Below are 57,671 nucleotides of genomic sequence, written 5' to 3'. Positions count from 1 at the left end.
ATTATTGTAACTACTCAGCAAGAACTAGAAGATTTTACAGTATTGGGATATACTCAAATAGTAGGTGATTTAGAAATATCAGGTACGGATGATCTTTCATCCTTGCAGAATCTTAATAAAGTTACTGGTACATTTTTTATCCAAGAGAACCCGGATTTAAAAAACCTTATAGGTCTATCAGGGCTTAAATTAGTAGATGGTTTTATGTTAATAAATGAGAACGACTCTCTAGTAGTTCTAGATGGTCTTGAAAATTTAGAAATAGCTTCGTCTTTGTATATTACATCAAACGATAACCTGGAGTCTATTAATACTTTTGAAAATTTAGTTTCTGTGGGTAGTTTAAAGATAGGTTATAATGAGAAATTGAAAACGATAAAAGATTTTAGCACGTTAGAGAGATTGGGGTTATTGGATATAGATGATAATGGTGCATTGACTGAAATTTCGGGTTTTCCTAAAGTAACAGAAATAAGAGGGCAAGCATATATTCAAAATAATACTTCATTACCTAATTTGGCATTTTTATCCTCGATAACAAGAGTAGGGATAACACTTTTTATAAAAAATAATCTTTCTTTAGAAACGCTAACAGACTTATCTAATTTAAAAACGATTGAGAATGGTTGTGTTATAGAAAACAACACGAATCTAAAGGATTTTTGTGGGTTACAGAACACAGAAATAAAAAGTTCTGTTTACACAGTTACAGGTAATGAATATAATCCATCTAAAGAAGAGTTGGGTACTACCTCTTGTAAGTAAATTAGCCTCTGATGGTCTTAGTATACCGTTATTATTAGTGCCTAGTACGCAACTGGTACCATGACAGCTTTGAGTATGAGTAAAATAAATGATAGAAGCTGCTTAGTGATAAGCAGCTTTTATTATTTTTAAGAATACGCTTTTTTAGCATTAAAATCCCAGATAAGAACATCTAGAGAATAATAAACTTGATGTAAAAGAAGCTAAGTTAATAGAAGAGGAATAAAAAAATGAATGAGTATGAAGAGTTACGCAAATATATTTTTAAATATTACGGAGAACCCTTAACAGAAGAAGAAGTAAAAACATGGCATAAAATCATATACGAATCAAAAAAAATGAAAAGAAAATCAATTAATGATTCAGATAAAATAAAATTTTATAAAGAGACTATTGATAGGGTTTTGAGGGAACATAAAGATTTAGTTTTTATTAATAGATGTAGTATTTGTAATATTTTAGCTAGAACACCATTTTCCATTAGATGTAGAAATGGTCACAAAAAGGATGAAGGCGTTTGGGTTGATCCTTTATAGTGCCAGTTTGCAACTGGTACCTTCACAGCTTGGTTAGATCTAGGATTATAAATAAAGATAAAAGCAGCTTAGTGATAAGTGGCTTTTGTTGTTATGATTTCTCGTCCTTAAATAAGCTTATATTAACATCTACTCAGATTTCTCAAAAAAACTAAAAACAGATCCGCCATATTTTCTGGAGTTTCTAAAATTTGGAGCATCTTCAATATTTGTATGTTTAGAGTGTTCGATAATTAAAAGCCCATCATCCTGAAGTAGATTTTTTTCAAAAACTAAGGTGGCAATATTTTTAAACTGCTCTACACTAAAGTCATAGGGTGGATCTGCAAAAATCAGATCATATTTCCTATGTGATTTTGACTTTTCCAGATATTTATAAACATCACTTTTTATAACATCAATAGGAAAGTCGAGCTCTGTAGCAATACTTTTGATATAACTAACGCATGCATAATTAGCATCAACCGCTGTAATTTGTTGTGTTCCCCGTGACCCAAATTCGTAGCTGATATTACCGGTTCCCGCAAAAAGATCTAATAAAGTTACTTGAGAAAATATAAAATGATGATTCAATATATTAAATAACCCTTCTTTTGCCATATCTGTAGTTGGGCGCACGGGTAATTTTTTAGGTGCCTGTAGTCGTTTCCCTTTATAAGTTCCTGAAATTATTCTCATATTAAAAGTGGCTTAACAATGTAAAATGTTGATGGGGTTCAATCGGTTGAATTTCTGGAGATAATGTAATAGAATTATTTCTATTTCCAAATGCGACTGTTCTGATATATGTATGTGCAATGGCATAGTAATCACTGTCTTTAGTAATATCACCAAGAAAAAACAACTTAAATTCTTCTGGATTTAACCTTAGTTGTTCGGTAACAAAGAGGAGGTAGTATAGAAAATCTTCTTTTGTCTCGTGTGGGTATGAATTGCTGAGTATTAGTTTTCCTTTGTCAATTACAATTAGGTCAAAATATTTGAGAGACATATGTGCATAAACAACAGGGATATCATTATTTTTTTCTTTATAAAGTATATGCTCTAACAGGATAGATGTGGTATGCTTATAGGTAAATGCTCCAAATGTTTCAAAAAAGAAATTGTTTATATTGGTATATGGAATATAAACATTCATAAGCTCATATGGATTTAACTCATCGTATACGATAAAGTCAGTACTTAACACCTTGGTAGTATATTTTAAATATTCTCCTAACGCTTCTGGATCAAATAAGGCCTTAGGTACTAATGAATAGAGATCATTTTGATAAATTACCTCTATAGTGCTAAAATTTTGTTTCAAATTCTGGTTTTGATCAAAAGCAAGTTTAATTTTTTCTAATACCTGTTCTGGAGATAATTGTATACCAAAATTTTCACGTTCTAACTTGATGATTTCAATATTAGAATTTACTATGCAAAAAGAAAATCCATTCAGGCTTACCTGAATGGATAATGTATATTTTGCATTTTCTGTACTATTATTGGTCGTTTGCACCATAAGATGTTGGCCAATTGCCTGCTGTCTTTACTTCAGTCAGTGAGCCTACAGAAACAAGAGAGTCATTTACTGCATCAACTGATTTTACTGTGTTTTCTTGTGCTACTAAATCTTTATCCAGATCATACAAGATATCACTTTTACGAACTTTAGCTTCAAAAACAGGTATTCTGATACCATTTTTATCGATATAACTTGACTTTAGGTCAATGTTAATGTCTTTATCATTAATTTTAAAAGACATCATATCCTTATATGTCGGTCCATCCTTAAATAAAGAATCTTTAATAGATGCATATCCGAGCGTATCAATAACAATAGTATCTCTTGGCTCATCTATATCTAATACTTTATTAAATCGAATGAAACTAGAATCTTTACGTTGTGTAAGAGTAAACTTAGCGGTGTCTAAAAAAGCAATCAATTTTTCCGGATTCCCTTCATATTTTCCTGTAACGGTTTTGAAAGCTAATTCAGATTTTCGGATGTCCTTTAGCTTTTCTATTGCCTTGGCATATCTTACTTCTTTTACTTTATTGAATCTAACCGGGCCCATAACAGAATCGTATACCAGGTATCCTAATGCTGCGATTACCACCCATAGAACTAATTGAAGAACAATTTTCATTTTTTAATTTAGCTTTTAGATATTAGTGTATACGCAAATCTACAATTTTTTTTTTATCGTAAAAGTTTATAGCCGAAAAATCATTGGTATCTTTGAATTATTAACAGAATAAAGATATAATGAATACATATATTTCATGAAGGAAACAGAATTTTATCAATTATTAAAAAATGATTTTCCTTTTGAACCTACTATAAAACAGGATGTTGTACTTCATAAGCTGGCGGTTTTTATTTTGTCGAATGCTAAGAACTCTCTTTTTTTATTAAAAGGATATGCAGGTACAGGAAAAACAACTTTAATAGGCACTTTGGTCAAAAACTTGTCAAAAGCAAGATTAAATTCAGTTTTATTAGCTCCAACAGGTCGTGCTGCTAAGGTAATAAGTAATTATTCTGGCAAACATGCTATGACCATTCACCGTGCTATTTATTATCCAAAAAAAAATAGTAGTGGTGGTATGGCGTTTCAGCTGAAACAAAATAAAAGCAGGAATACTATTTTTATTGTAGATGAAGCATCTATGATCCCTGATACTCCTAGTGATAGTAAATTATTCGAAAATGGGTCTTTATTGGATGACTTGATGATGTTTGTGTATTCAGGACATAATTGTAAAATTTTATTTATAGGGGATACAGCGCAGTTACCGCCAGTAAAATTAGAAGTAAGTCCCGCTCTGGATGCAGATACACTATCTATGGGGTTTAATCAAGAGGTTACAGAGATAGAATTAGATGAAGTGGTACGCCAGGCGGAGGATAGTGGGATTTTGATGAACGCTACATTGTTAAGAGAGTTATTGAACGATGGTTTTTATGAGTCATTTAAGTTTGATATTTCTAATTATCCGGATGTGATTAGGCTTGTGGATGGTCACGAAATAATGGATGCACTAAATGATTCTTATGCCAGCTCTGGTCATGAAGAATCTGTTATTATTTTGAGATCTAATAAAAGAGCAAATATGTATAATCAGCAGATAAGATCCAGAATTCTTTTTCAGGAAGAAGAATTATCGGCAGGAGATTACCTGATGGTTGTAAAGAATAACTATTATTGGTTAGATAATAAGAGTCAGGCTGGTTTTATTGCCAATGGTGATATTATCAAAGTAATGGAAATATATGCGATAAAGGAACTGTATGGTTTCCGGTTTGCAGAGGTTAAAATGAGCATGGTGGATTATCCTGATCAGCCGCCCATAGATACGGTACTGATATTAGATACGCTTACCTCAGAGTCACCGTCTTTATCTTACGAAGAGTCTAATAAACTGTATCAACAGGTATTATTAGATTTTGAGGGAGAGAAGTCAAAATATAAAAAATTTATTGGTGTTAAAAATAATAAGTTTTTTAATGGGTTGCAGGTAAAATTCTCTTACGCAATTACTTGTCATAAATCACAAGGTGGACAATGGGATACAGTTTTTATAGAACAACCTTATTTGCCTGATGGGATTAATAAAGATTATTTAAGATGGTTGTATACTGCAGTTACACGCGCCAAGGAAAAATTGTATATGATAGGTTTTAAAGATGATTTTTTCAGGGAAAATTAAGTCATCCATCCGAAAGTTTTTACAAGTGTAGATACTCTGTTTATTATTTTAACTGTCAAAAACAAAAATATACATTATATATGAGTGTAGTGTTGTTTTCTGGGTGCATCGTTGATTATAGATAATTTTGTCTAGGATCAGAATTTTTATAAAAACTATGTTCTCTGTTTTCTTAAAATTGATTTAAAAAAGTTATTTTTGAGGTAGGCAAAAGAAAGCAATTTTGAACAAAACTAAATTAAAGACTATCGCGATGATTCCCGCGAGATACGGTGCGACTCGATTTCCGGGAAAATTAATGCAGGATCTAGGAGGTAAAACAGTTATTTTAAGAACTTATGAAGCGGCTATCAATTCGTCACTATTTAGTGATGTATATGTAGTAACCGACAGTGATATTATTTTTAAAGAAATAACTTCTCACGGAGGAAAAGCTATAATGAGCATTAAGGAACACGATTGCGGAAGCGATAGAATTGCGGAGGCGGTTGAAAATATGGATATTGACATTGTAGTTAATGTTCAGGGAGATGAGCCATTTACCGATAAAGAGAGTTTAGAGAAAGTACTGAGTGTTTTTTATGAAGATGATGCCAGTCGAATAGACTTGGCGAGTCTGATGACACCTATGAATGATTTGGATGATATTGTGAATACCAATAGTGTAAAAGTAATCGTGGATAAAGATGATTATGCATTATATTTTTCACGTGCACCTATTCCATATCCAAGAGATCAAAAAGTAGCACACACGTATTATAAGCATAAAGGGATTTATGCATTTAGAAAACAAGCCATTCTGGATTTTTATCGATTACCAATGAGGACGTTAGAAGCTTCAGAAAAAATAGAATGTATTCGGTATTTAGAATATGGTAAAAATATAAAAATGGTAGTTACTAATCAGGAAGGAGTAGAAATCGATACTCCGGAAGATTTAGTAAAAGCAAACGAAATTATTAATAAGAAAAATATATCAACAATAGAAGCAACAGTTACTCCAGAAATAAAAAGTCCTGTACATAAAAATTTCCCAATGGTACCCAGAGTGGTTTTTGGAAATGGATGTTTTAATCAATTAAGTGAAATCATTTCATCAGAACGTAAAGTAGGAGCGCCGTTTATTTATATAATCGATGATGTTTTTGAAAAAAACACTTCTTTTATAGAAGATAGAATTCAATTGTCGGGAACAGACACCATCATATATGTATCTACAAAAGAAGAGCCTAAAACCTCTCAGGTTGATGAATTAGTTTCAAGAATTAATAAAGATTTTCAGTTTAAGCCAAGTGGTATTATTGGTATTGGAGGTGGGTCTATGCTTGATTTAGCAAAGGCTGTTTCTATAATGCTTAATAATCCTGGTAGTTCAACGGAATATCAAGGTTGGGATTTGGTAAAAAATAAGTCGGTATACCACGTAGGAATACCTACAATCTCTGGTACAGGAGCAGAGGTGTCGAGAACTACTGTATTAACAGGACCAGAGCGTAAGCTGGGAATTAACTCAGATTTCACACCCTTTGATCAGGTGATACTGGATCCTGAGCTAATTAAAGATGTACCTAAAGATCAGTGGTTTTATACAGGCATGGACTGTTATATTCATTGTGTAGAATCGTTAGAAGGCACATATCTTAATGCTTTTAGTCAGAGTTATGGAGAGAAGGCATTAGATTTATGTAAAGAGATATTCCTGGATGAAAATCACAATAAAGAAGAGGCAGATGGTAAACTGATGATGGCTTCATGGCATGGAGGAATGAGTATTGCATATTCTCAGGTAGGTGTAGCACACGCAATGAGCTATGGTTTAGCCTATGTATTAGGTACAAAACATGGAATAGGTAATTGTATTGTTTTTGATAAATTATCGGAGTACTATCCAGAAGGAGTAGCAATATTTCAAAAAATGAAAAAGGTTCATAATATAAACTTACCAGAAGGAGTTTGTGCAAACATTACCGAAGAACAGTTAAATACAATGACTTCTGTAGCTCTAAGTCTAGAGCCCTTGTGGGAGAATGCGCTTGGTAAAAATTGGCGTAAAAAAATAGATGCGGATAAGCTTAAAGCTATTTATCGCAGACTATAATCTAATATACTATTATGAGAAGGTTATATTCCTTTATCTATTATAAGCTTCTTGGATGGAAAATGATAGGTAGTTTTAAAGATGTTAAAAAATGTGTTGTTATAGCAGTTCCACATACTAGCTGGCACGATTTTTATATGGGTCTGTTAATTAGAAAAGTCGACAATGTGGATATAGGTTTTATGGCCAAAAAGGAACTCTTTAAATGGCCGTTTGGATGGTATTTTAAAAAGGTAGGAGGAATTCCTTTAGATAGAACATCGGGTCAGAACAAAGTAGAAGCGATTGCTAAAGAATTTGAAAAGAGAAATATACTTAGACTAACCTTGGCTCCCGAAGGTACCAGAAAAAAAGTAGCAACCTGGAAAACTGGTTTTTACTACATCGCAAAAAAAGCGCAAGTACCTATTGTGATGATTACTTTTGATTTTGGAAAAAAACAAAATATAATCTCTAAACCATTTTATCCTACTGATAACGCAGAGAAAGATCTTACATTTATGTATTCTTTCTTTAAAGGAGTACAAGGTAAAATACCAGCTTATAGTTTTGATCCTGAAATATAACTACAATTAGAACGTACGATCGTTCATCTTTTTATTTTCTTGATAAACTGGATTCTTTTTCTCATTAGTGTTGCCAAAGATTAATTCTGTACTAGAAAATGTAGTTCCAAAATTCTTTGTGGCAAAATATACCTGAGATAAAGCACTCTCTATTTGTTCTGATGTTAGTTCCTTAAGAGGATGTATGTAGGCTGACCATAGAATACCATTAGAGATCGCATATTTCACATCAAGAACTGCATGAAAATTGGCAGTCATTGCATCTAATAATAGTTCTTTGTTAAGATTACTGGCTTCTCTTATCGGTGCGATAATTCTCATCCTGTTATTTGTAGCATCAGTAATACATATCATAGGAACTTCTTTATAAATAAATTGCCAGTTTCCTAATGTTCCGGTAAGTGTATCTGAATGTTTATTTATAATCTCGCTAATTTTTGCAGTATCCATATACTGTTGTGCAGAGGATTGTAAAACAATCAAAAAGCATATAGTTAAAAAGAATTTATTCATTTTTAGAGATTTAATGAATAGTCGATATTCTTAGTTTTTCATGACAAAAAAAGAGTCTGAAATTTATTTCAGACTCTTTTTTAAATTATATATACTATTTTATACTAGTAACTCTCATCATTAATTATAAAAGCTCCATCATAATTAGCAGTAAGTACAGCGTCATCTTCTAATGTCACATCTACTATGACTTTATAATTACTTCCACTTCCAGAAACGGTTATCGTTCCACTAGTAGCGGATCTACCCGTTTCATTTTGGATTTCATCGCCTTTGGATATAAATACATTGTTAAAATAAAATATTGCTTCAGTAGGAGATTCATCGCTGGTATATTGGAAAGTACCAGTTTTAAATTCTTCATCTCCTTCCTCAACCGGAGAAAATAATTCAAAATATAAAATATATGGCTCATTGCCAGAGGCACCAGTTAAAATAAAATCGTAATTGTAGAAGCCTTCAAAAGATCCATAATCTTCTATAATTGAACTGGCAATGTTAACAGTTGTTCCATCAACAACGATAGTTCCTTCTGCTGCTACGCCATCATCACCATCATCATCTTTTGAACAAGAAGATAGAACCATAGCACAGCTTAAAACAAATAACTAAATAATTTTTTTCATAATGAATGTTTAATAAATATGTTAATGATCAAAATTAGTAAAAAAGTGTTAAAAACTAATAAGGTTATAGTAAAGCTTCTTCTATTTATTACTCTGCAGTGGATTCTTCCATGGTATGATAAACATTTTGTACATCATCATCTTCTTCTATTTTTTCTAATAATTTTTCTACATCGGCTGCCTGATCAGGAGTCAGTTTTTTAGTCACTTGAGGAATACGTTCAAAACCAGAAGATAGAATTTCAATCTCTCTGCTTTCCAGTTCTTTTTGGATAGCACCAAAGCTACCAAACGGAGCATAAATTAAGATTCCGTCTTCATCTTTAAACACTTCTTCAGCACCAAAATCAATAAACTCTAATTCTAATTCTTCTGGATCCAGTCCTTCACTATTAATTCTAAAATTACACGTATGATCAAACATGAATTCTACAGAACCCGAGGTCCCTAAGTTACCATCACATTTATTAAAATATGATCTAACATTGGCTACGGTTCTGTTATTATTATCAGTAGCAGTCTCTACCAAAATTGCAATCCCATGAGGAGCATACCCTTCAAACAGTACTTCCTTATAATCACTTTGATCCTTATCAGAAGCTTTTTTGATGGCACGTTCTACATTATCTTTGGGCATATTGACAGATTTGGCGTTCTGTATTACCGCTCTAAGACGTGAATTAGAATCGGGATCTGGTCCACCTTCTTTTACAGCCATTACAATATCTTTACCAATACGAGTAAACGCTTTGGACATTGCTGACCAACGTTTCATTTTACGTGCCTTTCTAAACTCAAAAGCTCTTCCCATAATTAAATTTTAAAAAATCTATTACAAACATAAGTAGAAACGAAGATTTTACCAACTATTTATTATGCTTAAAGAGTAGGTGGAGATAGGTGCTGTCTATTAAATTAATAAGCTGGTTTGAGTGTTAATTTTTTTTCTTCAGGTGGAAACTTATTTGATTTGTTAGCTTTAGGTTTTAAAAAATTAAAATAGAGAAACTGCTAGTTTTTATGTTGTGAATTATGAATCGCCAGTAACTATATCATCAATAGTTTTAGCTAGTTTAAAATCTTTTTCTGTGATACCACCAGCATCATGTGTAGATAAGCTGATTTGTAATTTGTTGTAAACATTTGTCCAGTCGGGATGATGTTGTTGTATTTCTGCTTCAAAAGCGATACGAGTCATTACAGAAAAGGTGTCTTTAAAGTCTTTAAACTCTATTGTAGTGTGTATTGCATTATCTTTATACTCCCATTCTTCAATAGTGCTAAGATGTTCTTGTATTTCTGATTCTGATAACTTTTTGATCATAATTTTGGTTTTGTATGGCTAGTATTGATATTAATATTAATTTAATCCTAATTCTTTTCGCAGTATTTCATCTTTACTACTTTTTTTACCCCAATAAGCAGATTTAATGCGTTTTATTTTCGTGCCTTTTGTGGTAAGTTCTTTTGCATCAGTACCATATCCGCTTTTGAAAGTTTCTGTCCAACTCTCAATTTCATGAGGAAAATCAGTAGTGAAATTTATATTAATTTTTCTACCCAATGCCGGATATTCGATCATATAAGAACTTATGTTAGCGTCTTTTTGTAACTGAACTTTTGCAGCATAGGCCTTAATCTCTTTATGGGTAAGTCGGCAATACGCTAGTGATGGAATGATTTGCAAATCTCCTACAGGCAAATTATCAGGATTAATTCGAATTTTAGTCCATAACTCATTCTCTAAAATGCTTTTTTCTAGAGCTAATTGCTGATCCGCTTCTCCTTCAAAATATGAATGTGATTGAATCTCGAATTGTTCACGATTATTAAGTTGTGTATACACGTGCCCACACCATTCCTGCATGGAGCTAGAAACTTTGATAGCGTGCTTTTTATCAGAAACGGGATAAAAAGTACTTTGCATTATTGAATAGGGGTAGATACCTGTCACAAAATTTTTGGTGCTGTTCAATTTTAGTACTGGGATATTCTCAGGATGTTGACGATCCGCTTTTACTTGAACTGATGGTAAGAAATCTTCTGTTACATAGATGAGAACAGCTTTTCCTTCTCTAATTTCGCCATAACGAGCTTGTTCTAACTGATAAGATGAAATTTCTGCAGTACCGGCATACCAATATTTTTTGAATTCTTCAGATAGTTGTTGTGTGATAACTTCACTTTCTTTAATACTGGTTTTTTCAGAAAGTGTATTTTTCTCTTTACTTACATTACTACAAGCAATTATCACAAGTATACTGAGTATACCAGATATCAGGATCAATTTTTTCATAACCTAAATCTTAAAAATTGGTAAGCTTATTTTATATTTCACAAAGGAAATTGAATTTCTCCTGCTTGTCATAAAATGAGCCTATTAAAAAATATAAAACTAAATTACAATAAAGCTATGATTTAACCAGATCAATTAACGTTTCGTATACAAGTTGAACCGGTAATCCCATAACGTTAAAATAACTACCTTCTATGTGAGTAATACCTATAAATCCTATCCACTCCTGAATACCATAGGAGCCTGCCTTATCTAAAGGAGAAAAAGTATCTACATAATATTCAATCTCCTGAGGAGTCAGGGTTTTAAAGGTAACTTTAGTAGTCTGATGTATAATACGCTTATGCGTGTTTGATCTGAAACATACAGAGGTAATAACTTTATGTGTATCTCCTGATAAAGAAGCAAGCATATTTTTGGCCTCCTGAATTGTTTTTGGTTTTCCTAAAGCTTTATTTTTATGCCATACGATAGTATCGCTGGTGATGAGGATATCTGATTCATTTAATGAAGTAAAGGCTTTGGATTTAAGTTCTGCCAGATAGTTAGTAATTTCTTCTGCTTCAAGGTGGTCTGGGTATATTTCTTTGATTTCTTTTAATTTGATAGAAAAATCAAGCCCAAGATCTTTGAAGAATTGTTGTCTTCTCGGAGATCCAGAAGCCAGAATTAGAGTGCGATTTTTTAATATTTCTTTCAACATAGTTTAAGGTAATATGGTGAATTGATAAAATAATAAAAACATTGAAGTCAGGAACAGAATAACTTTTAAAGTCCGACTTAATAGATCAAAATCTTTTTGGATCTGAGCTCCCCAACTTTTAAACATAAAATATAAGAGAGGAGCAATTAATAGTATAAGTACGTATAATACGGCGTACGTATTATTAAATAAATAGATGTAAAGATAGTAAACGATCATACCTATAGGGATAAGTGTAAGTCCACTTACAAGTTTAGCGGTTCGTTCTTTTCCTAAAATGATAGGAATTGTTTTAAGTCCTGCATTATGATCTGTATCAATAGTATAGCAATCTTTAATGATTTCTCTTAGCAATATAAGTGTACTTGCAAAAAAAGTATAATCAGTTATGATTCTAAAAACAACTTGTTGTGATGCTCTGTTTTCGTCTGTAATGGCAGGTAATAAATCAAAAATACCCACTGCAAGTAAACTCAAAGAAATTAAAACAGCTATGGTAAAATTTTTAATTACAACAAGCTCCTTAAGATATGAAGCGTATAAATAGAATAACCCTGACGAAATAATAAATAAAGCTGAAAATTCAGGTTTTTCGATTAAGTTGGCAATATAAAACCCGATAAGTACTCCGATTACATTAAGAATAATAAACCAACGATTCGCTGATTTCTCTGAAATTGATCCATTTAATAATTCAGAGCCATTAAATTTCTCTTTATCATAGATTTCAATAATAATATTTCCTGCTGCTCCTATACATAATGTAGCAATGATTAGTAATGTGATCCCGAAACTATCTAAGGTTATGGCAACAGGAAAAGGATCAAAAAACCCATATTTTATACATAATTGTGCAATAACTAGTAACAATAAATTATCTAACTTAATAAGCTTTAGATATGCGGTCATATACATCTGGAAAGTTGATTAAAAAACAAATGTAATAATTAATCCAATTACGGAGACCTTACTTTAGCTTATTAAAACTGCAGCCACGAAGTAAGTGTTTAAAAATGAAGGTTCTATTTTTTTTAAAACTTTAGAACTTCACTTTTTTAACATTTGATTGATTCAAAAGTTATCGATGGTGATACGGTTCGTTCCTTAAGATAGTAAATCCACGATATAATTGTTCAATAAAAAAAAGCCGAATCATTTGATGCGAAAATGTCATTTTAGATAGTGATAGTTTTCCATTGGCACGATTATATACATCTTTACTGAATCCATAAGGTCCTCCGATTATAAAAATCAGTTGTTTGATACCACTATTCATATGTTTCTGTAATAATTTAGAGAAACCTACAGAATCATAAAGCTTACCATTTTCATCTAATAATATCATAATATCAGCATTGGATATTTTGCTTAGAATGAGTTTCCCTTCTTTGTCTTTCTGTTGTATTTCACTAAGATTCTTCGCATTCTTGATATCTGGTATCAGGTCAAATGTGAATTTTATATAAAATCCTAACCTTTTTATATAATCTTGTATCAGGTGTTCTAATTCCTTATGATCCGTTTTGCCAACTGCAATTAGTTTTATATTCATATAGATTTGATTCTTATTACATTTTACTGTGTAATTTTTTGTTTGTTATAAGACTAGCTAATAACAACTAAAACTCCCAACATATTTTGCTATTTTAGCAAAAATAACTATTCAATATGATTACTAAAACTCAATTTGACAAAGAAATTGAATTAATAATTGCTAATGCAATAAGAGAAGATGTAGGAGATGGGGATCATAGTTCTTTATCTTGTATCCCTGAGTCAGCAACAGGAAAAGCTAAGTTATTGGTAAAAGATAAAGGTGTATTAGCAGGAGTGGAATTTGCCAAAAAAGTATTTCAATATGTGGATCCGGCATTAGAAATTGAAACTGTATTAGAAGATGGAGCTCAGATTACTCACGGGGATATTGCTTTTTATGTTTCCGGTAGTTCACAATCCATACTCAAAGCAGAAAGACTTGTTCTGAATGCAATGCAAAGAATGAGTGCAATTGCCACTAAAACCAATCATATAGTACAACTTATTGAGGGTACAGGAACTAAAATTCTGGATACAAGAAAAACTACACCGGGGATTCGAGCATTAGAGAAATGGGCAGTAAAAATCGGAGGAGGTGAGAATCATAGATTTGCTTTATATGATATGATTATGCTAAAAGATAATCACATTGATTTTGCGGGTGGTATTACTAAAGCTATAGAGAAAACAAAAAAATACCTTGTAGATACGAATAGAGATCTTAAGATTATTGTAGAAGCTAGAAATCTGGTCGAAATTAAAGAAATATTAAAAACACCAGGCGTATATAGAATACTGATTGATAATTTTAATTATGAGGATACCAGAAAAGCAGTTGCATTAATAGGAGATACCTGTTTAACAGAATCGAGTGGAGGTATTAATGAAAAAACCGTACGTTCCTATGCTGAATGTGGGGTTGACTATATTAGTAGTGGTGCGCTGACACATTCTGTACATAATTTAGATCTTAGCTTGAAAGCACTATAATATATGTCAAAAGCAGTTGAGGATAAGCTAAATAAAATACCGATAATCAATGTCCTAATACGTATTGGCAAAAAAATTGTTCTTCCTGGTTTAGAGGGGCTTTCGGCTTATGATTTAGTAGAAATATATACTATAGGTATTTTAAAAGGTACTTTTTCTGCAAGAGCAAGCGCCATCTCATGGAGTTTTTTCTTATCGCTGTTTCCTTTTCTTCTTTTTCTACTTAATCTAATACCGATCATCCATATTGACGGTTTTCAGGAAAACCTTTTTGAATTTATTACCTCTGCTTTGCCACGTCAGTCTTCCTTGTTTTTTGAAGATATTTTTAATGATATAGCTTCTAATCCTAGAGGAGGTCTTTTATCTACAGTTTTTATTTTATCCATTTTTTTAATGACTAATGGTGTGAATGCTGTTTTCTCTGGATTTGGATATTCTTATCATGTGACCTTAAATCGTAATTTTTTTAAACAGTATGTTATTGCATTAGGCGTATCATTAATTGTGGCATCGTTGTTGCTAATTACAGTTATAGTACTATTGTACTTTACTTATTTGTTAGAAGATTTAGAAAAAATTGGAGTCATGCACGATGCTGTGTTTTGGTTACAATTTGGTAAATATGGATTACTGGTAGTTATGATTTTTCTAATAGTAGCAACTTTATTTTATTTTGGTACTTCAGAAGGAAGAATGCACAGATTTTTTTCTCCGGGAGCATTTATGACTACTTTTCTTATCATTATAACTACCTATTTATTTGGGATTTATATAGATAATTTTTCTAACTACAATAAATTATATGGGTCAATAGGAGCGATGTTAATATTAATGGTTTATATATGGCTTAATTCGAATTTACTGTTATTAGGTTTTGAATTAAATGCATCGCTTAGTAGATTAAAAAAGATTTTTTGATATATTTAGCATTAAACAAATAATTAAATTAATAAAAATGAAAAAAATAAGCCTTTTATTGTCATTATTCACATTACTAACAGTTTTTTCCGGACAGGCACAAACTAAAATTGGTGATGCAACTTTACCAAATACTATTACTTTTAGCGGAGAGAACCTTATTATTAATGGAGCGGGATTACGAGAGAAATTCTTTTTTGATATTTATGCAGGAGGTTTGTATTTAAAGAAAAAAAGTAAAAATGCAAGCGAGATTGCTGCTGCAGATGAAACGATGGCTATTAAGCTACATATTTTATCAGGTATGATGTCTAAAAGTAAAATGCAATCAGCGCTGCGTGATGGATTCGATAAGGCAACTAATTATAATACTAAATCTTTAGATAAACGAATTAATCAGTTTATTGGATATATGAAAGATGAAATTGAAGTAGGACAGATTTATGATCTTGTATATATTAAAGGTAAAGGAATGGTCCTTTATAAAGACAATATAGAAAAAGGAACTATAGAAGGGTTGGATTTCAAAAAAGCGTTGTTTAATATTTGGCTAGGTAAGAAACCAGCAGATGGAGGTTTGAAAGATGAGATGCTTGGTGATATATAGGTTGAACGGATCGTTTTTTACGATTAAATGCATATAATTGTCTATTTTAACATTATTTATTATGCTAGCATAGCTTTAAGTGTTTATATTTACATCGATTTTTTAAAATACATAATAACATACCCCCACCTAATACATCATAGTAATGAAAAAAATTATTTTAGTAATAGTAGCATTAATTTCTTTATCTAGTGCTATTGGACAAATTAGGGTAGGTAAAGCAATTTTACCTTATGAGGAAACTTTTGAAGGTACAGAGCTTAAGTTAAATGGCGCAGGTCTTCGTGAAATGCTATGGATTGATTTATATGCAGGTGGGTTGTATTTGCAGAGCAAGACTAAAGATCCACTAGCGATTCTGGATGCAGATGAGACAATGGCAATAAAATTAAATATTGTATCAGGTTTTGTCACACAAAAAAAAATGATTCAAGCTGTTAATGATGGATTTCAAAAAGCAACTTTTGGAAATACTAAGAGTTTAGATGAAAGAATAAATAAATTTATAGGTTTTTTCTCAGAGCCAATTGTAAAAAGAGATGTTTTTGATCTTGTATATATCAAAGAAAAAGGTGTAAAAGCTTTTAAAAATGGAAAAGAATTAGGACTTATAGAAGGAAGAGATTTTAAATATGCATTATTTAAAATTTGGTTGGGTGATGAGCCTGCTAGCGAGGGGATTAAGAATGGGATGCTAGGTCTGCAATAATTTTTTTTTGAAATATTATAAAAAGTTATCCTGTTTATGGATAACTTTTTTGTTTATAATTGTGTAAAAATAAATAAAAATATAATATGAATATATCTAGAATTATTATCATAGTGGTTGTTTTTATGACAACTATTGCCACTGCTCAAGAAAAAATTATTGGTGAATGGAAAACGATTGATGATGCCACTGGTGAGGCTAAATCAATTGTAGAAATCTATAAACAAGGAAATCAATATTTTGGTAAAATTAAAAGAATATTAAAAGAATCTGATAGAGATAAGACTTGTATTAAATGTGAAGGTAGCGATTATGGAAAACCAATCGAAGGATTAGTAATCATAAAAAATCTATCAAAAGACGGAAATGAATATGAAGATGGAACTATTCTCGATCCCGAAAATGGAAAAATATATACTAGTAAAATATGGGTTGATGAAGATAATCAGGATGTCTTAAATGTAAGAGGATATATTGCTTTCTTTTATAGAACTCAAAACTGGATTAGAGTAAAATAAAAATTATTTTGTATTTATTAATCTATAAATAGCTCTTTCATAATATAGTTAGTAGTCAATATGAACCCTGCTTTTTAATTATTTTTTATTTTTTTGTTAGTTTATTACAGAATACCGAACTAAATATCTGTAATCTAAAATAAATTAACTATGAAAATAATAACTACTTTTATTCTAGCTTTCTTGCTAACTTCTGTTGTTACAGCTCAAGTGAGGATTGGTGATGTAGTATTACCTTATAAAGTTACCTTTGGTGAAGAAGAATTAACACTTAATGGTGCAGGAATGCGCTCAATAATTGGAATAGATACGTATTCTGGAGGATTATATACAAAACAAAAATTCAATGATCCTAAAGTAATTCTTGATTCTGATGAACCGATGTCTATACGGCTGAATATAGTTTCCAAAAAAGTTACAAATTCTAGAATGATTAAAGTATTTCGTAAAGGCTTTGATGATGCCTTATTTGGTAATACTGAGAATATGGATGATAGAATTAATGATTTTCTTAAACTATTTTCTTCTCCAATGCAGATAAACGACTATTTTGATTTAGTATATATAAAAGGAAAAGGAATCAAAACATTCAAAAATGGGGAAGAACTAGGATTTATTGAAGGCAGGGATTTTAAATATGCACTTTTTAAAATTTGGTTAGGTAATGAACCAGCCTGTAAATTAATAAAAGGAGGAATGCTGGGATTGAGTCAATAATAAATAATAAATAGAATCTATTAATAAGCCTGATCGTTTACTCTGTCAGGTTTTTTTGCTTTATACAATTATAGATAACGAGAAAAGAATTATTTAAAGTTTTTTTTACCTAGTTAGTATGGTGGTTTACTTTTATAACGATGGCTATGTAAATTAATACGGTTTATGATGTGTTAAAGTAACTTTGTATTTTTATCCGTTTTTTATAATCCAATTAGTTTTATATTGTATTTTTATACAATCTAAAGCTGCTTTTTTTCATTTTTAATAGTGTTTAGTAAATATTCCCTTTTTGATTTTATACCCTGAGAATGTCGTATTTTATAGATGTAATCCTTCCTATACCTCTTGAGAAAGAATTTACATATAGTGTTAATAAAGATGAATTTGTTTTTCTTAAACCAGGTATGCGGGTAGCTGTCCAGTTTGGTAAGAGTAAAGTATATGCAGCTTTAGTTACCAAGATTCATCAAGTTGCACCATTAGTCTATGAAGCAAAAGAAATTGAACATATATTAGATGAATCTCCTATTGTTACTAGTCATCAGTTAGAGCTTTGGTCTTGGATTGCTACATATTATATGTGTTCAAAGGGAGAAGTGATGAGAGCTGCTTTACCTAGTGCTTTTTTGCTAGAAAGTGAAACTATTATCTTGAAAAATGATAAAATTACTGTTGATGAAAGTATTCTTAAAGATGATGAGTTCTTAATTTATGAAGCATTACAACATCAAAGTCTACTTCGTATTCAGGAAATCATGAATATTACAGGTAAGAAAACAGTGTTACCAATAATAAAAAGGTTACTTGAAAAAGAAATAATTGTAGTACAAGAAGAGATTTATGAACAATATAAACCAAAGATCGTAAGATATGTAAAATTACATGCTGAATATACAAAAGAACAAGCATTACAATCTTTATTAGAATCCTTAACACGCGCTCCAAAACAAAAGGAAGTCTTGATGCATTTATTTATGCTGGAGTCTAAAAATAATAAACCAATAAAAATTAGTGAATTAGCTAAAGCAGCTAATAGTAGTGCTGCTATAATAAAAACGTTGATTGACAAAGATATTTTAGAAGAATATCAATTACAAGTTGATAGAGTCCAATTTGATGGAGATTCATCTACATTGAGTAAAGACTTAAATACATATCAAGAAAAAGCCTTACAACAACTTAGAACTTGTTTTTTAGACAAAGATGTATGTTTATTACATGGAGTAACTTCTTCTGGTAAAACTGAAGTATATGTCAAACTAATTGAATCTCAACTTGAAAAAGGTAAGCAAATTTTATATTTATTACCAGAAATAGCATTGACTACTCAGTTAATTAAAAGGTTACAAGCATATTTTGGAGAAAAGTTGACAGTCTATCATTCAAGATACTCAGTAAATGAAAGGGTAGAAGCTTGGAATAATGTAAAGAATACTACGTCTAAAGCTCAAATTATTATAGGAGCCAGGTCTTCAATTTTTTTACCTTTTACTAATTTGGGGTTGATTATCATTGATGAAGAACATGAGGGGTCTTTTAAGCAGTTTGATCCCGCACCAAGATATCATGCAAGAGATACAGCAGTTGTTTTGTCTGGTATGTTCGCGTCGAAAGTGTTATTGGGATCCGCAACACCAGCGCTGGAAACATATTATAATGCGATGCAAGGTAAATATGGGGTAGTAGAGCTTAAAAGAAGATATGGTAATGTTCTGATGCCTGATATAAATTTAGTAGACCTTAAAACAAAATATAAGAAGAAAGAAATGACGGGGCATTTTAGTGATACGCTATTAGAGGCTATCAAAGATGCTCTCAGAGAGAATGAACAGGTAATTTTATTTCAAAACAGAAGAGGGTACTCTCCAGTTATAGAATGCAATACCTGCGGGCATTCCCCACAATGTCCTAATTGTGATGTGAGTCTTACTTTTCATAACCATCGCAATCAGTTGCGATGTCATTATTGTGGATATCATATGGCGATGTTACAAAAGTGCTTGGCATGTGGGAGTACGGAATTGTCTACAAAAGGTTTTGGAACAGAGCAGATAGAGAAAGAATTACAAGAGTTACTTCCGGATTATAATATAGGTAGAATGGATCAGGACACTACCAGAGGTAAACACGGTTATGAAAAATTGATTACTAAATTTGAAGATGGTGAAATAGATATTCTGGTTGGTACACAAATGCTCACAAAAGGTTTGGATTTTAGAAATGTAAGTTTAGTAGGGATCATGAATGCGGATAATCTCCTTAACTTTCCTGATTTCAGAGCTCATGAACGTAGTTTTCAATTAATGCAACAAGTCGCGGGAAGGGCAGGGAGAACCAGTAAACGAGGTAAGGTGTTGATCCAAACGTATAACCCATATCATCAGATACTACAGCAAGTATCTGTGAACGATTATACTGGTATGTATAAAGATCAGATCGAAGAAAGACATCAGTATAAGTATCCTCCTTTTTATAGAATTATAAAAATTACCGCACGTCATAAAGATTATAATAAGGTAAATGCAGCAACATTATGGTTAGCAAAATCTCTGCGCATGTATTTTAAAGAACATGTACTGGGACCAGAGTTTCCGCCAATTTCCAGAATAAGAAATCAATATCATAAAAATATTTTGATAAAAATCCCACAAGGTCAATCTTTGGGTAAGACTAAAGAAGCTGTTAAAAAGGTTCATACTACTTTTAAGAGTGTCAGAGATTTTGCAGGAGTTAGGATTGTGATTAATGTAGACACATATTAAATAGAAAGCTATACACCAGAAAATAAATAATGAAGATAAAAACATGTTTATATGGAGCATAATGGCCAGTTAGAAAATAATGACGAGTGTTCTGATTGTACGAAGCCAGAAGTAAAACAAATAGCAGAGATTAAAAAAAGAAGAAATACTGCGTTTTTAATTGTTTTGTGTACATGTACAATTGCAGGGTCTTTATTTGGGATCCTAAGAGGAGTATTTTATCAAGAATTAGCAAGTTCTAATGAATATTATAGAGGATGGATTTATATAGCTACTAATCTGGGAACAGGAGTAGGTGCATTTTTAATGATCTACAGCAGAAATATACTAGGACTTTACGCTTATAGTTTATGCCAGATTTTATATTTAGCTACCGTATTTATAGCAAGATTTTCATATGATGATGTCAAATATCTTGGAGATTTAAGTGAATTGGCTTCATTTATTTCAACATTATTCCTGATTCCTTCGTTTCTGTTTTTGATTTTGTATTGGCTACCCATAAATCGAAAATGTTTATCATAAATAGGTTTACACTTAACTCAATATAACCCTAATACAACAGAATTTGATTTTGTAGTTAGTTCTAGTTATAAAGCCAGTAAGAAGGATAAGATTAATTTATTAGAATACCTTTTTTGAACTAGTGAATTTTTCTCCGCTTGGAGTAAGAAAATTCAATCATAGGTATAAGTTGAAGTGAATCTTTATATAAATTAAAGTGTTTATAATAAGACATATATTTTGTAAAAAATGTAAAGAAGTTTTGAGTAGTCTTAAATTATTAGAAAGTAAGAAAAACAAAAATCCCACTGATATGAGTGGGATTTAATATATTTTTAGTATCTAATTATTAACTGTTTAAAGCTTCAATTAGAGAATGCTTTTTATGTCTACTTAAAGGTATCTTTTCATCAGCAATTTCTATATTTCTACTGTTGTATCGCTCTACTTTATCAAGATTTACTATATACGACTTATGGATTCTCAAAAAACGATCTTCCGGAAGTTCTGCTTCAAAGGATTTCATCGTAGCCAGAACTACAATAGGATCTCCTTCTTCCATAATTAACTTTACATAATCTCCTAGAGCTTCTACATATTTAAGTTGACTTAAAAATATTTTACGTTTTTTAAGATTACTCTTAACAAAAATATAATCATCATCTTCTATTGATGACTGTTCAGAGTTTAAACGAGTCATACTTAATGCCTTTTCTACTGCCGCATTAAATCGATCTTTTTTAAGAGGTTTTCTTAAATAATCAATAGCATCATAATCAAAAGCTTTAAAAGCATATTTGGTTTTCCCGGTAACAAAGATAATATGAGGTTTATTTTCTAAATCATCTAAGAGATCAAAACCTGTTAGAATGGGCATTTCAATATCAAGAAATAGCAAATCAACGGGCGTATCTAATAAGCCGTTTTTTGTCTCAATAGCATTATTCCATTCTGCTACTAATTCTAATGATGGATGATCATCAATTAATTTAACAATTGCTAAACGTTGTAGTCTCGAATCGTCTACAACTGCACATTTTAATTCAGTCTGTTCCACTTGCATAGGTTAATATTCATTACAATATTAATGAATATATATCATTCGCACAAACATTTTCAGCTTTTTATCGGCAAAAAACGTTATTCGTCGAAGTGTATTTTTAGTTTGATAATCAAAAAAATAATCTTACTTTTGCAGCCAATTTAATTAAAAATAGATTTTTATGAATCATTATGAAACTGTTTTCATCTTGAATCCCGTTTTATCTGATGAACAGATAAAGGAAACAGTTAAGAAGTACGAAGATATTCTTATTTCTAATGGAGCCAAGATGATATCCAAAGAAGACTGGGGGCTTAAGAAGCTTGCTTATGCAATCCAGCACAAAAAAAGTGGTTTTTATCACTTATTCGAATTTACCGCTCCAGGAACTGCTGTCAACCCATTGGAAGTAGAATTTAGAAGAGATGAGCGAGTGATGCGTTACCTTACTGTAAGTTTAGATAAGCACGCAATCGCCTGGGCAGAGAAAAGAAGAAATAGAAACAAACAAAAAGCTTAATTATGGCATCATCTATAGAGCAACAAGCTAAAGGAAAAAAAGATGGAGAGATCAGATATCTTACTCCATTAAATATTGACACTTCTAAAGCAAAGAAGTATTGCCGTTTCAAAAAATCAGGAATTAAATATATTGATTATAAAGATCCTGAATATTTAATGGCTTTTGTAAACGAACAAGGTAAATTGTTACCACGTCGACTTACTGGAACTTCTTTAAAATATCAACGTAAGGTGAGTGTTGCTGTAAAAAGAGCAAGACATTTAGCACTCATGACTTATGTTGGTGATTTATTAAAATAAAATACATCATAACATTATGGAACTTATATTAAAAAAAGACGTTGAGAATCTAGGATTCGCTGACGATATGGTAGAGGTGAAGAACGGTTATGGTCGTAACTTTTTGATTCCTGGAGGTTTAGCTGTTTTAGCTACCCCATCTGCTAAGAAAGTATTAGCTGAAACGTTAAAGCAACGTTCATTTAAAGAAAAGAAAGAAATTGAAGATGCAGAGAAGGTAGCAAAGAAAATTGCTGCAGTCGAAATCAAGATTACTGCTAAAGTAGGATCAGGAGATAAATTATTTGGTTCTATCTCTAATGCGGATGTTTCTGAAGCGTTAGCTAAAGAAAATATAGAGATTGAAAAGAAATTTATTACTGTACCTGGAGGAACTATTAAACGTTTAGGACAGTATGAAGCATCTGTTCGTCTTCATAGAGCAGTAATTGCTACTGTACCTTTCGAAATTATAGCACAGGCTAAATAATAAAATAAGTAATATTATTTTATGTATAGATATTAAAAATCGCTCATTTGAGCGATTTTTTTTTGTTATGAGGAGTTTGTAATATGTTTTTGATAAAATCTAAAAGGCAATAACAGTAAGAAATCGAGAGTAAAATATTGTTTATTGATTCAATTGATATGCTTATTTTTGCACCCAAATTTTATAAAATGAAGTACCAGAGACTTACTAAAGAGCAATTAGAAGAATTACATCAAGAATTTATTAATTTTCTAGCTACACAATCTATTACGGCAAATGAATGGGAGGAGCTCAAAGTTAATAAACCAGAAGTAGCAGAAGAAGAGTTAGATGTTTTTAGTGATCTCGTATGGCAGGGAGTATTAAGTAAAGCTAATTATTTAGAGCATTTTTCTAAAGATCAGATACATCTTTTCTATCTGGGCGGAACCGAGATGTATCTAATTGCAATTAAGGTGAATAATGATGAAATTGATATAACTACCACAGAAGGGTATAATTGGCTACGCGAGCACCTAATGAATGATCAGGTTGTTTTTTATAATGCAACCAAAGAATACGGCGAGGATCCTGCAATGGATATTTTTAAACTTATTCAAAAAGGAGCTAATATTACTAATGGAGAGTTGTATAAATATTTCGAAAAGTTAATGAAGAAAGAAGAGTAAGTATTCAACTAACCGGATCCAAGTATCCGTACATAAGAATCAAAATCTATTTATTTTGAGAGTCAGGAAATTATACTTCTTTTATTTCTGTTTCTTGAATTTACATGCTTCAGCTAAATTCATCACTGCTATCTTACGGTTACGACTATGCTAAGCAATTTGTAATTAAAAAATCGTACAATCACTCATGTCTTAATGATTCAATTGGATCTTGCTTGGCAGCTTTTATAGCTGGGTATATACCGAATATTAACCCTACTAGTAGCGACACAAACGAAGCCAGAATCATTATTTTCCAAGGGATATAAAATGTTAGGTCATATTGTTGAGTTACATAAAATGCAGCAACGATACCACCAACTATCCCTATTAAGTTTCCAAGCTGAGCTATGGTAATAGATTCAATAAAAAATTGTAGGGCAATCGCTTTTCTTTTAGCGCCTAATGCTTTTCGTATTCCTATTTCTCTGGTTCTTTCTGTAACAGAAACGAGCATGATGTTTAATAACGCAATGGAGGATCCGAATACCGTAATAATTCCTAAGATAAATCCAGAAATATTAAGAGCACTTCCGATAGACGCAATTCTGTTTAAAAGATCATCACTACGTTCTATACCAAAATTGTTTTCCTCAAGTGGATTTAATCGTCTGATTTTTCTAAACGTACTGATTGCTTCGTCCTGAGCACCTTCCATATATTGCTTGTCATCTACTTTGACACTTATTTTGTAATCAATATTAGGTAGTGTAAAAATAGAGCGCGCAACCTGTAGCGGAATCAGTACTCTAAGATCCTGATTGTTTCTAAAAGTAGCTCCTTTACTTTCCAGTACACCTACAACTTTGAATTTGACACCTCTCACACTAATGATCTTATTGATCGGGTCAACATATTTAAAGATGTTTTTTTTAAAATCAGATCCAATTAAGCAAACATTGCTGTTGTTTTCTACATCAAAAAAAGTAAGATTTCTACCATTTTCAACTTCAGTTCCTGTGTTATCAAGGTAATTTTCATTAATTCCTACTATTGAAACTTCTGGGTCGGTCTTCTCACCGTCATACGTAACCTCAGCAGTGCTTGTTCCTTTGAAAGAAATAGAAGTTTTTGAAAAAGGATATTGAAATTTATCTTTAAACTCTCGTACATTTCGGTAATTAATAATTGGATTTATTTTTTCACGGGTACGATTGTTTCTTGTGGAGAATTCATACCGTTGTATATTAAAAGTATTAGCACCCATTGAAGCAAAATCTCCCGAAATAGTATTTTCTAAAGCACCTACAAGGGTCAGAATACCTACCAGAGCAGTAATACCAATGGCAATGATGAGAACAGTAAGGGTAGTTCGTAAAAGCTGTCCTCTTATGGAGTCTAATGCAATACGAATATTCTCTCTGAAAAGTGAAAACATATAGCGTTAATTAAGATCTTGTTATGTATATGACTACAAAATGTGTTTAAAGTTACTCAAAAAAGTAAGTTTTATAGATAGAAGTAAAAAGTCTTTCTGTTTTTAGTCTTTATTTTTAAAGCTTTTTTGGATATTTACACGTTATAAAAAATGGTAGTGTATACAATGCCGATATATGGTAAGACTACCCTTATTAATCTAAGAATATTAAATAATACAGCATGGCGCAAAAACCATCAATACCCAAAGGAACAAGAGATTTTTCACCAATAGAGATAGCAAAACGAAGTTATATAACGAGTATTATAAAAGAACAGTTCCAGTTGTTTGGTTTTCATCCAATAGAAACTCCTAGTTTCGAAAATAGTGATACTTTAATGGGTAAATATGGAGAAGAAGGAGATCGATTGATTTTTAAGATATTGAATTCGGGAAATTTCTTTTTCAATAAAAATAAAATTAATTTACCAAAAAGTATTGATACACTCTTAAATAACTCTGCGGATAAAATTGAATCTGATGAACGTATAGAACTAAATAAATTTACGGGTTTAATCTCAGAAAAGGCTTTGCGTTACGATTTGACAGTACCCTTTGCAAGATATGTAGTTCAACATCAAAACGAAATTGATTTTCCATTTAAACGATACCAGATCCAACCCGTTTGGCGCGCTGACAGACCACAAAAAGGTAGATTTAGAGAGTTTTATCAGTGTGATGCAGATGTGGTAGGAAGTAAATCATTATGGCAAGAAGTAGATTTTATTCAATTGTATGATGCCGTATTCACAAAATTAGGATTAAAAGGTGTCACTATAAAAATGAATAACAGAAAGATTCTTTCTGGTATTGCAGAGGTAATTGGAGCTAGTGATAAATTGATTGATTTTACCGTTGCATTAGATAAACTGGATAAGATAGGTGAGGAGGGAGTTAAAGAAGAAATGCTTGCTAAAGGAATTTCTGAAACAGCTATAGAAAAAGTACAACCACTTTTTACCTTTACAGGAACTGCTTCAGAAAAGATCCGTCAATTAAAAGAGTTATTAAGTTCTTCTGATGTAGGAATGAAAGGAGTTGCTGAGTTAGAATTTATTATAAATACGCTTCAAGAAATCCCTCTGTCTACGGCTTCCTTAGATCTTGATATTACCTTAGCACGAGGATTGAACTATTATACGGGAGCAATTTTTGAAGTTTCAGCCCCTGATGGGATAAATATGGGTTCTATAGGTGGAGGAGGTCGCTATGATGATCTTACAGGTATTTTCGGACTTAAAAATGTAAGCGGGGTAGGAATTTCTTTTGGATTGGATAGAATTTATTTGGTATTAGAAGAGCTGGGATTATTTCCAGAAACAGTGGCTCCTTCTACCAAAGCGTTGTTTATTAATTTTGGTGAAGCAGAAGCGTTCTATTGTTTCAAAACCATCCGTAAGCTCAGAAATAATGGAATCATAGCAGAGTTATATCCCGATAGCTCCAAAATGAATAAACAAATGAAATATGCGAATAACAGAACTATTCCTTTTGTAATTTTAGCAGGTACATCAGAAATGGAAAATAACAAGTATACTATAAAAAATATGCAATCCGGTAATCAGCAAGAAGTAGATTTTGATCAATTACAGGCACTTTTAAAGTAAGAATGTATAAAATTAATTAGCTCCCCTTCATAATGCTACTGTGTATGAAGGGGATAAATTTTTAGTACTTTATAATATGATCATATATGTCGTCTACTGATCGTATGAGTAACAGGTCAATTTCTGGATCGATATAGGTTCTGGAAGTTCTTCCATTTAATGATACTTTAGAGTTCACTGTGACAGCAATGTTACTTATTCCCTTCTGTTCAAAAATATCCCTGATATAATGCGCAAATTGCCATATCATATCTGGTTGAAAACTCATTTGTTTTTCTTGTATTACGCTTAAGTATTGTGATGGATAGACGGTAAAACGATTGTTAGTATCCTTATTAGTTACTGTAAATTCTGTAAAACCATTCTTTTCCATTACCATTACGTGCCAGGCGAATCTAAAACCGTTTTCAGTCCAGAGTACATTATTTGTTAATGCAAAATGACGCCAAGGAAGTATTAATTGAATAATAAAAAAAAATGTAATTATAATGAGTATAGGTTTCTTAGATCGTTGAGAAGTAGATAAAGTAGTATGATTGGCTACTGATCTAACACCGATATTTAGTTTTTTGAAGAGTAGTATCCACTCTTCAGATGTGATAAAAATTAAACTACCTGCGATCATTAACCACGGAAACATACCGATATTAAATAAGAGGTAGGTGAGCACATGGAAAGTAACCACAAAAATATATGCTACAGGTCTTGACTTTCTATTCCATAATAAAAATGGAATTAATAGGTCATAAAACATACCGGTCCAACTAAAAATATAAGGAGTGATGTCATATTCGAATAGTCTTCCCAGAATAGGAATATCCGTACGTGTTTTTAACCAGATTTTTAACGGTTGTGCTTCCAGCAACCAGTCTGACTTTAGTTTTGCAATACCTCCAAAAAAATATACGATTGCTAATTGTAATTGAAAAATAAAAATGGTCCATAGCGGTATACTATCTATTTTTATCTTAGAAAAAATTTTTGCATCCAGTGAATATTTACGATGTGCGGGTACCCATATCAATAAAAAGGCTACAAGAGAAACAAAATAGTAATGATTAAGATACCAGGATTTTTCTATTAGTTCAAGGTATGTAAATGAAAGAAAAAATAGTGGAGTAGCAAATCGATATAGTAATCCTAATCCAATACACAATGCAGAAACTGCACTGAGTATAACAATTACATACATAGTAGTTAAACCAAAAGGCTTAACCCACCCAAAATATTGATAGGTAAAATGAAATTCTGGAAGGATATAGCAGGCTTCAATCCATCCTTTATATATAAATCTAATTTGAGAAAAGCAGAGTAAACAACCAAACGCCATTCTGAAAATAGCCAGAGGTAAAATTGAAGTTGATTTGTTAAGAAATAAAAATAAGGTTTTAATCCCCATCATTATCATTAAAAGTAATGGTAGAGCCTAAAATATTAGCCATGTCCACTTTTACTAATACTAGTAAATCTCTAAAGGTATCTTTTAAATCATTTACGGCATCAGGATTCTTAATGATTTCATCTTCTAATGAACCGCTAATAGAGGCTAATTCTTCTTTGCAGACAGCAAATTGATCACTAATCTGATTTGCTAAAATCTCTCGACCAGATAAGATTAAAAAATCATCAAACCCTATTCTGAAAGGAGTTTGAGAAAAATCTCCAAGATAGCATCTTTCTAAAGATATTACATGTTGCTCAATAATTTCTTTGGAGAATTCACTATAATATCCTTCCAGACGTTCTGCTTCAATAATTCCTCCATTAGTATCTCCTAGTGGATTTCCTAATTTAGTAATAATAATCTCCTCAATTAAGGTGATCATAGCATTGATCATCTGATTTTGTGTACCACTAATTCCATTTTCTAATGAAGATGTAAAGTCTTCTTCATAGTTTTCCCAATGATCATTAAGTTCTTTTGATTTTGCAGATAAATTTTGAGTAAGACCCGTCAGATATTGTTTCCTTCTTTCTGCATTTTCTGAAGTTGTAAAAGAATTTAATATCTGAGTGTTTTCATCTCCTGAGAACAGAAGGTATTCTATCGCAGAAATTCCTTTAGAAGAGGCGCCTAAAGAGGTAATCAATGCTTCGTTAATAGTAGCTGTGCCAGATATATTATCATTAATGAAGATTTCATTTGTTGGCCAGAAATTAATTTCAGAACTAATAAACGTATTTTCTATAGCTCCTACATCATATAATTCTAATTGTTTCCAAAGCGATTGAGAAGATTTCCAAAGTGCTATAGTAGCATCCAGATTTTCTGATGTTGTAGATTGCTGAAAGGTAATGGCAGACTGTTGCAGTAATTCTGTTTCGTTAATAAATGCTTTAGTCAGAACTGAGATTTCATTATTGTAGATATTGGTAAGCTGCGCACTACGATGATATTGGATAGTAGCAGCCGATTCAGAAACTCCATTTTCTTCACAACTAATCAAACAAAGAGAAAAAATTAGAATTCCTGATATGCACGATACAATCGAGATTTTTTTTATTGAAAAATTCATTTATAACGATTTTATAAAGTCTATAAGTTTAGTTCTTTCTTCTACATTAAAATTCATAAAAGCTTCCTTAGATGCAGATGCCTCTCCACCATGCCATACAATCGCTTCTTCGATAGATTTTGCACGTCCATCGTGTAACAGATTAGAATGCCCATTTACTGCTTCAATAAGTCCAATTCCCCATAAAGGAGGCGTTCTCCATTCATTTCCATTAGCATCAAAATCCGGAGTGTTATCTGCCAGATCGTTACCCATATCGTGTAATAATAAATCTGTATATGGATAGATAATTTGATTCTCTAATGCTGGAATAGGATGTGCTCCCGTTTCCATTTTAGGAATATGACACGCAATACACTGAGCTTGTTCAAATAGCTGTTTTCCTTCTAAAATAAGTTGTTCATCATGATTCCTTCGTCCAGGAACAGCTAATGTACTAGAATATAAAGTAACGGTATCTAAGTTGTCATCTGTTATTTCTGGAGTTCCACCATTGGCAAGTGTATCACAATCCACAGAAGATGGACAATTTTCTTCTGGAAAAAGGGAACTTGTAATTCCTAAATCTCCGGCAAATGCGGCTGCAATTTGTTGTTTAAGATTAGGCTGATTAGCTTTCCACCCAAAACGCCCAAGTTGTAAAGAATTAGAAGCCACATCATATACATAATTAGGTTTTCCTGATATTCCATCATTATCGCTATCAGACTCGTCAGCAAATCCAAGAAGTGTAGCGTCTGGAACAGCTTCTAACAGCCCTAAACCTATCATTTGGTTAGCTACACGTGGTGATATCTGGATATTATCAGACATAGTTCCTAAGCTTAGATTTTCAAAAGAATAAGTAGGCTTTTGTAAATTTATCGTAGCACCATCTGGATAAGTGATACTAATATTTTGATAGGTTACCTTAATATTACCTTCGCTATCAACAATTTGTATGCCTTGATCCTGAAATTGACTTCCATAAACAGGGTCAGGTATGTTTTCTCCATTTATTCCCTTGCCTGGAATACTTAGTCTAAGTAGTAATCCATGGGATAATTCACCATCAAAAAGAGGTGCACGGCCACGGCCATCTTTAAAATGACAACCTGAACAGGATCTGGAATTAAAAAGGGGGCCTAATCCATCTCTTGCTGTTGTAGATGCAGGCGCAGTAACCCAACTTTGATTGAATAAAGAATTACCTAAAAAAAATACCAAACCATTTTCTTGACCAATATTAGGAGCCTGAAAGCCAAATGCATTTGCTGAAACATCAAAAACCGTAGTCTCTCCTCCAGAAAATGCTTCTCTTTCTTCTGCTACTAGTGGGATATAGTCATCATCATTTTGACAACTAAATAGTGATACTAATAATAATGATTGAGCTATATAAATTACATGATTTAAATACCGCATTTATATTTTTTTTACTGCAAAAATCAGAACCCCAAAAATAAGGGTTCTGATTTTATATACTTATTAGTTTAAGATAATTAATTAGTCAGGCAATTCTGAAGAAGCAGCAATACCAATTGCAGTTCCACCTTCTACAAAACTATCACCAAGATCTTGTAATGCAAGTACAGAAGCGATAACAGCCGGACGTTCACTATCATCAGAAATTGCAAAATCAAAAGGAATAGCAGTTGCTTCTACAGCTACTTCTGCCGCTGCTAATAATGCTGTTATTTTAGCGCCTACAGTTGGATCTGCTTGTGTTACAAGATCTTCTAAAGAAGCTCCATCAATAGAAGTGCTATAAGATCCACGATAAACATTAGCAATCCCCTGAAGATTTAATCTGATGTCTCTATGTGTATTGTCACTAAAACATGAGTGCTCGTCTTCCTGATCTTTATTTTGATATGCTACAGAGATACGTTCTCCTGCTAACTCTGATTTTGATAACGTAGAGATACCTGTGATAATATTTTTAAGAGCTTCATCTTCATCTAAAGCAAGAAAAGTATCTCTATACGCTCCTCCTTCTTTCCATTCGTCAATTAGTGATTGTAAATTATTTTTTAGTAACTCAGCACAAACTACTAAATATGTTCTTCTTCTATCTTGATTAGCTGAAGTTCCATCATCAACAAAATCTGTAAAAGGTCGCTGCCCCGGAAGTTTATCTAATGGATCTGTTAAATCCTGACCCCAAAGTAAAAATTCGATTGCATGGTATCCTACACTTACATTTTCTTCTCCACCTTGACCATTTAATCCTTCAAGTGTTTCTATATCTATGGTTGGATAATTTACTAAATCATTTATAATTCCAGAGTCATCAAGACCTTCCACATAATCCACATAGTTCTCATCTAGAGGCCATGCATTAAGTAATCCTTCTGGCTCATCTCCTGTATCAATAGGACCATTGGCAAAACGGAAAGCTTCAGTTTGTCCGTAAGACTCTCTTGATGCAATCCAGGCATTTTTTGCAATATCAAAATTTTCTTTTATTGGATTTTCAACAAATTTGTTCAATGAATTTTCTAATGCTACGGCTCCACTAAAAGCATCTAGATAATTTTGTAAAACTAAATCAGCGTAATTTTCTATAACAGCTGATTTTTCAACGGTAGCACCAGATCCATTATCGGTGTCATCATCACTTGAGCAAGCTACTGATGTTAAAGCCAAAAGGCTTAAAAAGGATAATTTGATAACTATTTTCTTCATCTTATTATTATTTGGACTTGTTTTAAATAGGGTTGCAAATATATTCTATCAAATAAGAACTCACAACTTTATTTAGACTTAATTTAAATAATATTTAATAAATATTATATTTTTTATAACATTTATATGTAGATTTTATTTTTAAAGAAAGTGGTGGAATTATTAATTTTTCATCAGTAAAGATTTTTGTTTTCTGATAAGTATCAGTGTATTATAAATCATTGTTTTTAAACCTGAAATTGAACTAGGGGTGTTGTGTTATAAAAATGATCGTATACTATATTAGGATTAACAGACTTAAAATTCTTTAGAAGAAGTATATCGTAAAAATATTATTAGAGTAGTATTGTAGTTATTAAAGAATAAATATTTCGATATTAACCTTATTTTAAAAATAAAAAAGATTTTTGCTATTTTGTATTACCTAATAGAATAAGAATTTTAGATATAAAATTGAAGGCAGTGATTTTTAGTAGTCTTCTGTGTAGATGTAAATTAGTGATTATAACAATGTTATTTTAAATATAGAAATCCCATATAAGAATAGTATTAAAATTAAATTATAACCATTGCTATAAGGGATCTATATTTTATATGTTGACTGAATATAATGAAGTTAAGATGAGCCTAATACTTGTTTTAAATTACTTACTTGGTTTTCCCAAAGCATTTTATTCTCTTCAATTTCATCATCTTCAGAAAAATCAGTGACCATTAATGAAACGTCTTTTGTAATTTCATCCACCTGTATACGTAACTCAAAAAAATAGTCATTTCCATCTTCTTCATCTTCCACCCACCTAAATTTAATTCTTTCTCCGTTTTTTTTGTTTAAAAGCTTTGCTTCTTCTTCACTATCATCCCATATAAATGTAAACAGTTGTCCTCTTGAATTTACATTGTCAGAATACCACTCAGATAGACCGGATGGTGTAGAAATATATTGATATAATAATTGAGGTGAGGATTGAATTACAAATTCTATTTCGTATTTTATTTTTTCAGACATATTTCAAATTGTTTGTTAGCCAATATATAGATTAATTATTGACTTTAAAAGTATTTGAAAAGTATTTAAAAAAATTAATTACACTTTATTGTTTGTACCAATGCATTTTGTTTTTATATTTGCACCCGCATTAAGAAACGTTGATGCGTTTATTCATATTTTGGCGAGGTAGCTCAGTTGGTTAGAGCGTCGGATTCATAACCCGGAGGTCGGGGGATCGTGCCCCCCTCTCGCTACAAAGCTCCTGTAAATCAGGAGCTTTTTTTTTAAGGATAGCTACGGTTTTTAAGATACTGTGTAAGTGTTACCTATTTTACCTATCAAATTTATGGTCAATATAAATGGAAATGTAATGGCTGATAATGAATCTTCATTATCTATTAATAACAGAGGATATGCCTATGGGGATGCATTGTTTGAGACAATACGTGTTAATGCGGGTACAATTCTTTTCTGGGAGGATCATTATTTTAGACTCATGGCTTCTATGAGGATTCTAAGAATGGAGATTCCTATGAACTTTACCCCAGAGTTTTTACATGAAGAGATATGTAAGCTTATTGAGGAGAACCACCTCACTAATTCTTCTGTTAGAGCTAAAATTATTGTAAATAGAAAGCAAGGAGGTTTGTATACTCCTGTTACAAATACCGTGGATTACATGATTGTTGTTACACCATTGGTGGGGCAATTTTATACAATTTCTAATAACCCGTATGAGGTAACTTTGTTTAAAGATCATTATATAGCACCAGACTTGTTATCTACACTAAAATCTAATAACAAAATAGTTAATATTCTTGGAAGTATTTTTGCTAAGGAAAATAGTTTTGAAAATTGTTTATTATTGAACACTAATAAAATGGTATTAGAGGGATTGAATGGTAATTTATTTCTGGTAAAGGGTAATGTAATAAAAACGCCTCCTATTGCAGATGGTTGTTTGAAGGGTATCTTAAGGACTCAATTATTAAGAATTCTTGAGAAATTAGATGATTATACCGTAGAAGAAATATCCATTTCTCCTTTTGAATTACAAAAGGCGGATGAAATTTTTATTACCAATGTGATCACAGGAATTCAACCAATTACAAAATTTAGAAAAAAGACATATGAATCTTTAGTTTCCAGAAAGTTACTAGGAATGTTAAACGCAAGAATACGAATAGGAGCATAGTGTTTTATTTCAAGTTTGTGTCTAGATCGAACAAACTTGTTTTAAAAGCATAATGAAATAAATATTAATCTAGTAAGATGTTAGTTATAACTTGGGTTTTCAGGAGCATTTGACCATATTAAATAATCTCCTCCTAATTCGATCATTTTTTCTTTCCAAAAAGAATTATACTCTTTACTTATAATATTTTTTTTATAGGTATTTTCTACGATTACCCACGAATTTGCTTCTAATTCTTGATTTAATTGTGTGGCATCCCAACCAGAATATCCAAGAAAAAATCTGATTTCATTGGGAGTTATGTTACCTTCTGCAATCAATTCTGATACAATACTAAAATCTCCACCCCAGTAAATTCCACATGAAATTTCTACACTATTGGGTATTAAATTAGGAACTTTGTGAATAAAATATAAATTATCCTGTTCTACCGGACCACCATTGTAAATTTTAAATTCAGATTCAATTTCAGGAACCAAATCAGAAAGAATATAGTCTAATGGTTTATTCATGATAAAACCAATAGATCCCTGATTTCCGTGATCTGCAAGTAGTACAACAGAACGATTAAATGAAACATCGCCAATAATGGATGGTTCAGCAATCAATAAGTGTCCTTTTGCTGGTTGAAGTGATATCATATGAATTAATTAGGTATACTAAAACTAAATAATTATTTTTAATAATCAAAGGGTATCCGCGTTTATTGTAGGATTTTATCACAAAAAGCATATGCTTTATGTATGATTTTAGTGGTTTTTTGAAGAATCAGTATAAAAACACCATTAGCCTTGCCAGAAATTCATTTCATGCTATTAAATAACTCTTAACTGCATTTTTATGATCTTATTTAATTGTTTATCAGTATAGTTATAAGTGGTTTTTAATCAATGGAATTTTCTTTTTGGTTTCCTTTTGGGTATTGCGCGTAGGATAAAGATATTTAGATTTGGAATAAACATATCCTTAGGTTAAGATAGTTCATTATGATAAATAATTGATATGCAATAAAAAAAGCTCCCGTATTGGGAGCTTTCTATAGTATTAAAACTAATACATATATTAGTTAACTGCTTCAGATAATGTATTTCCAGCTTTGAATTTTACAACATTTTTAGCTGCAATTTTGATAGTTTTTCCAGTTTGAGGATTTCTACCTTCTCTTGCAGCTCTGTTAGAAACTGACCAAGATCCAAATCCTACTAGAGAAACACGACCACCTTTTTTAAGTGAACCTTCAACATTTCCTAAAAAAGATTCTAATGCCTTTTTTGCCGCTGCTTTTGTGATTCCAGCGTCAGCTGCCATTGCATCAATTAATTCTGTTTTGTTCATAATTATGTTTTTAAATTAAATTGTTGGTTAAACCAAACTTTGTTAAACGCTCTACAAATTTATACGGATTTATCATTCTTGCAAGGATTAGCCCAGTAAATACGGGGTTTTGTTGATAACTCAATACGATTGTTAATAAACCTATATCCTTTTTACGAATTTTCTTACTCTAGTGATAGCGTGGGTTTAGCCCATTTTTGCATCTTTAAAAAATGTGTATCCGTTTAACAGTGATTTAGCATCCATTGCTTTTTTTCCCGGAAGCTGAAGTTTAGTAATGGTAATATATCCATTTTTTACAGCGACTTTTATCGAAGTGTTTTCTATTATAATTTTTCCTGTATCATGAGCGTGAGTTTCTTTCTCTATTAATACTTCATAAATTTTTACGGCTTCTTCTTTTCCTTTGTTAGTAAGTAGGCACCAGGCAGTAGGATAAGGACTTAACCCACGGATATGGTTATAAATTGATTGCATAGTATCATTCCAATCTATTTTTGTATTGTCTTTGTGCAATTTATAAGCAGTTTTTGATATACCTTTTTCTGATTGCTTAATTGTTTCTACAATGTCATTTTCTATTGCTTTTAGTGTTTCAATAACCAGAGAAGCTCCTTTAATCATTAATTTGTCGTGTAGTTTTCCTGCAGTGTCATCTTTTAATATAGCAACTTCTTTTTGTAAAATAATCTTACCAGTATCTATTTTCTCATCAATAAAAAAAGTGGTAATCCCGGTTTTTTCCTCTCCATTTATGATTGCCCAATTGATTGGTGCTGCTCCTCTATAATCAGGAAGTAATGAGGCGTGCAAATTAAAAGTGCCATATAGTGGCATATCCCAGACTACTTTAGGAAGCATTCTAAAGGCTACCACTACCTGTAGGTTTGCTTTTAGGTTCTTTAATGATTCCAGAAATTGTTCATCTTTTAAGTTTGTGGGTTGTAGCACGTGCAGGTTTTGAGAAATTGCATATTCTTTTACTGCAGATGATTTTATTTTTCTTCCTCTTCCGGCAGGTTTATCTGGAGCTGTAATTACACCAACAACGGTATAGTTATGTTCAATGATTGTTTTAAGGGTTGCTACTGCAAAATCAGGAGTACCCATAAATAGAATTCGTAAATCTTTCATGACCTTTATACTAATTGATAGTTGTTATTTTGATTGATCTTAATTATATGATGTTCATTTAACTCTCTTAATACATCCAGAGCTGATTCTTCAGGATACTCTAAAAGATTAATAATATCTCTGGATGATAAATGCTTTTTTTGGAGTAAGGCAATTATATCTTTTCGTATTTTAGTGACATCTACCTGAATCTTTTTTCTTTCAATACAGACATTACAAATACCACAATTTTCAACTTCTTTTTCACCAAAATAGGAGAGCAATTGTATACTTCTACACATATTTCCATTTTCAACAAAATTGATCATAGCACGTACCTTTTTAATTTTAGATACACTTTGTTCTTTAATGTGAGGTTTTACTCCGTTAATGGTATGGTCATCTTCTCTGGGAACTAAAAAAACAATTTCTGCATCTGTTAATGCATAATTGAATTCTAATAACTCTGCATCCTGCATATTTTTTAATATGGCAATGGCTTTTGTTTCTGTTGTATTTACTTTTGATGCTATCAGTGGGAGATTAACAATCACTTCTTCATCAAAAATTCCTCCATAAGTACGCAATATTGCTTTAGTAACCATTTCGTACTGAGGGTTGTTTTCCAGATAATTCAGAATCTGAGAACTACTGCTTGTGATATGAATACTACTTTTTTTGATAAACCGCTGTATAAATGTAAGTATACTGCATCGATCCAAAAACTGTAATGCATTATACGTTAATAATGTATTTAAATTATATGTTTTACAAAACGCATTAAAGTTAAATCCATGTACCGTTTGTTCTCCTTCACCATAAGAAACTCTAAAATAATTACATAATTTTCTGTATACTAATTTTACAAAATCAACATCTGGTAATACTTTAATAAATTGATTTTTAACTCTAAGGATATCGTTTTCATTTTTTAAAAGAACCGCATATGATTGTAAACCATCTCTTCCTGCTCTTCCAGCTTCCTGAAAATAACTTTCTATACTTTCTGGAATATTAAAATGAATTACAGTTCTAACATTTGGTTTATCTATACCCATCCCAAAGGCATTTGTAGCAACCATTACTTGAACTTCTTCTTGAAGCCACCGCTTAAATCGTTTCGTTTTTTCTTTTGCATCAATACCTCCATGATAATAGGTAGCAGTGTAACCACTATCATTTAAAAAATCACTAATCTCAACCGCAGATTTTCGGTTTCTGATATATATAATAGAACTACCAGAATATTTTTTTAAAATTTGTAGTAGTTTATAATTCTTATCCAGTGTATGCAATATCATATACCCTAAGTTTTGTCTAAAAAATGATTGTCTAAAAACTTTAGGTTGAAAAAGATCTAATTCAATGATTATATCTTCAACGACTTGGGGTGTGGCGGATGCTGTCAAAGCAATAATGGGTACAGCAGGTTTTAATTCTCTTAAAATTTTTATTTTTCTATAAGAAGGTCTGAAATCGTTTCCCCATTGCGAAATACAATGTGCTTCATCTACTGCTATTACATTGATATTCATACGTTTTAATCGCTCTTTTACAATATCTTGTTGTAGCCGTTCTGGTGAAAGATATAGAAATTTATAATTCCCATATACACAATTGTCTAGTAAGGTATCCAGTTCTGAGTATTTTATTCCGCTGGTTAAAGCGGTTGCTTTGATTCCTTTTTCTCTAAGATTCTGTACCTGGTCCTGCATCAATGCGATAAGTGGAGAAATGACAATACAAATACCATCTTTGAGTAAAGCAGGTACCTGAAAACAAACTGATTTTCCTCCTCCCGTTGGTAGTAGAGCAAAAGTATCTTCTCCTTCAATTACAGAATTAATTATTTCTTCCTGTAATGGTTTGAAGCGTTGATGGTTCCAGTATTTTTGTAATATGTCTAATGATGTTTCCGTCACATTTTATAAGTTGCTTAAAATAAATTTAGTCCGATTTTCTATAGTTTCAAAAGGTACTTCGATACAATTATATCCTAATTTGGTATATGTACTGGAGAGGTGATGATATACTTGTTCTGCCTCTTCAAAACTTTCTTGACGTTCATTATCAGAAACAAAAATTTCTTTCCAGGGAGGGAGCAAGAAAATAGTATCATATCTATGATCGTTACAAGCTTTTATAAAAGTTTCGTCATAGGTTTGATTGAAAAGATCCATATATGCTAATACATCTGGTATCCCTCGGTCAAAAAAAACAATGTCTTTATCAAATTTGATAGCATCGAGATATTGCTGAATTCTTCCCGTTAGCAATTGTAAATTAAATTGATGAGGATCTGTAACGGATGCAATAGGATTAGAAACAAAATTGATAGATGCATCATTTTCTATTGCTTCTCGGGTAATACTTCTAATAAATTCATTAAAACAAAAATAGCCAGATGCTTCCAGGTTATTAATGATTGCTGTTTTTCCGGTAGAAGGACCACCAGTGATGATAATTTTTTGTTTTGCCAAAAGAATAATTTTATTACAAATTTCGGAATAATAAAGGGAAATTTAAAATACAGTCGAATGTATAACCTAAAGGTCTGTTAAAGTTGGATTTAGTCTATACTGTTTTTAGTAAATTCAATAACAAATTAACGATAAATATCTTATTTAGACTAATTAAATATAAATCTTTAAACAAAATAACATGCCTGTTTATAAACTTAAAGTAAATGGTCAGACTCTTTCTGTGGATGCTGATGATAATACACCTGTTTTATGGGTGTTAAGGGATCATTTTGATTTGGTAGGAACTAAATTTGGTTGCGGTATTGGACAGTGTGGTGCTTGTACTATTCACGTGGATGGAGTAGCTACCAGAAGTTGCTTGTTACCAGTTTCTGCAGCGACAGATATGGAGATCACTACAATAGAAGGATTATCAAAAAATGCTTCTCATCCGATTCAACTAGCTTGGAAAGAAGTTGATGTTCCTCAATGTGGATATTGCCAGGCAGGACAAATGATGACTGCAGCTGCTTTTATAAAAAATAATACTACACCAAATACTTCTGAGATCAGAGATGCTATGAGTGGAAATATTTGTAGATGTGCTGCATATAATAGAATTGAAAAGGCGGTAGAGTTAGCTGCCAATAAGTTAAATCAATCTAAAACGTAAACTAATGGAAAAGGTAACAATTCCTTCATTAAGCAGAAGGTCATTTATAAGAACGTCTGCATTGGCGGGTGGCGGTATTTTGATTGGATTTAATTTGTTTCAGTCTTGCAAACCTAAGGTGGCACCTGCTACTGATATTTCTCAATTAAACTATAATGATTTTAATGCATTTATAAAAATAGCAGATAATGGTATGGTAACGATTTTTTCTCCTAATCCAGAAATTGGACAAGGAGTCAAAACAGCGATGCCCATGCTCATTGCTGAAGAGTTAGACGTAGCTTGGAAAAATGTTCAGGTTTCTCAGGGAGCTTTGGATACCAAAAATTATACAAGACAGGTAGCAGGAGGAAGCCAATCAATACGGCAGGGATGGGAACCGCTCCGCCAGACTGGTGCAACCGCCAGACAAATGCTAATTAATGCAGCCGCTGTAAAATGGGGTGTAGATCCTGCTCAATGTAAAACCAATGAAGGTATAATTACAAATACCAATGGTGATTCACTGGGATATGGCGAGGTGGTTAAAGAAGCAGCAATGTTAGAAATACCTGAAAATATCGAACTTAAAGATCCCAAAAATTTTAAGATTATAGGAAAAGAGGTTCCTAATGTAGATGTTGATAAAATTATTACGGGTCAATCGTTATATGGAATTGATTATAAGGAAGAGGGAATGGTATATGCCTCTGTACTAAGACCTCCAGCTTTTGGGAAAAAAATTAAAGATTTTGATACAGATGCTGCAAAAAAAGTTTCTGGAGTACTAGCCGTGCATAAATTCGGAGATAAAATTGCTGTTTTGGCTAAGGATACCTGGTCTGCTATGCAAGGTAAAAAAGCTTTAAAAGTTACCTGGGCAGTAGATACCAAATTAGAGAATACCGAAGATCATGATAAAATACTTTTAAATCTATTAAATGGAAAAGATTTTGAAACAATGCGAGCAGATGGCGATGTAAAAAAAGCCTTCACAAATGCGGATACAATTATTGAGCGTGTATATGAATCTCCTTTTCTGCCTCATAACTGTATGGAACCTATGAATTTCTTTGCAGATGTTACAGATGATCATATTAGATTAGTGGGTCCTATCCAGACTCCCGCGGGAACGGCAAGAAGAGTTGCAGAATTGTTGGATCGAGCTCCAGAAGATGTCAGTGTTGATATGACAAGAATGGGTGGAGGTTTTGGAAGAAGGTTGTATGGTGATTTTGCTTTAGAAGCTGCAGAGATTTCTAATATTGCCAAAAAACCAATTAAGTTAGTATATTCCAGAGAAGATGATATGTCTGCAGGAATTTATCGTCCGGCTATTAAGTATAAGATAAGTGCTGCTATTAAAGACGGTAAACTAACAGGATATCATCTTAAAGAAGCTGCGATAAACTCTAATATGTATGGATTAATACCTAACTTTTTCCCGGCAGGAGCTATCGAAAACTATCAGGTAGATGTAGCAAAATATGATAGTAATATTACCATAGGAGCCTGGAGAGCTCCATACACTAATTTTCTTGCCTTTGCAGAGCAGAGTTTTTTTGATGAACTTGCTGAGGAAATGAAAGTAGACCGTGTTCAGCTTCGGTTAGACCTATTGCAAAAAGTAAAAGGTACTACAGATGAAAGAATAGAATATTCTCCAGAACGCTTAGAAACAGTGATTAAGACAGCTGTAGCTAAATCTAACTGGGGAAAAACACCGGCAGGAACCTATCAGGGGTTTAGTGCATATTATTGTCATAATACGCATGTGGCAGAGGTTGCTGATGTAGTCTTAGAAAATAATAAACCGGTGGTTAAAAAAGTGGTGTGTGTTGTGGATTGCGGAATTGTAGTAAATCCACTAGGTGCGAGGAATCAGGTTGAAGGAGGAGTGATCGATGGTATTGGTCATGCCATGTATGGTGATTTAACTTTTGCTGACGGAAAACCAGAACACAAGAATTTTGATACATACCGGTTAATCCGTATGAATGAAGCACCTATAGTGGAAACCCATTTCATAGAAAGTGATATGGCACCTACAGGATTAGGGGAACCTACTTTACCACCTGCTGGCGCAGCCGTGGCCAATGCAATAAAGGCTGCTACAGGCTTAAGACTTATGTCACAACCTTTTATAAAACAGTTAGAAAATAAAGAGGTTTTACTATAGAATGACACATGAATTTAAAGAAATAATAACCGTATATCAACAAGCACTGCAGAAAGGAATAAAAGCAGTGGTAGCTACTGTAGTAGATATTGACGGTTCTTCTTACAGAAGACCCGGTGTTGGGATGCTCATTCAGGAAAATGGACATATGACTGGTGCTGTTAGCGGTGGTTGCGTTGAAAAGGAAGTGTTACGACAAGCGCAAAGCGTTTTTTCTTCAGGAAAACCTAAAATTATGACTTATGATGGAAGGTATCGCCTGGGTTGTGAAGGGATTTTATATATTTTGATAGAACCATTCGAAGTTGCTAAGGCTAGTATTGATGTTATAAATACCAAGTTACAACAAAGAATCCCTTTTCAGATTAAATCATATTATATAAAAGAAGAAGGAAGTCATTGTGTGATGGGATCGATTATTGAATTCGAAGATGATCAGTTAATAGTATTTTCTGATACTGCAAGGCTGTTGTTGGTACAACAAAATAGTTCTTTGCAATGTTTTGAACGCATTATGCAACCTTGTTTTAGACTCATTATTGTCGGTACAGAACATGATGCAAAACACTTATGTATATTAGCATCAGTCACAGGATGGGAAGTAGAAGTGATTGGAGCCCCATCAAACCCAAAGCAATTATTTGATTTTCCCGGAGCTTTTTTAGTAAGAAACGAAACTCCCGAAAATCTAACACTTTATAACACCGATTTACAAACCGCAATTATATTAATGACACATAATTTTGCAAAAGATGTATTATATCTTCAGGCTATAAAAAATGTTGAGTTTGCCTATATTGGTTTGTTAGGTCCAGCAAGACGAAGAGAGAAGTTACTCTCTGCTTTAATAGCTTATGCTCCGGATATATCTGATGAATTTATAGAAAGCATTCATGGACCAGCAGGTTTAAATGTAGGTGCAGAAACCCCTCAGGAAATTGCAATTTCAATTATAGCTGAAATTTTATCCGTGATTAGAGCACAGAACCCGATTTCTTTGCAAGATAAAAAAGGTGGAATTCATAGCCAAACAAAAAAGCAATTGATAGATGAGATGCATGGCAGAACCTAAGATTGCTCATTTTATATTAGCAGCAGGAGCATCAAGCCGTATGGGAACTCCCAAACAATTACTTCCTTGGTTTAAGGATACATTGATTACTTATGAGATTTCTAAATCAATACAGCTTAAAAATGTAAAAACCTATGTGATTCTGGGAGCAAATTATGAAATTATAGACAAAGAAATAAAAGATTTTGCAGTTACAATTATATATAATAATAATTGGCAGTTAGGGATGGGAACTTCTATCCGTTGTGGAGTCCAGTATATATTAAAAGAAGATAAAAAATTTGATGCAATTCTTATTACACTTGTAGATCAACCTATGATCGATCTTATACATTTAAATGAGTTACTTTTGAAATGGAGTACTCGTTCGCAATCTATAATTGCAACTAAGATGGAAAAAGGAAAAGGAGTGCCGGCTATTTTTCCATCGTCTTATTTTAAAGATTTATTGAAATTAAAAAATGACTATGGAGCACGCTACCTCATTAAACAATATGAGGATCAGGTAGTCTCAATCGCCGCTAATGCTAAAACCGATGATATAGATACAATTGATCAGTATAAAAGTTTACTTGAAAAAGTAAACATGACAACTAAGCAAAGTAAATAAAGCCTTTTATTTTATACTACAGAACTTGTATCTTTGCATTAAAATTTAATTGAATGAGTAATTCTTCGAATCCTGATGAATTTTATGATAAATTACGAATGCAATTAGAAGATACGTCTTCTTGGCCTTCAACATATTTATACAAGTTTATTATTCCAACCCAAACTGAAAAGATTAAAATTATTGAAGGTATATTTGATAATTTAGGGGCAGTAATCACTACCAAGCAATCCAAAAACGCTAAATATACCAGTGTCTCGGTGAATGTTAGAATGAAAAATCCTGATCATGTGATTATAAAGTATAAAGAGGTTGGTATAAAGGTAGAAGGTGTTATATCCTTATAAAAAGATCTGGTTCATGACTGTTAAATGTCTTTCTTAATCATAAATGGATACATTTAATACCATTTAGTTTATTAAAATGATATTTGTACATAATTCATTTTCTATAGAATATTGATACTATAAGTTTTGACACTGTAGATTTCAACTTTTTTTTTAAAATTAAGTTTAAAAATATGGTAAACTTTACAAGAAAATGACAGGAAAGATTTAAATTAAAAAAGAATAGTTTATTTTAAGATATTTAATTTCTTAAAAATAAATTTAAGGAAATTTTAGTTTAAAATCACATTCCGCTTTTTTATGAACATAAAACAAGTATACTTATTTTAATTTTAGTATTTTGCAAACCAAATAATGAGATGCCGAAAAGTCTATTCTGCTAAAGAATATCGGTTTTAATAACATACCATTCCTTTTTAGAAAATCTCATTCTACATTATATAATTTTATGGATATTTACAATTTAGAATATAATACAGAGCGACCTAAGCTTATTATACCCGAGTACGGACGTCATTTACAAAAAATGATAGATGATGCTGTAGCTATTGAAGATGTTGAAGAACGAAACAAGGTAGCAAAAGCAATTATTGCCGTTATGGGTAATTTACAGCCTCATTTAAGAGATGTACCAGATTTTCAACATAAACTATGGGATCAATTGTTTATTATTAGTGATTTTAAACTTGATGTTGAAGCTCCTTATCCTATTTTAACCAAAGAGAAATTAGAAGAAAGGCCAGAACCGTTAAAATATCCTCAGAATTTTCCTAAATATCGTTTCTACGGTAATAATATTAAGAGAATGATTGACGTAGCGATTAGTTGGGAAGATGGTGATTTAAAGACAGGGCTTACCTATACGATAGCTAACCATATGAAAAAGTGCTATCTTAATTGGAATAAAGATACAGTAGAGGATAAAGCAATCTATAAACACCTTTATGAGTTAAGTGATGGCAAGTTAGATTTGCAAAATAGTGCAGAGTCTTTAAGCAGTGCTACTGATTTACTGAAGGGGAATAATAGGAAGAAGTATCACAATACATCTTCTAATTCTAAGAAAAATTACCGTAATAATAACCGCGGAAAAAAACGTTATTAAGAAGCTAAACTATTAATTGCAACACAATTTTATGAGTACTTTTCAGATAGAAGGAGGGCATCAGCTCAAAGGAGAAATCACTCCTCAGGGAGCCAAAAATGAAGCCTTACAGATTCTTTGTGCAGTTTTATTAACACCAGAAAAAGTTACAATATCTAATATACCTGATATTAGGGATGTAAATAAATTAATAGCGATTCTTGGTAACTTAGGAGTTAAAATAGAAAAAGTAAAAAAGGGAGTGTATACTTTTTTAAGTGATGAGCTCGATCTTGGTTATCTGGAGAGTGAAAAATTTAAAGAAGAAGGTAGTGGTCTTAGAGGGTCTATTATGATCGTTGGTCCTTTATTAGGCAGGTTTGGTAAAGGCTATATTCCTCGACCCGGTGGAGATAAGATTGGTAGACGTAGATTAGATACTCATTTTGAAGGGTTTATTAATCTTGGAGCTGAGTTTAGATATAATAAGGAAGAGCGATTTTATGGAGTGGAGGCACCAGAAGGATTAACCGGAACCTATATGTTGTTAGATGAAGCCTCTGTAACAGGTACTGCTAATATCGTAATGGCTGCTGCTCTGGCAAAAGGGACAACGACTATTTATAATGCAGCGTGTGAGCCTTATCTGCAACAATTGTGTAAAATGATTAATTCTATGGGAGGAAAAATCCAGGGAATTGGTTCTAATCTGTTAACAATAGAGGGAGTTGATTCTTTAGGTGGATGTGAGCATAGTGTATTGCCAGATATGATTGAGATTGGATCGTGGATCGGTCTTGCAGCAATGACAAAAAGTGAAATTACAATAAAAAATGTAAGTTGGAATGACCTGGGAGTAATTCCTAATACGTTTAGAAAGCTTGGGATAACTCTAGAACGTGTAGGAGATGATATTTATATTCCTGCACATAAAGATGGATATCAAATAGAGAGTTATATTGATGGTTCTTTTATGACAATATCAGATGCACCCTGGCCAGGTTTTACACCAGATCTATTAAGTATAGTATTGGTAGTTGCAACGCAGGCTAGAGGAGAGGTAATGGTACATCAGAAAATGTTTGAAAGTCGTCTGTTTTTTGTGGATAAATTAATAGATATGGGAGCAAAAATTATTCTTTGTGATCCCCATAGAGCAACCATAATAGGACACGATTTTAAATCAACCTTAAAAGCAACTACGATGGTGTCTCCTGATATTAGAGCAGGAATATCATTATTAATTGCAGCACTCAGTGCAAAAGGTACTTCTACCATTCATAATATAGAGCAAATTGATAGAGGATATGAGGATATAGATGAACGTTTACGTGCCATTGGTGCTAAGATTGTCAGGACAGAATAAATAAGTACTTACATTATAAATAAAAAAAAGGAATCCGATAGGGTTCCTTTTTTTTGTTGCAAATATTGAGATTGTATTTTATTCTTCAAGCTTCTTTTTGATTAATAATTCTCATTAAATCAAAAGCTTTCTTGTTACCTGATTTTTTATGAATAACATATCTTTTTATCAAGTTTTGTAATTCTAATTGAATTTAATAAGTTAATGTTATTAACATTTATTGTAAGATTTATAGTACTTTAAATTTAGTTTTAAACATTTTTTATGTAATTAATCGTTTTTTTAAATATTTTAAAAGAATAGTTAACATTTAGTAAACATTATTTTTGTTTTAATGTTAATAACTTGCTATATTTACATAAGTTAATCACAAAAACATAAAATCATGAATCACAATTACTCAACAGTTCAAGTAAGTTTTAAAAGTCTATTTAGCTTTTTAAAAGATCTTCCAGGCGCATCTAGTTATGCGATCCGTAAATAATAAAATTAGTAGTGTAGTTTTATAATAAGTAAGAGAGGTTGTTTTGGGGCGGCCTCTCTTTTTTGCATTCATAATAGAAGTAGCGTATTAATGAATCTGGAGTATGCAATTGAAATTTTTAATCTTTTAGTAAGATTTTATTTTAGCTTTTTTTCAAAACATAAGCTATTCTCTATATTTTTATACTGTCCATAATTAGCAGTTATGTGATATCCCATTTTTTTATAAAGCGCGATAGCTTCAGGTTGCTTTTTCCCTGTTTCTAATATGCAGCTCTCATAAGACAATTCAATAGCCCAGATTTCTAATTCTTTTAATATAATAGAGGCAATTCCTTTTCCTCGGTATGATGGCATCGTATACATTCGTTTTAATTCGGTAGTAAGCGAATTATATCTTTTTATAGCCCCACAGCCTATTGGGATATTGTTTTTATAAACAACAACCGCATGTTTAATTACATCAATTTTATTGAATTGAGCATAAAAAGAATGGTCATCACCATCTCTTTTAGCTAAATCCTTATCAAGATTTTTTACCAATTCTTTAAAATCTACATTTGTAGCATCTACTCTCAGTTTTGTTATCATGATAAAATATAAGGAATTGTAAAGTAGAAGATGGAACCGTTATTTTTTGTGCTGTCTAACCATATCTCACCACCTAATTTTTCAGTAAAAGCTTTTGCAATGGATAATCCTATTCCTGCGCCTTCTATAGCGTAGTTGTTTTCGATATCTGCTTGTATAAATCGTTCAAAAATAGCTTCTTGCCGATCTTTAGAGATTCCTATTCCACTATCTTTTACATAAAACCTAAGAAACGTATTATGCACTTCATATCCAAAAGAGATAGCGCCTTTTTGAGTATACTTAAGGGCGTTTTTAATTAAATTGGTGAGTATGGCATTAAATTTCTCTTTGTCTGTTTTAATGATCGCTTTATGTTGTGGCAAATCACAATGGTAGGATAATGTTAATTCTTTTCTTTCCGCTTCGGGTTTAAAAAACTGATATAAGTATGTTACTTGTTTATTAATATCAACTTCTGATCTGAAAATAGTGACCTGACCTGATTCTATTTTTGAGATATCAATAATGTCACGAATAATATTTAGCATACGTTCACCACTCTCTTCTATAAGATTAATGTATAAGTCTTTTTCATCACCACTTAATTTAGGCTCTTTAAGAAGCTCAGAGAAACCAAGAATACCATTCATAGGTGTTCTTATTTCGTGACTCATATTAGCAAGAAAAGCTGATTTAAGACGATCGCTTTCTTCTGCTTTTTCTTTCATTTTATTAAGTTCAATTTCATATAACTTAAGTTCTGTTATATCTGTGGTGGTTCCCACATAGCCGATGATTTTATTCTTTTCATTATATTCGGGTATTGCTTGTCCTAAAACCCATTTTATAGTACCATCTGGTCGCAAAAATCGATATTCTGCATGAGATGCATCTTTTCTGCTAGCATCATTATACCAGCCTTCTTTTAATTTTTTTCTGTCTTCAGGGTGTACAGCTTTTAACCATCCGTCTTGTAAAGCCTGATCTTGAGATAACCCGGAAATGACACACCATTTTTCATTTACAAATGTTGTTTTTCCATTCGCTTCTGTCATAAAAATTCCAACTGGCGAAATATCGGTTAGCGTTTGATATCTGTTTTCACTCAATTGAATAACTTTTTCGGCGTGTTCATATTTTTGGCGATATGTCAAAGAATGATAAACATCTGTAAATGTATCATATTTAGAGCTGTAAACATCTTGTTCTATATATCTTAAATAGATTGTGAATAGTATACTATAATAAAAAGCTATAGTACTTTTAGATATCAAACCTGAAATCAGGATATTGTATAAGTTTTCTGAATTCCAAAAACCTCCTATACTGAAAAATACTGCATCAAAACATAAAACAATGGTCATGGTGATGTAAATCCTAAAGAAGAGATTAGAGATGTATTTAGAGATAAACTCAAAAGTAAAAATGATTAATATGCTGTCAATGAAGAGTACAAAAGTTCCAAATACAAGGATAAATGCATTTGTATCAAAAAAACTATCGGATACATTAAATGAGTTAAATGTTTCTGAACTTTCAATGTTTAAATGAAAAAGTACCAAGAGGATAGCTAACACAAAATTAGCGGTAACCAATGCATAAATTAATCTTCTGGCAATAATGGCATCTTCTTTAATATAAAAGAGTAGAATGGTAAACAGGCTGACAGAAAATAGAATGGAAGATCCAGGGGAAACTACAATACCCTCATAAATCTCAAAATAAATTGTACTAGCTAAAAAGACTTGTATGAATTGAAACATTCCTATAGTAGTGTATAGTAATCCAGTCCCTACAATTTTTCGAAAATGAAACAATGCTAAGATCAGAAAGGATACTAGAAAGCCTTGAAAAATAAATATGGTAATTTGATAGAAATTAATTGTATCCATAAAGCTGTATAATGCTCTTGATCAACTTAAAGAGATGTGTGCATGATTGTCTTGAATTAATGTACTTCTTTAACTTAAATTTAGGGAGTCCTCCCGGATTCATTTATAGACATATAGTTGTTTCATTTTACAAAATTTTATCTAATATTATAAGAATCAAAGCAAAGTATAAATGAAAAGCTTCTAGGATAAGTAATCATAGAAGCTTTTAACAATAGCAAGTAGGCACGTTATACGTTCAATTTTTTAAAACTTATTTTCACTTTTTTTTCAGTGGCAATATTAAATTTTTTCATTAATCGTCAAATGTGGTTGTAAAAGCTATTTTGCTAGGTTTATGAATGCTTTTAATAATTTGGTTTTCGTGTGTTTTTTACAAGTTATAAAAATGTATATGTTTTACCAATTATTTATATATAAAAATGCGGAAAAATTAGTTTAAAAAATAATCTTCAAAAAATAAATATACATGTATTTAGGTAAAAGCTATTATTTTTTATAAATTCGCATCGGATTTATAAAAAACATGAAAAACATTCTTTTACATCATCATCATACTTACATTTTCGCACAGGCGTGGTAAGTTGATATGTTCTAAAGTAATCATATATAATAACCCGTTTGAGCGATTTCAAACGGGTTTTTTATTTTAAAAAACTTTTGTTTGGATTGATCAAACATAACAACAGAGATACTAATGTCAAAAATTAAAATTGCAATTCAGAAAAGTGGAAGACTTAATGAGGATTCTGTTCAAATTTTAAAAGATTGTGGAATATCTATTGATAATGGCAAAGACCAGTTAAAAGCAGATACCCGCAATTTTCCTATGGAGGTGATGTTTCTCCGTAATGGTGATATCCCTCAATATTTAAGAGATGGTGTTGTGGATATAGCTATTATTGGTGAAAATGTACTTATTGAGAAAGGAACAGATTTATTAATACAAGAACGTTTAAATTTTTCTAAATGTAAAGTATCGTTAGCGGTTCCTAAAGAATTTGAATATAATTCGATTAAAGACCTTGATGGAAAACGAATTGCTACTTCATACCCTAACACGGTTAATGAGTATTTAAAGAAAAAAGGTATTACAGCAGAGTTACACCAAATCTCTGGTTCTGTAGAAATTGCTCCTAATATTGGATTGGCAGATGCAATTTGTGATATCGTATCCAGTGGTAGTACTTTATTTAAGAACAATTTGAAAGAAGTAGAAGTGATGCTTACTTCTGAGGCTGTTCTAGCAGTTTCTCCTAAAATCAGTGAAGAAAATAAGGAGATCTTGGAGAAATTGCAGTTTAGGATAAAATCAGTTCTAAAAGCAAGAGCATCTAAGTACGTCTTGTTGAATGCGCCAAACGATAAAATAGAAAATATTGTAAAAATACTTCCAGGAATGAGAAGTCCAACTGTATTGCCATTAGCAGAAAAAGGATGGAGCTCAATTCATACTGTGGTAGAAAAGAATAAGTTTTGGGACATTCTGGATGAGTTAAAAGAAGAAGGAGCAGAGGGAATCCTAGTTTGTCCTATTGAAAAAATGGTACTCTAATTAGTAGAGTATATGAAATAATTCAGGAAAGTTTCATTAGTGAATCGAGGTTTCATGTGATTACGATCCTATTAATAAAATTGTTATGCATAAGATATATAGTCCAGATAAAAATACTTGGCCGGCCTTATTGCAAAGACCAACACAAACTGTTGCCGATATAGAAGGTGTTGTTTTGGATGTTTTTAATGAGGTTAAAAATCAAGGTGATAGTGCTATTAGTGCGTATACCCAGAAATTTGATAAGGTAATATTAGATACAATCGTAGTATCTGCTCAGGAAATTGATGAAGCAAAAAACGTTGTCAATAGTGATCTAAAAGAAGCGATTCGTTTAGCAAAATCAAATATTGAAATTTTTCATTCTGCTCAGAAAACAGCAAAAGTATCTGTAGAAACTTCTAATGGTGTAGCTTGTTGGCAAGAGAAAAGGCCTATTCAGAAAGTTGGATTGTATATTCCAGGGGGTACTGCACCTTTGTTTTCAACCATCTTAATGCTTGCAGTACCAGCTACTATTGCTGGCTGTAGTGAAATTGTATTGTGTACACCGCCTAATGCAGAGGGAAAAATAAATCCTGCTATTTTATATACAGCAGAACTTTGTGGAGTGACTAAAATATATAAGGTTGGAGGTATTCAAGCGATTGCCGGAATGACTTTTGGTACAGAGACAATACCACAAGTGTATAAGATTTTTGGACCAGGAAATCAATTTGTAACCGTAGCAAAACAGTTAGCAACTAAGTTTGGGGTTGCAATTGATATGCCAGCAGGTCCTAGTGAGTTATTAGTAGTAGCAGATGATACTGCAGATGCCGCTTTTATAGCTTCAGATTTGTTAAGCCAGGCAGAGCATGGAAAAGATAGCCAGGTACTTTTAGTTTCTACGTCAAAAGAAATGATAGAGCTGGTAGAAAAAGAAGTAGATAAACAGTGTGCTTCATTACCACGTAAAGAAATTGCTACAGCGGCGATAGCTAATTCTAAATTAATCTATGTAGAAAATGATGAAGAAGCTTTGGCATTGATTAATGAATATGGACCAGAACATTTTATTGTCTGCGTAGCAGATGAAGATTTTTATGTTGACAATATTACGAATGCAGGATCTGTTTTTATAGGTAACTACACACCAGAGAGTGCAGGGGATTATGCATCAGGCACTAATCATACGCTACCCACTAATGGTTATGCTAAACAATATAGTGGTGTGCATCTGGATAGTTTTATGAAAGCGATGACATTTCAGAAAATATCAGCGGTGGGAATCCAGCAAATAGGTCAAGCTATAGAATTGATGGCAGAGGCAGAAGGGCTGCAGGCTCATAAAAATGCAGTGACTTTGCGATTGGATAGTTTGAAATAAAATGAGCTCATACGATTATAAAGACTTATTGTATAGTAGCCGAAATTTAATATGATAAAGATAGTCCTAGATAAAAAATGAAAACAATAACATTCGACATCAATAATCTGGTAAGGGAAAATGTAAAAGGGTTAAAACCTTATTCCTCTGCAAGGGATGAGTACGTAAGTGATGGATCTGATATGATTTTTCTGGATGCTAATGAGAACCCATATGAGAATGGTGTTAATCGATATCCAGATCCTCAGCAACGTAGTTTGAAGACGGTTTTAGCAAAACAAAAAGGAGTTTCTATACACAATATTTTATTGGGAAATGGAAGCGATGAAGTATTAGATCTCATATTTAGAGCGTTTTGTGAGCCAAAAGAAGATAATATCATTACGTTACCGCCTACCTATGGAATGTATAAGGTATTAGCTAATATTAATGTAATAGAAGAACGAGAAGTTTTATTGACTTCAGATTTTGAGCCAGATGTGACTACAATATTAGAAACTGTAAATAGTCATACCAAAATTATATTTTTGTGCTCACCGAATAACCCAACAGGTAATTCATTTTCTGAAGAAGCTATTGAAAAGATCCTGAAAGATTTTACGGGTTTGGTTTTAATTGACGAAGCGTACATTGATTTTTCAACTAAAGAAAGTTGGTTGAAAAAAATCAATGAATATCCAAATCTTGTAATTACTCAGACGTTGTCTAAAGCATATGGATTAGCAGGGGTCAGATTAGGAGTTTGCTATGCTTCTGAAGAAATAATACGGGTATTGAATAAGATAAAACCTCCATATAATGTAAATGAACTTACACAAAAAAGAGCATTAACAAGAGTATTGGATGTTGATAAAGTAACCGCTGAAGTAGGCAGTATTTTGAGAGAGCGAGCGCATTTAGTGCATGAGTTATCTGCAATAGATTTTGTAAAAGAAATATACAAAACAGATGCTAATTTTATTCTGGTAAAAGTGGATGATGCTACTATGCGATACGAACAATTACTTAAGAGAGGTATTGTGATAAGAAATAGAAGTACACAACCACTTTGTGAGGAAACACTGCGATTTACGGTGGGGACTCCAGATGAGAATAAGAAAATAATTGAAATATTGAAACAACTATAGTTGTCTTATTTATCATAATGAGTGTACAAATTTAAAATATGAAGTTTAATTAAAAAGACTCTGGTTCAGGCTAGAGTAATAGTAAAAATGAAAAAAGTACTTTTTATAGATAGAGACGGAACGATTATTAAAGAGACAGTGGATGAACAAATAGACGCTTTCGAAAAAATGACTTTCTATCCAAAAGCATTTACGTATTTAGGTAAAATAGCAAAAGAATTGGATTATGAATTAGTTATGATCACTAATCAGGATGGTTTAGGAACTGATGTGTTTCCAGAAGATACTTTTTGGCCTGTACATAATTTTATTATGAACTCCTTTGAAAATGAAGGCGTTGTTTTTGATAAAGTATTTTTAGATAGAACTTTTCCTCATGAGAATGCAAATACTCGTAAACCAGGAACAGGATTGCTAACCGAATACTTTTCTGAAGAATATGATTTGGATAACTCTTTTGTTATTGGAGATCGTCTCACAGATATGGAACTAGCTAAGAATCTGGGGGCTAAAGGTATTTTTATTAATGATCATACAAATCTGGGGACTAATGAGATTACCATCAAATACGATGAGTTAAAAGAACATATAGCTTTAGAGAATAATGATTGGGAGAAAATCTATGAATTTCTAAAACTAAAAGAACGTGTAGCAGAAATCTCAAGAAAGACTAATGAAACTGATATCTATATTAAACTGAATCTGGATGGAACAGGAAAGAGTGCTATTCATACCGGGATAGAATTTTTTGATCATATGCTAGATCAAATTTCACGTCACGGACAGATGGATCTTGATATTAAGGTGGAAGGAGATCTGGAGGTTGATGAACATCATACTATTGAGGATACAGCCATTGCATTGGGAGAAGTATTTAGTATGGCATTAGGAAATAAGTTAGGAATCGAACGCTATGGTTTTTGTTTGCCTATGGATGATTGTCTTGCACAGGTAGCTATTGATTTTGGAGGACGTAACTGGTTAGTTTGGGAAGCAGATTTTAAACGAGAAATGATTGGTAAGATGCCAACAGAAATGTTTTATCATTTCTTTAAATCATTTACTGATGGAGCAAAAGCAAATCTTAATATTAAAGCAGAAGGATTAAACGAACACCATAAAATCGAGGCTATTTTTAAAGCTTTTGCCAAAGCAATTAAAGTAGCAGTAAAACGAGATCCGGAAAAAATGATTTTACCAAGTACCAAAGGGATGCTCTAAGATGAGATTGGAGTATTAAGTATTTAGAATTAAGTTTTAGGTGTAGGTGTGTATTTGATAATGAGTAGCTTATATGTTTTATAAACTGATTTTTTGAGTGCTACTACCTAATTAAATGAACATATTTTAAAGAAAGCAAAGAGATATGTATGATGTATTGAGATGTATGCAATTACAAGTAACCTCTTGGCTAATACTCTCTACTAATAGTTAATTAAATGAAAATAGTAATAATAAATTATGGAGCCGGAAATATACAGTCAATTAAATTTGCCATACAGCGATTGGGGTATGAAGCGGTTCTAAGTCATAATCCTGAAGAAATACGAGCTGCGGATAAGGTTATTTTTCCAGGTGTTGGTGAAGCGAGTAGTGCTATGAGAAAACTCAGAGCTTCGGGATTAGATATACTAGTGCCGCAATTAAAACAACCTGTTTTAGGCATTTGTCTGGGGATGCAGTTAATGTGTAGTCATACAGAAGAAGGAGATACAGAAGGTTTGGGTATTTTTGATGTGGATGTAGTACGGTTTAGTAATCAAGTAAAAGTACCGCAAATAGGTTGGAATCAGATAGAGTCACTTAATTCTCCATTGTTTGAAGGTGTCGATGAAAAGGAATACATCTATTTAGTACATAGTTATTATGCCCCAGTAACAAAAAATACTGTTGCGCAATCAACATATGGAGTAACATATGCTACAGCTTTGCAAAAAGATAATTTCTATGGAACTCAGTTTCATCCAGAGAAGAGTAGTGCTACGGGATCGAAGATTTTGAAGAATTTTCTTGATATTTAGTACTTAATCCAAAATAAAAAGATCGAAGTATTAAATAGTTATGTCGAAATTAGAAATATGAATTATTAGCTATAACGCAGTATAAACAGCAAACTTGAAGTGAAATACTTAGTCATAGGGACTTAATACATTAAAGATTACATGAGAATAATACCAGCAATAGATATCATCGACGGAAAATGTGTAAGATTATCCAAAGGAGATTATGATACTAAAAAAATATATAACGAAAATCCTTTAGAAGTAGCTAAGGAATTTGAAGCACACGGAATTCAATATTTACATTTAGTAGATCTGGATGGGGCAAAATCAAAACATATCGTGAATCATAAAGTATTGGAACAGATAGCTTCTGGTACGGGACTTAATATTGATTTTGGCGGAGGTTTGAAAACAGATAATGACCTTAGAATAGCGTTTGAAAGTGGAGCAAATCAGATAACAGGAGGTAGTATTGCGGTAAAAGATCCTGAAGTATTTAAATCCTGGTTACAAAAATTTGGCGCTGATAAAATTATTCTGGGAGCAGATGCTCATAATGAAAAAATTGCGGTTAGCGGTTGGTTAGAAGAAAGTGATAAAGAACTTATACCTTTTATTAACGAATATCAGAAAGAAGGAGTGTCCTATGTTATTTGTACAGACATTAGTAGAGATGGTATGTTAGAAGGCCCTTCTTTTGAATTGTATAAAAGAATTATAGATGAAACAGAGAACATCAAATTAATCGCTTCTGGAGGGATCTCGACATTTGATGAATTGCCAAAACTGGCAGAACTTGGTTGCGAAGGTACTATAATAGGAAAAGCAATCTATGAAAATAGAATTAGCTTGAAACAATTAGAACAATATATTATAGGGTAAAGGCATGGAAGGTCTTGATACATCAAAAATAAATTATGAAATCGCCAAAGAGTTTATTGCGCAAATTATCTATCGATTAGATGAAAGCACTAGAATGGTAACAACTAGTTTTGATCAGTTAGAGGAAGGTGATATCTGGAAAAGATATAATGAATCCTCTAATACTATTGGTAACTTGATGTTGCATCTATGTGGTAATATCACTCAGTATGCTATTGCATCACTGGATAATAAAGAAGATAAAAGAGAACGGGACAAAGAGTTTGAAGCTACAGCAGGAGTATCTAAAGAAGCATTATTAGTAAAACTAAAAGATACTGTTGAAGAGGCAAAAAAAATACTTGTTAATTGCTCTGTCTCAGAATTAATGAGAAAACGAGAGGTGCAAGGGTTTATTTTATCCGGAATTGGGATTGCCATTCATGTGACAGAGCATTATTCATATCACACGGGACAAATTGCTTTCTGGACAAAACAGTTGAAAGATAAAGACTTAGGTTTTTATAATGGCATGAATTTAAACGCAAAAAATGAATAACCTTAAAATTAAAAACTTAATAGTTCGTAATAATTACTTAATACTAAATAAAAAATGTTAACCAAAAGAATAATTCCTTGTTTAGATATTAAAAACGGAAGAACGGTAAAAGGAGTAAATTTTGTAGACCTTAGAGATGCAGGAGACCCGGTAGAGCTAGCCCGGATCTATTCTGAAGCTGGTGCAGATGAATTAGTGTTTCTTGATATCTCTGCCACAGAGGAGCGGCGTAAAACTTTAGCAAATTTGGTATTAAGAGTTGCTGAGGAAGTAAATATTCCATTTACAGTTGGCGGAGGAATATCTTCTATTGAGGATGTCGATATTTTATTACAAAACGGAGCAGATAAAGTCTCTGTAAATTCATCAGCGGTAAAGAATCCTAAGTTAATAAATGAGTTAGCAGGTAAGTTTGGAAGTCAATGTATTACCGTTGCAATTGACGCAAAACAGATTGAAGACACATGGATTGTACATTTAGTAGGAGGAAAAGTGCCTACAGAATTAGATCTTTTTGACTGGGCTAAAGA

59 protein-coding genes, 1 tRNA gene and 1 pseudogene (2 of these 61 cut by a window edge) are annotated in these 57,671 nt (G+C 32.1%); 36 read left to right on the top strand and 25 right to left on the bottom strand.

What is annotated here, in order from left to right; translation table 11 throughout:
* Both ABD816_RS09410 and ABD816_RS09405 read left to right on the top strand, forming a co-directional pair.
* Positions 1–765, top strand: the 3' portion of a protein-coding gene (locus tag ABD816_RS09410) for a hypothetical protein (RefSeq protein WP_344926740.1). The gene continues 144 nt to the left of window position 1, outside the view; the window shows 765 of its 909 coding nt (coding positions 145–909); its start codon lies beyond the left edge, outside the window; its stop codon occupies positions 763–765.
* Between the two features lie 230 nt (positions 766–995).
* Positions 996–1,301 (top strand): hypothetical protein, encoded by a 306-nt coding sequence (locus ABD816_RS09405; protein ID WP_344926738.1) that lies wholly within the window; start codon positions 996–998, stop codon positions 1,299–1,301.
* Positions 1,302–1,430: 129 nt separating this feature from the next.
* Here the strand turns inward: ABD816_RS09405 and ABD816_RS09400 are convergent, their stop codons facing one another.
* Genes ABD816_RS09400 through ABD816_RS09390 form a run of 3 tightly spaced genes read right to left on the bottom strand, consistent with a single transcriptional unit; the run spans position 1,431 to position 3,433 of the window.
* Positions 1,431–1,979 (bottom strand): RsmD family RNA methyltransferase, encoded by a 549-nt coding sequence (locus ABD816_RS09400; RefSeq protein ID WP_344926736.1) that lies wholly within the window; start codon positions 1,977–1,979, stop codon positions 1,431–1,433.
* Between the two features lies 1 nt (position 1,980).
* A complete protein-coding gene (locus tag ABD816_RS09395) occupies positions 1,981–2,805 on the bottom strand; it encodes a DUF3822 family protein (RefSeq protein ID WP_344926734.1) in 825 nt (274 codons plus the stop codon).
* Positions 2,786–3,433 carry a hypothetical protein gene (locus ABD816_RS09390; RefSeq protein ID WP_344926733.1) on the bottom strand — a complete coding sequence of 216 codons (648 nt, stop codon included), beginning with the start codon at positions 3,431–3,433 and terminating at the stop codon, positions 2,786–2,788. Before ABD816_RS09390 ends, ABD816_RS09395 begins: the two co-directional genes overlap by 20 nt.
* Before the next feature lie 136 nt (positions 3,434–3,569).
* Here ABD816_RS09390 and ABD816_RS09385 point away from each other — a divergent pair, with 136 nt between their 5' ends.
* The 4 genes and pseudogenes from ABD816_RS09385 to ABD816_RS09370 all read left to right on the top strand — a co-directional run bounded on the left by ABD816_RS09385 (position 3,570) and on the right by ABD816_RS09370 (position 7,661).
* A complete protein-coding gene (locus tag ABD816_RS09385) occupies positions 3,570–4,997 on the top strand; it encodes an ATP-dependent DNA helicase (protein WP_344926731.1) in 1,428 nt (475 codons plus the stop codon).
* Positions 4,998–5,250: 253 nt separating this feature from the next.
* Positions 5,251–5,955: pseudogene (gene kdsB / locus ABD816_RS09380) on the top strand (3-deoxy-manno-octulosonate cytidylyltransferase); the annotation flags it as partial.
* Between the two features lie 78 nt (positions 5,956–6,033).
* On the top strand, positions 6,034–7,095 hold the full coding sequence (locus ABD816_RS09375) for an iron-containing alcohol dehydrogenase family protein (protein ID WP_344926995.1): 1,062 nt from the start codon (positions 6,034–6,036) through the stop codon (positions 7,093–7,095).
* Positions 7,096–7,109: 14 nt separating this feature from the next.
* Entirely contained in the window at positions 7,110–7,661 is a 552-nt protein-coding gene (locus tag ABD816_RS09370) for a 1-acyl-sn-glycerol-3-phosphate acyltransferase (protein ID WP_344926730.1), read from the top strand.
* Between the two features lie 6 nt (positions 7,662–7,667).
* On the opposite strand, the gene ABD816_RS09365 is transcribed toward ABD816_RS09370, so the two are convergent.
* The 8 genes from ABD816_RS09365 to rlmH form a co-directional block, all read right to left on the bottom strand.
* On the bottom strand, positions 7,668–8,174 hold the full coding sequence (locus tag ABD816_RS09365) for a hypothetical protein (protein WP_344926728.1): 507 nt from the start codon (positions 8,172–8,174) through the stop codon (positions 7,668–7,670).
* Between the two features lie 104 nt (positions 8,175–8,278).
* The gene (locus tag ABD816_RS09360) at positions 8,279–8,761 is read right to left on the bottom strand and encodes a hypothetical protein (RefSeq protein WP_344926726.1); all 483 of its coding nucleotides are present in this window, start codon (positions 8,759–8,761) and stop codon (positions 8,279–8,281) included.
* Positions 8,762–8,888: 127 nt separating this feature from the next.
* Positions 8,889–9,611: a YebC/PmpR family DNA-binding transcriptional regulator gene (locus ABD816_RS09355; RefSeq protein ID WP_344926724.1), complete on the bottom strand. Its 723-nt coding sequence runs from the start codon at positions 9,609–9,611 to the stop codon at positions 8,889–8,891.
* Positions 9,612–9,830: 219 nt separating this feature from the next.
* Entirely contained in the window at positions 9,831–10,121 is a 291-nt protein-coding gene (locus ABD816_RS09350) for a 4a-hydroxytetrahydrobiopterin dehydratase (protein ID WP_344926993.1), read from the bottom strand.
* A gap of 39 nt (positions 10,122–10,160) precedes the next feature.
* Complete coding sequence (locus tag ABD816_RS09345) at positions 10,161–11,096, bottom strand: septum formation inhibitor Maf (protein ID WP_344926721.1); 936 nt, start codon at positions 11,094–11,096, stop codon at positions 10,161–10,163.
* Positions 11,097–11,211: 115 nt separating this feature from the next.
* Positions 11,212–11,799 carry a Maf family nucleotide pyrophosphatase gene (locus ABD816_RS09340; protein ID WP_344926719.1) on the bottom strand — a complete coding sequence of 196 codons (588 nt, stop codon included), beginning with the start codon at positions 11,797–11,799 and terminating at the stop codon, positions 11,212–11,214.
* Positions 11,800–11,802: 3 nt separating this feature from the next.
* Positions 11,803–12,708, bottom strand: coding sequence for a geranylgeranylglycerol-phosphate geranylgeranyltransferase (locus tag ABD816_RS09335; RefSeq protein WP_344926716.1), 906 nt, complete (start codon positions 12,706–12,708; stop codon positions 11,803–11,805).
* 169 nt (positions 12,709–12,877) lie between these two features.
* A complete protein-coding gene (gene rlmH / locus ABD816_RS09330) occupies positions 12,878–13,351 on the bottom strand; it encodes a 23S rRNA (pseudouridine(1915)-N(3))-methyltransferase RlmH (protein ID WP_344926715.1) in 474 nt (157 codons plus the stop codon).
* Positions 13,352–13,467: 116 nt separating this feature from the next.
* On the opposite strand from rlmH, the gene nadC reads away from it, so the two are divergent.
* From nadC to ABD816_RS09290, 8 genes are all read left to right on the top strand, one after another.
* Positions 13,468–14,325, top strand: coding sequence for a carboxylating nicotinate-nucleotide diphosphorylase (nadC, locus tag ABD816_RS09325; RefSeq protein WP_344926713.1), 858 nt, complete (start codon positions 13,468–13,470; stop codon positions 14,323–14,325).
* A gap of 3 nt (positions 14,326–14,328) precedes the next feature.
* A complete protein-coding gene (locus ABD816_RS09320) occupies positions 14,329–15,246 on the top strand; it encodes a YihY/virulence factor BrkB family protein (protein WP_344926711.1) in 918 nt (305 codons plus the stop codon).
* Positions 15,247–15,283: 37 nt separating this feature from the next.
* Positions 15,284–15,853 carry a chalcone isomerase family protein gene (locus ABD816_RS09315; protein WP_344926710.1) on the top strand — a complete coding sequence of 190 codons (570 nt, stop codon included), beginning with the start codon at positions 15,284–15,286 and terminating at the stop codon, positions 15,851–15,853.
* Between the two features lie 145 nt (positions 15,854–15,998).
* Positions 15,999–16,562, top strand: a complete 564-nt coding sequence (locus tag ABD816_RS09310) for a chalcone isomerase family protein (RefSeq protein ID WP_344926709.1) — start codon at positions 15,999–16,001, stop codon at positions 16,560–16,562.
* Between the two features lie 86 nt (positions 16,563–16,648).
* A complete protein-coding gene (locus ABD816_RS09305) occupies positions 16,649–17,080 on the top strand; it encodes a DUF2147 domain-containing protein (RefSeq protein ID WP_344926708.1) in 432 nt (143 codons plus the stop codon).
* Between the two features lie 150 nt (positions 17,081–17,230).
* The gene (locus ABD816_RS09300; protein ID WP_344926705.1) at positions 17,231–17,797 is read left to right on the top strand and encodes a chalcone isomerase family protein; all 567 of its coding nucleotides are present in this window, start codon (positions 17,231–17,233) and stop codon (positions 17,795–17,797) included.
* Positions 17,798–18,108: 311 nt separating this feature from the next.
* Entirely contained in the window at positions 18,109–20,562 is a 2,454-nt protein-coding gene (priA, locus tag ABD816_RS09295) for a replication restart helicase PriA (protein WP_344926704.1), read from the top strand.
* A 51-nt stretch (positions 20,563–20,613) separates the two neighbouring features.
* Positions 20,614–21,087 carry a hypothetical protein gene (locus ABD816_RS09290; RefSeq protein ID WP_344926702.1) on the top strand — a complete coding sequence of 158 codons (474 nt, stop codon included), beginning with the start codon at positions 20,614–20,616 and terminating at the stop codon, positions 21,085–21,087.
* Positions 21,088–21,415: 328 nt separating this feature from the next.
* On the opposite strand, the gene ABD816_RS09285 is transcribed toward ABD816_RS09290, so the two are convergent.
* Positions 21,416–22,129 carry a LytR/AlgR family response regulator transcription factor gene (locus ABD816_RS09285; RefSeq protein ID WP_344926701.1) on the bottom strand — a complete coding sequence of 238 codons (714 nt, stop codon included), beginning with the start codon at positions 22,127–22,129 and terminating at the stop codon, positions 21,416–21,418.
* Between the two features lie 160 nt (positions 22,130–22,289).
* On the opposite strand from ABD816_RS09285, the gene rpsF reads away from it, so the two are divergent.
* From rpsF to ABD816_RS09265, 4 genes are all read left to right on the top strand, one after another.
* Positions 22,290–22,628: a 30S ribosomal protein S6 gene (gene rpsF / locus ABD816_RS09280; protein WP_344926699.1), complete on the top strand. Its 339-nt coding sequence runs from the start codon at positions 22,290–22,292 to the stop codon at positions 22,626–22,628.
* A gap of 2 nt (positions 22,629–22,630) precedes the next feature.
* A complete protein-coding gene (gene rpsR, locus ABD816_RS09275; protein WP_344926698.1) occupies positions 22,631–22,930 on the top strand; it encodes a 30S ribosomal protein S18 in 300 nt (99 codons plus the stop codon).
* Positions 22,931–22,946: 16 nt separating this feature from the next.
* On the top strand, positions 22,947–23,399 hold the full coding sequence (gene rplI / locus ABD816_RS09270; RefSeq protein WP_344926696.1) for a 50S ribosomal protein L9: 453 nt from the start codon (positions 22,947–22,949) through the stop codon (positions 23,397–23,399).
* Between the two features lie 188 nt (positions 23,400–23,587).
* Positions 23,588–24,067, top strand: a complete 480-nt coding sequence (locus ABD816_RS09265) for a DUF6495 family protein (protein WP_344926694.1) — start codon at positions 23,588–23,590, stop codon at positions 24,065–24,067.
* Positions 24,068–24,248: 181 nt separating this feature from the next.
* Here the strand turns inward: ABD816_RS09265 and ABD816_RS09260 are convergent, their stop codons facing one another.
* Positions 24,249–25,484 (bottom strand): ABC transporter permease, encoded by a 1,236-nt coding sequence (locus ABD816_RS09260; protein ID WP_344926692.1) that lies wholly within the window; start codon positions 25,482–25,484, stop codon positions 24,249–24,251.
* Between the two features lie 221 nt (positions 25,485–25,705).
* Between ABD816_RS09260 and hisS the strand changes: the two genes are divergently transcribed.
* Positions 25,706–27,130 carry a histidine--tRNA ligase gene (gene hisS / locus ABD816_RS09255; protein WP_344926691.1) on the top strand — a complete coding sequence of 475 codons (1,425 nt, stop codon included), beginning with the start codon at positions 25,706–25,708 and terminating at the stop codon, positions 27,128–27,130.
* 61 nt (positions 27,131–27,191) lie between these two features.
* On the opposite strand, the gene ABD816_RS09250 is transcribed toward hisS, so the two are convergent.
* The 5 genes from ABD816_RS09250 to ABD816_RS09230 all read right to left on the bottom strand — a co-directional run bounded on the left by ABD816_RS09250 (position 27,192) and on the right by ABD816_RS09230 (position 33,322).
* Positions 27,192–28,532: an HTTM domain-containing protein gene (locus tag ABD816_RS09250; protein WP_344926688.1), complete on the bottom strand. Its 1,341-nt coding sequence runs from the start codon at positions 28,530–28,532 to the stop codon at positions 27,192–27,194.
* Positions 28,519–29,646: an imelysin family protein gene (locus ABD816_RS09245; protein WP_344926687.1), complete on the bottom strand. Its 1,128-nt coding sequence runs from the start codon at positions 29,644–29,646 to the stop codon at positions 28,519–28,521. The genes ABD816_RS09250 and ABD816_RS09245 overlap by 14 nt, the downstream gene beginning before the upstream one ends.
* The gene (locus ABD816_RS09240) at positions 29,647–31,050 is read right to left on the bottom strand and encodes a di-heme oxidoreductase family protein (RefSeq protein WP_344926685.1); all 1,404 of its coding nucleotides are present in this window, start codon (positions 31,048–31,050) and stop codon (positions 29,647–29,649) included.
* Positions 31,051–31,131: 81 nt separating this feature from the next.
* Positions 31,132–32,313: an imelysin family protein gene (locus ABD816_RS09235; protein WP_344926683.1), complete on the bottom strand. Its 1,182-nt coding sequence runs from the start codon at positions 32,311–32,313 to the stop codon at positions 31,132–31,134.
* A 616-nt stretch (positions 32,314–32,929) separates the two neighbouring features.
* Positions 32,930–33,322 carry an START-like domain-containing protein gene (locus ABD816_RS09230; RefSeq protein WP_344926681.1) on the bottom strand — a complete coding sequence of 131 codons (393 nt, stop codon included), beginning with the start codon at positions 33,320–33,322 and terminating at the stop codon, positions 32,930–32,932.
* Positions 33,323–33,484: 162 nt separating this feature from the next.
* Between ABD816_RS09230 and ABD816_RS09225 the strand changes: the two genes are divergently transcribed.
* Together ABD816_RS09225 and ABD816_RS09220 are read left to right on the top strand one after the other, a co-directional pair.
* A tRNA-Met gene (locus ABD816_RS09225) sits at positions 33,485–33,558 on the top strand.
* 92 nt (positions 33,559–33,650) lie between these two features.
* Entirely contained in the window at positions 33,651–34,499 is an 849-nt protein-coding gene (locus ABD816_RS09220) for an aminotransferase class IV (RefSeq protein WP_344926679.1), read from the top strand.
* 80 nt (positions 34,500–34,579) lie between these two features.
* Here ABD816_RS09220 and ABD816_RS09215 read toward each other — a convergent pair whose 3' ends face one another.
* The 5 genes from ABD816_RS09215 to ABD816_RS09195 form a co-directional block, all read right to left on the bottom strand.
* Positions 34,580–35,140 carry a YqgE/AlgH family protein gene (locus ABD816_RS09215; RefSeq protein WP_344926677.1) on the bottom strand — a complete coding sequence of 187 codons (561 nt, stop codon included), beginning with the start codon at positions 35,138–35,140 and terminating at the stop codon, positions 34,580–34,582.
* 421 nt (positions 35,141–35,561) lie between these two features.
* Positions 35,562–35,834, bottom strand: coding sequence for an HU family DNA-binding protein (locus ABD816_RS09210; protein ID WP_344926676.1), 273 nt, complete (start codon positions 35,832–35,834; stop codon positions 35,562–35,564).
* Between the two features lie 186 nt (positions 35,835–36,020).
* Complete coding sequence (fmt, locus tag ABD816_RS09205; protein ID WP_344926675.1) at positions 36,021–36,968, bottom strand: methionyl-tRNA formyltransferase; 948 nt, start codon at positions 36,966–36,968, stop codon at positions 36,021–36,023.
* Between the two features lie 5 nt (positions 36,969–36,973).
* Positions 36,974–38,869: a RecQ family ATP-dependent DNA helicase gene (locus tag ABD816_RS09200; protein WP_344926674.1), complete on the bottom strand. Its 1,896-nt coding sequence runs from the start codon at positions 38,867–38,869 to the stop codon at positions 36,974–36,976.
* 3 nt (positions 38,870–38,872) lie between these two features.
* Positions 38,873–39,427, bottom strand: a complete 555-nt coding sequence (locus ABD816_RS09195; RefSeq protein ID WP_344926673.1) for an AAA family ATPase — start codon at positions 39,425–39,427, stop codon at positions 38,873–38,875.
* Between the two features lie 181 nt (positions 39,428–39,608).
* Between ABD816_RS09195 and ABD816_RS09190 the strand changes: the two genes are divergently transcribed.
* The 7 genes from ABD816_RS09190 to murA all read left to right on the top strand — a co-directional run bounded on the left by ABD816_RS09190 (position 39,609) and on the right by murA (position 46,719).
* Positions 39,609–40,082, top strand: coding sequence for a (2Fe-2S)-binding protein (locus ABD816_RS09190; protein WP_344926671.1), 474 nt, complete (start codon positions 39,609–39,611; stop codon positions 40,080–40,082).
* A gap of 4 nt (positions 40,083–40,086) precedes the next feature.
* Complete coding sequence (locus ABD816_RS09185) at positions 40,087–42,240, top strand: xanthine dehydrogenase family protein molybdopterin-binding subunit (RefSeq protein ID WP_344926670.1); 2,154 nt, start codon at positions 40,087–40,089, stop codon at positions 42,238–42,240.
* A gap of 1 nt (position 42,241) precedes the next feature.
* Positions 42,242–43,312, top strand: coding sequence for an XdhC family protein (locus tag ABD816_RS09180; protein ID WP_344926669.1), 1,071 nt, complete (start codon positions 42,242–42,244; stop codon positions 43,310–43,312).
* The gene (locus ABD816_RS09175; RefSeq protein WP_344926667.1) at positions 43,299–43,922 is read left to right on the top strand and encodes a nucleotidyltransferase family protein; all 624 of its coding nucleotides are present in this window, start codon (positions 43,299–43,301) and stop codon (positions 43,920–43,922) included. The genes ABD816_RS09180 and ABD816_RS09175 overlap by 14 nt, the downstream gene beginning before the upstream one ends.
* Positions 43,923–43,975: 53 nt before the next feature.
* Positions 43,976–44,269, top strand: a complete 294-nt coding sequence (locus tag ABD816_RS09170; RefSeq protein ID WP_344926665.1) for a YbeD family protein — start codon at positions 43,976–43,978, stop codon at positions 44,267–44,269.
* A gap of 448 nt (positions 44,270–44,717) precedes the next feature.
* The gene (locus tag ABD816_RS09165; protein WP_344926664.1) at positions 44,718–45,374 is read left to right on the top strand and encodes a DUF4290 domain-containing protein; all 657 of its coding nucleotides are present in this window, start codon (positions 44,718–44,720) and stop codon (positions 45,372–45,374) included.
* Between the two features lie 31 nt (positions 45,375–45,405).
* Positions 45,406–46,719, top strand: a complete 1,314-nt coding sequence (gene murA, locus ABD816_RS09160) for a UDP-N-acetylglucosamine 1-carboxyvinyltransferase (RefSeq protein WP_344926662.1) — start codon at positions 45,406–45,408, stop codon at positions 46,717–46,719.
* 621 nt (positions 46,720–47,340) lie between these two features.
* Here the strand turns inward: murA and ABD816_RS09155 are convergent.
* The gene (locus tag ABD816_RS09155; protein WP_344926660.1) at positions 47,341–47,793 is read right to left on the bottom strand and encodes a GNAT family N-acetyltransferase; all 453 of its coding nucleotides are present in this window, start codon (positions 47,791–47,793) and stop codon (positions 47,341–47,343) included.
* The gene (locus ABD816_RS09150; protein WP_344926658.1) at positions 47,790–49,667 is read right to left on the bottom strand and encodes a sensor histidine kinase; all 1,878 of its coding nucleotides are present in this window, start codon (positions 49,665–49,667) and stop codon (positions 47,790–47,792) included. Before ABD816_RS09150 ends, ABD816_RS09155 begins: the two co-directional genes overlap by 4 nt.
* 697 nt (positions 49,668–50,364) lie before the next feature.
* On the opposite strand from ABD816_RS09150, the gene hisG reads away from it, so the two are divergent.
* The 8 genes from hisG to hisF form a co-directional block, all read left to right on the top strand.
* Entirely contained in the window at positions 50,365–51,222 is an 858-nt protein-coding gene (hisG, locus tag ABD816_RS09145; RefSeq protein ID WP_344926655.1) for an ATP phosphoribosyltransferase, read from the top strand.
* 85 nt (positions 51,223–51,307) lie between these two features.
* Positions 51,308–52,591 carry a histidinol dehydrogenase gene (gene hisD, locus ABD816_RS09140; protein WP_344926653.1) on the top strand — a complete coding sequence of 428 codons (1,284 nt, stop codon included), beginning with the start codon at positions 51,308–51,310 and terminating at the stop codon, positions 52,589–52,591.
* A 77-nt stretch (positions 52,592–52,668) separates the two neighbouring features.
* Positions 52,669–53,718, top strand: a complete 1,050-nt coding sequence (gene hisC / locus ABD816_RS09135; protein ID WP_344926652.1) for a histidinol-phosphate transaminase — start codon at positions 52,669–52,671, stop codon at positions 53,716–53,718.
* A gap of 87 nt (positions 53,719–53,805) precedes the next feature.
* Positions 53,806–54,939, top strand: a complete 1,134-nt coding sequence (hisB, locus tag ABD816_RS09130) for a bifunctional histidinol-phosphatase/imidazoleglycerol-phosphate dehydratase HisB (protein WP_344926649.1) — start codon at positions 53,806–53,808, stop codon at positions 54,937–54,939.
* A gap of 218 nt (positions 54,940–55,157) precedes the next feature.
* A complete protein-coding gene (gene hisH, locus ABD816_RS09125) occupies positions 55,158–55,739 on the top strand; it encodes an imidazole glycerol phosphate synthase subunit HisH (protein ID WP_344926647.1) in 582 nt (193 codons plus the stop codon).
* A gap of 141 nt (positions 55,740–55,880) precedes the next feature.
* A complete protein-coding gene (hisA, locus tag ABD816_RS09120; protein ID WP_344926646.1) occupies positions 55,881–56,603 on the top strand; it encodes a 1-(5-phosphoribosyl)-5-[(5-phosphoribosylamino)methylideneamino]imidazole-4-carboxamide isomerase in 723 nt (240 codons plus the stop codon).
* A gap of 4 nt (positions 56,604–56,607) precedes the next feature.
* Positions 56,608–57,141 (top strand): DinB family protein, encoded by a 534-nt coding sequence (locus ABD816_RS09115; protein WP_344926644.1) that lies wholly within the window; start codon positions 56,608–56,610, stop codon positions 57,139–57,141.
* A gap of 54 nt (positions 57,142–57,195) precedes the next feature.
* On the top strand, positions 57,196–57,671 hold the 5' portion of the coding sequence (gene hisF, locus ABD816_RS09110) for an imidazole glycerol phosphate synthase subunit HisF (RefSeq protein ID WP_344926642.1). Its footprint extends 280 nt past the window's final position; only the first 476 of its 756 coding nucleotides appear in the window; its start codon is at positions 57,196–57,198; its stop codon lies off the right edge, out of view.

Origin of the sequence: Aquimarina addita, assembly GCF_039539305.1 — a bacterium.
Taxonomy (GTDB): domain Bacteria; phylum Bacteroidota; class Bacteroidia; order Flavobacteriales; family Flavobacteriaceae; genus Aquimarina; species Aquimarina addita.
Note: the sequence above shows the minus strand (reverse complement) of the source record. Positions and strands in the feature narration are given on the sequence as shown.

What these genes read in the sequence shown, in the direction of transcription:
- ABD816_RS09405 (WP_344926738.1), top strand. Translation starts at nt 996, where the DNA reads ATGAATGAGTATGAAGAGTTACGCAAATATATTTTTAAATATTACGGA.
- ABD816_RS09400 (WP_344926736.1), bottom strand. Translation starts at nt 1,979, where the DNA reads ATGAGAATAATTTCAGGAACTTATAAAGGGAAACGACTACAGGCACCT.
- ABD816_RS09395 (WP_344926734.1), bottom strand. Translation starts at nt 2,805, where the DNA reads ATGGTGCAAACGACCAATAATAGTACAGAAAATGCAAAATATACATTA.
- ABD816_RS09390 (WP_344926733.1), bottom strand. Translation starts at nt 3,433, where the DNA reads ATGAAAATTGTTCTTCAATTAGTTCTATGGGTGGTAATCGCAGCATTA.
- ABD816_RS09385 (WP_344926731.1), top strand. Translation starts at nt 3,570, where the DNA reads ATGAAGGAAACAGAATTTTATCAATTATTAAAAAATGATTTTCCTTTT.
- ABD816_RS09375 (WP_344926995.1), top strand. Translation starts at nt 6,034, where the DNA reads ATGGTACCCAGAGTGGTTTTTGGAAATGGATGTTTTAATCAATTAAGT.
- ABD816_RS09370 (WP_344926730.1), top strand. Translation starts at nt 7,110, where the DNA reads ATGAGAAGGTTATATTCCTTTATCTATTATAAGCTTCTTGGATGGAAA.
- ABD816_RS09365 (WP_344926728.1), bottom strand. Translation starts at nt 8,174, where the DNA reads ATGAATAAATTCTTTTTAACTATATGCTTTTTGATTGTTTTACAATCC.
- ABD816_RS09360 (WP_344926726.1), bottom strand. Translation starts at nt 8,761, where the DNA reads ATGGTTCTATCTTCTTGTTCAAAAGATGATGATGGTGATGATGGCGTA.
- ABD816_RS09355 (WP_344926724.1), bottom strand. Translation starts at nt 9,611, where the DNA reads ATGGGAAGAGCTTTTGAGTTTAGAAAGGCACGTAAAATGAAACGTTGG.
- ABD816_RS09345 (WP_344926721.1), bottom strand. Translation starts at nt 11,096, where the DNA reads ATGAAAAAATTGATCCTGATATCTGGTATACTCAGTATACTTGTGATA.
- ABD816_RS09340 (WP_344926719.1), bottom strand. Translation starts at nt 11,799, where the DNA reads ATGTTGAAAGAAATATTAAAAAATCGCACTCTAATTCTGGCTTCTGGA.
- ABD816_RS09335 (WP_344926716.1), bottom strand. Translation starts at nt 12,708, where the DNA reads ATGACCGCATATCTAAAGCTTATTAAGTTAGATAATTTATTGTTACTA.
- rlmH (WP_344926715.1), bottom strand. Translation starts at nt 13,351, where the DNA reads ATGAATATAAAACTAATTGCAGTTGGCAAAACGGATCATAAGGAATTA.
- nadC (WP_344926713.1), top strand. Translation starts at nt 13,468, where the DNA reads ATGATTACTAAAACTCAATTTGACAAAGAAATTGAATTAATAATTGCT.
- ABD816_RS09320 (WP_344926711.1), top strand. Translation starts at nt 14,329, where the DNA reads ATGTCAAAAGCAGTTGAGGATAAGCTAAATAAAATACCGATAATCAAT.
- ABD816_RS09315 (WP_344926710.1), top strand. Translation starts at nt 15,284, where the DNA reads ATGAAAAAAATAAGCCTTTTATTGTCATTATTCACATTACTAACAGTT.
- ABD816_RS09310 (WP_344926709.1), top strand. Translation starts at nt 15,999, where the DNA reads ATGAAAAAAATTATTTTAGTAATAGTAGCATTAATTTCTTTATCTAGT.
- ABD816_RS09305 (WP_344926708.1), top strand. Translation starts at nt 16,649, where the DNA reads ATGAATATATCTAGAATTATTATCATAGTGGTTGTTTTTATGACAACT.
- ABD816_RS09300 (WP_344926705.1), top strand. Translation starts at nt 17,231, where the DNA reads ATGAAAATAATAACTACTTTTATTCTAGCTTTCTTGCTAACTTCTGTT.
- priA (WP_344926704.1), top strand. Translation starts at nt 18,109, where the DNA reads ATGTCGTATTTTATAGATGTAATCCTTCCTATACCTCTTGAGAAAGAA.
- ABD816_RS09290 (WP_344926702.1), top strand. Translation starts at nt 20,614, where the DNA reads ATGGAGCATAATGGCCAGTTAGAAAATAATGACGAGTGTTCTGATTGT.
- ABD816_RS09285 (WP_344926701.1), bottom strand. Translation starts at nt 22,129, where the DNA reads ATGCAAGTGGAACAGACTGAATTAAAATGTGCAGTTGTAGACGATTCG.
- rpsF (WP_344926699.1), top strand. Translation starts at nt 22,290, where the DNA reads ATGAATCATTATGAAACTGTTTTCATCTTGAATCCCGTTTTATCTGAT.
- rpsR (WP_344926698.1), top strand. Translation starts at nt 22,631, where the DNA reads ATGGCATCATCTATAGAGCAACAAGCTAAAGGAAAAAAAGATGGAGAG.
- rplI (WP_344926696.1), top strand. Translation starts at nt 22,947, where the DNA reads ATGGAACTTATATTAAAAAAAGACGTTGAGAATCTAGGATTCGCTGAC.
- ABD816_RS09265 (WP_344926694.1), top strand. Translation starts at nt 23,588, where the DNA reads ATGAAGTACCAGAGACTTACTAAAGAGCAATTAGAAGAATTACATCAA.
- ABD816_RS09260 (WP_344926692.1), bottom strand. Translation starts at nt 25,484, where the DNA reads ATGTTTTCACTTTTCAGAGAGAATATTCGTATTGCATTAGACTCCATA.
- hisS (WP_344926691.1), top strand. Translation starts at nt 25,706, where the DNA reads ATGGCGCAAAAACCATCAATACCCAAAGGAACAAGAGATTTTTCACCA.
- ABD816_RS09250 (WP_344926688.1), bottom strand. Translation starts at nt 28,532, where the DNA reads ATGATGGGGATTAAAACCTTATTTTTATTTCTTAACAAATCAACTTCA.
- ABD816_RS09245 (WP_344926687.1), bottom strand. Translation starts at nt 29,646, where the DNA reads ATGAATTTTTCAATAAAAAAAATCTCGATTGTATCGTGCATATCAGGA.
- ABD816_RS09240 (WP_344926685.1), bottom strand. Translation starts at nt 31,050, where the DNA reads ATGCGGTATTTAAATCATGTAATTTATATAGCTCAATCATTATTATTA.
- ABD816_RS09235 (WP_344926683.1), bottom strand. Translation starts at nt 32,313, where the DNA reads ATGAAGAAAATAGTTATCAAATTATCCTTTTTAAGCCTTTTGGCTTTA.
- ABD816_RS09230 (WP_344926681.1), bottom strand. Translation starts at nt 33,322, where the DNA reads ATGTCTGAAAAAATAAAATACGAAATAGAATTTGTAATTCAATCCTCA.
- ABD816_RS09220 (WP_344926679.1), top strand. Translation starts at nt 33,651, where the DNA reads ATGGTCAATATAAATGGAAATGTAATGGCTGATAATGAATCTTCATTA.
- ABD816_RS09215 (WP_344926677.1), bottom strand. Translation starts at nt 35,140, where the DNA reads ATGATATCACTTCAACCAGCAAAAGGACACTTATTGATTGCTGAACCA.
- ABD816_RS09210 (WP_344926676.1), bottom strand. Translation starts at nt 35,834, where the DNA reads ATGAACAAAACAGAATTAATTGATGCAATGGCAGCTGACGCTGGAATC.
- fmt (WP_344926675.1), bottom strand. Translation starts at nt 36,968, where the DNA reads ATGAAAGATTTACGAATTCTATTTATGGGTACTCCTGATTTTGCAGTA.
- ABD816_RS09190 (WP_344926671.1), top strand. Translation starts at nt 39,609, where the DNA reads ATGCCTGTTTATAAACTTAAAGTAAATGGTCAGACTCTTTCTGTGGAT.
- ABD816_RS09185 (WP_344926670.1), top strand. Translation starts at nt 40,087, where the DNA reads ATGGAAAAGGTAACAATTCCTTCATTAAGCAGAAGGTCATTTATAAGA.
- ABD816_RS09180 (WP_344926669.1), top strand. Translation starts at nt 42,242, where the DNA reads ATGACACATGAATTTAAAGAAATAATAACCGTATATCAACAAGCACTG.
- ABD816_RS09175 (WP_344926667.1), top strand. Translation starts at nt 43,299, where the DNA reads ATGGCAGAACCTAAGATTGCTCATTTTATATTAGCAGCAGGAGCATCA.
- ABD816_RS09170 (WP_344926665.1), top strand. Translation starts at nt 43,976, where the DNA reads ATGAGTAATTCTTCGAATCCTGATGAATTTTATGATAAATTACGAATG.
- ABD816_RS09165 (WP_344926664.1), top strand. Translation starts at nt 44,718, where the DNA reads ATGGATATTTACAATTTAGAATATAATACAGAGCGACCTAAGCTTATT.
- murA (WP_344926662.1), top strand. Translation starts at nt 45,406, where the DNA reads ATGAGTACTTTTCAGATAGAAGGAGGGCATCAGCTCAAAGGAGAAATC.
- ABD816_RS09155 (WP_344926660.1), bottom strand. Translation starts at nt 47,793, where the DNA reads ATGATAACAAAACTGAGAGTAGATGCTACAAATGTAGATTTTAAAGAA.
- ABD816_RS09150 (WP_344926658.1), bottom strand. Translation starts at nt 49,667, where the DNA reads ATGGATACAATTAATTTCTATCAAATTACCATATTTATTTTTCAAGGC.
- hisG (WP_344926655.1), top strand. Translation starts at nt 50,365, where the DNA reads ATGTCAAAAATTAAAATTGCAATTCAGAAAAGTGGAAGACTTAATGAG.
- hisD (WP_344926653.1), top strand. Translation starts at nt 51,308, where the DNA reads ATGCATAAGATATATAGTCCAGATAAAAATACTTGGCCGGCCTTATTG.
- hisC (WP_344926652.1), top strand. Translation starts at nt 52,669, where the DNA reads ATGAAAACAATAACATTCGACATCAATAATCTGGTAAGGGAAAATGTA.
- hisB (WP_344926649.1), top strand. Translation starts at nt 53,806, where the DNA reads ATGAAAAAAGTACTTTTTATAGATAGAGACGGAACGATTATTAAAGAG.
- hisH (WP_344926647.1), top strand. Translation starts at nt 55,158, where the DNA reads ATGAAAATAGTAATAATAAATTATGGAGCCGGAAATATACAGTCAATT.
- hisA (WP_344926646.1), top strand. Translation starts at nt 55,881, where the DNA reads ATGAGAATAATACCAGCAATAGATATCATCGACGGAAAATGTGTAAGA.
- ABD816_RS09115 (WP_344926644.1), top strand. Translation starts at nt 56,608, where the DNA reads ATGGAAGGTCTTGATACATCAAAAATAAATTATGAAATCGCCAAAGAG.